Source organism: Mycobacterium sp. Panama NTM2, from assembly GCF_054355555.1.
On record NZ_CM135953.1, the window covers coordinates 4,322,646 to 4,378,704 of the forward strand.

Annotated in this window: 56 protein-coding genes and 1 tRNA gene (2 of these 57 only partly in view); 24 read left to right on the forward strand and 33 right to left on the reverse strand. The window is 68.4% G+C overall.

Annotated features, from left to right (window positions below):
- From metG to ACXYX3_RS20665, 4 genes are all read left to right on the forward strand, one after another.
- A protein-coding gene (gene metG, locus ACXYX3_RS20650; protein WP_458608828.1) for a methionine--tRNA ligase crosses the window boundary here: on the forward strand, positions 1-1,491 show its 3' portion. 54 nt of this gene lie to the left of the window's left edge; only the last 1,491 of its 1,545 coding nucleotides appear in the window; its start codon lies off the left edge, out of view; the stop codon is at positions 1,489-1,491.
- A gap of 88 nt (positions 1,492-1,579) precedes the next feature.
- A complete protein-coding gene (locus ACXYX3_RS20655) occupies positions 1,580-2,755 on the forward strand; it encodes an NAD(P)/FAD-dependent oxidoreductase (RefSeq protein WP_458608829.1) in 1,176 nt (391 codons plus the stop codon).
- Entirely contained in the window at positions 2,752-3,633 is an 882-nt protein-coding gene (locus ACXYX3_RS20660) for an RNA polymerase sigma-70 factor (RefSeq protein ID WP_458608830.1), read from the forward strand. The genes ACXYX3_RS20655 and ACXYX3_RS20660 overlap by 4 nt, the downstream gene beginning before the upstream one ends.
- 7 nt (positions 3,634-3,640) lie before the next feature.
- A complete protein-coding gene (locus tag ACXYX3_RS20665; RefSeq protein WP_458608831.1) occupies positions 3,641-4,882 on the forward strand; it encodes an aminodeoxychorismate synthase component I in 1,242 nt (413 codons plus the stop codon).
- Here ACXYX3_RS20665 and rsmI read toward each other — a convergent pair.
- On the reverse strand, positions 4,852-5,691 hold the full coding sequence (gene rsmI / locus ACXYX3_RS20670) for a 16S rRNA (cytidine(1402)-2'-O)-methyltransferase (protein ID WP_458608832.1): 840 nt from the start codon (positions 5,689-5,691) through the stop codon (positions 4,852-4,854). The genes ACXYX3_RS20665 and rsmI overlap by 31 nt on opposite strands.
- A gap of 66 nt (positions 5,692-5,757) precedes the next feature.
- Between rsmI and ACXYX3_RS20675 the strand changes: the two genes are divergently transcribed.
- Entirely contained in the window at positions 5,758-7,266 is a 1,509-nt protein-coding gene (locus ACXYX3_RS20675; RefSeq protein WP_241207305.1) for a dolichyl-phosphate-mannose--protein mannosyltransferase, read from the forward strand.
- A gap of 27 nt (positions 7,267-7,293) precedes the next feature.
- Here the strand turns inward: ACXYX3_RS20675 and arcA are convergent, their stop codons facing one another.
- A complete protein-coding gene (gene arcA / locus ACXYX3_RS20680) occupies positions 7,294-8,496 on the reverse strand; it encodes an arginine deiminase (protein ID WP_374238424.1) in 1,203 nt (400 codons plus the stop codon).
- A gap of 44 nt (positions 8,497-8,540) precedes the next feature.
- On the opposite strand from arcA, the gene soxR reads away from it, so the two are divergent.
- The gene (soxR, locus tag ACXYX3_RS20685; RefSeq protein WP_458608833.1) at positions 8,541-8,975 is read left to right on the forward strand and encodes a redox-sensitive transcriptional activator SoxR; all 435 of its coding nucleotides are present in this window, start codon (positions 8,541-8,543) and stop codon (positions 8,973-8,975) included.
- Positions 8,976-9,010: 35 nt separating this feature from the next.
- The gene (locus tag ACXYX3_RS20690; protein WP_241207300.1) at positions 9,011-9,619 is read left to right on the forward strand and encodes an alpha-ketoglutarate-dependent dioxygenase AlkB; all 609 of its coding nucleotides are present in this window, start codon (positions 9,011-9,013) and stop codon (positions 9,617-9,619) included.
- 3 nt (positions 9,620-9,622) lie between these two features.
- Here the strand turns inward: ACXYX3_RS20690 and ACXYX3_RS20695 are convergent, their stop codons facing one another.
- Together ACXYX3_RS20695 and ACXYX3_RS20700 are read right to left on the reverse strand one after the other, a co-directional pair.
- Positions 9,623-10,285: a DUF5642 family protein gene (locus ACXYX3_RS20695; RefSeq protein ID WP_458608835.1), complete on the reverse strand. Its 663-nt coding sequence runs from the start codon at positions 10,283-10,285 to the stop codon at positions 9,623-9,625.
- A gap of 38 nt (positions 10,286-10,323) precedes the next feature.
- Positions 10,324-11,028: a DUF5642 family protein gene (locus ACXYX3_RS20700; protein ID WP_458608836.1), complete on the reverse strand. Its 705-nt coding sequence runs from the start codon at positions 11,026-11,028 to the stop codon at positions 10,324-10,326.
- A gap of 77 nt (positions 11,029-11,105) precedes the next feature.
- Between ACXYX3_RS20700 and lpqN the strand changes: the two genes are divergently transcribed.
- On the forward strand, positions 11,106-11,807 hold the full coding sequence (gene lpqN, locus ACXYX3_RS20705; RefSeq protein WP_241203217.1) for an envelope biogenesis lipoprotein LpqN: 702 nt from the start codon (positions 11,106-11,108) through the stop codon (positions 11,805-11,807).
- Between the two features lie 3 nt (positions 11,808-11,810).
- On the opposite strand, the gene ACXYX3_RS20710 is transcribed toward lpqN, so the two are convergent.
- Both ACXYX3_RS20710 and ACXYX3_RS20715 read right to left on the reverse strand, forming a co-directional pair.
- Positions 11,811-12,647, reverse strand: a complete 837-nt coding sequence (locus ACXYX3_RS20710) for a shikimate 5-dehydrogenase (RefSeq protein ID WP_458608837.1) — start codon at positions 12,645-12,647, stop codon at positions 11,811-11,813.
- A complete protein-coding gene (locus ACXYX3_RS20715) occupies positions 12,644-13,642 on the reverse strand; it encodes a GNAT family N-acetyltransferase (protein WP_458608838.1) in 999 nt (332 codons plus the stop codon). Before ACXYX3_RS20715 ends, ACXYX3_RS20710 begins: the two co-directional genes overlap by 4 nt.
- A 109-nt stretch (positions 13,643-13,751) precedes the next feature.
- Between ACXYX3_RS20715 and ACXYX3_RS20720 the strand changes: the two genes are divergently transcribed.
- Positions 13,752-14,237: a MarR family winged helix-turn-helix transcriptional regulator gene (locus tag ACXYX3_RS20720; RefSeq protein WP_458608839.1), complete on the forward strand. Its 486-nt coding sequence runs from the start codon at positions 13,752-13,754 to the stop codon at positions 14,235-14,237.
- A gap of 21 nt (positions 14,238-14,258) precedes the next feature.
- Positions 14,259-14,675 carry a DUF5313 domain-containing protein gene (locus ACXYX3_RS20725; protein ID WP_241203221.1) on the forward strand — a complete coding sequence of 139 codons (417 nt, stop codon included), beginning with the start codon at positions 14,259-14,261 and terminating at the stop codon, positions 14,673-14,675.
- A gap of 15 nt (positions 14,676-14,690) precedes the next feature.
- Here ACXYX3_RS20725 and ACXYX3_RS20730 read toward each other — a convergent pair whose 3' ends face one another.
- On the reverse strand, positions 14,691-15,404 hold the full coding sequence (locus tag ACXYX3_RS20730; RefSeq protein ID WP_241203222.1) for a PE-PPE domain-containing protein: 714 nt from the start codon (positions 15,402-15,404) through the stop codon (positions 14,691-14,693).
- 233 nt (positions 15,405-15,637) lie between these two features.
- On the opposite strand from ACXYX3_RS20730, the gene ACXYX3_RS20735 reads away from it, so the two are divergent.
- Entirely contained in the window at positions 15,638-16,066 is a 429-nt protein-coding gene (locus ACXYX3_RS20735; RefSeq protein ID WP_458608840.1) for an MmpS family transport accessory protein, read from the forward strand.
- 29 nt (positions 16,067-16,095) lie between these two features.
- Entirely contained in the window at positions 16,096-18,876 is a 2,781-nt protein-coding gene (locus tag ACXYX3_RS20740) for an MMPL/RND family transporter (RefSeq protein ID WP_458612163.1), read from the forward strand.
- A 216-nt stretch (positions 18,877-19,092) separates the two neighbouring features.
- Here the strand turns inward: ACXYX3_RS20740 and ACXYX3_RS20745 are convergent, their stop codons facing one another.
- Together ACXYX3_RS20745 and ACXYX3_RS20750 are read right to left on the reverse strand one after the other, a co-directional pair.
- Entirely contained in the window at positions 19,093-20,085 is a 993-nt protein-coding gene (locus ACXYX3_RS20745) for a cation diffusion facilitator family transporter (protein ID WP_458608841.1), read from the reverse strand.
- A complete protein-coding gene (locus ACXYX3_RS20750) occupies positions 20,082-20,480 on the reverse strand; it encodes an ArsR/SmtB family transcription factor (RefSeq protein ID WP_458608842.1) in 399 nt (132 codons plus the stop codon). The genes ACXYX3_RS20745 and ACXYX3_RS20750 overlap by 4 nt, the downstream gene beginning before the upstream one ends.
- A gap of 101 nt (positions 20,481-20,581) precedes the next feature.
- On the opposite strand from ACXYX3_RS20750, the gene ACXYX3_RS20755 reads away from it, so the two are divergent.
- Positions 20,582-20,986: a DUF302 domain-containing protein gene (locus ACXYX3_RS20755; protein WP_458608843.1), complete on the forward strand. Its 405-nt coding sequence runs from the start codon at positions 20,582-20,584 to the stop codon at positions 20,984-20,986.
- A gap of 94 nt (positions 20,987-21,080) precedes the next feature.
- Here ACXYX3_RS20755 and ACXYX3_RS20760 read toward each other — a convergent pair.
- The 5 genes from ACXYX3_RS20760 to ACXYX3_RS20780 form a co-directional block, all read right to left on the reverse strand.
- A tRNA-Ala gene (locus ACXYX3_RS20760) sits at positions 21,081-21,156 on the reverse strand.
- Between the two features lie 52 nt (positions 21,157-21,208).
- Positions 21,209-22,240 (reverse strand): divisome protein SepX/GlpR, encoded by a 1,032-nt coding sequence (sepX, locus tag ACXYX3_RS20765; RefSeq protein ID WP_241203228.1) that lies wholly within the window; start codon positions 22,238-22,240, stop codon positions 21,209-21,211.
- A 153-nt stretch (positions 22,241-22,393) separates the two neighbouring features.
- Positions 22,394-23,047 carry a GNAT family N-acetyltransferase gene (locus ACXYX3_RS20770; protein ID WP_458608844.1) on the reverse strand — a complete coding sequence of 218 codons (654 nt, stop codon included), beginning with the start codon at positions 23,045-23,047 and terminating at the stop codon, positions 22,394-22,396.
- 21 nt (positions 23,048-23,068) lie between these two features.
- The gene (gene glp, locus ACXYX3_RS20775) at positions 23,069-24,337 is read right to left on the reverse strand and encodes a molybdotransferase-like divisome protein Glp (protein WP_458608846.1); all 1,269 of its coding nucleotides are present in this window, start codon (positions 24,335-24,337) and stop codon (positions 23,069-23,071) included.
- A 62-nt stretch (positions 24,338-24,399) separates the two neighbouring features.
- Complete coding sequence (locus tag ACXYX3_RS20780) at positions 24,400-25,323, reverse strand: UTP--glucose-1-phosphate uridylyltransferase (RefSeq protein WP_458608847.1); 924 nt, start codon at positions 25,321-25,323, stop codon at positions 24,400-24,402.
- 65 nt (positions 25,324-25,388) lie between these two features.
- Between ACXYX3_RS20780 and ACXYX3_RS20785 the strand changes: the two genes are divergently transcribed.
- The 3 genes from ACXYX3_RS20785 to ACXYX3_RS20795 all read left to right on the forward strand — a co-directional run bounded on the left by ACXYX3_RS20785 (position 25,389) and on the right by ACXYX3_RS20795 (position 27,127).
- On the forward strand, positions 25,389-25,976 hold the full coding sequence (locus tag ACXYX3_RS20785) for a 5-formyltetrahydrofolate cyclo-ligase (protein ID WP_458608848.1): 588 nt from the start codon (positions 25,389-25,391) through the stop codon (positions 25,974-25,976).
- A gap of 72 nt (positions 25,977-26,048) precedes the next feature.
- Positions 26,049-26,402 carry an FmdB family zinc ribbon protein gene (locus ACXYX3_RS20790; protein WP_458612164.1) on the forward strand — a complete coding sequence of 118 codons (354 nt, stop codon included), beginning with the start codon at positions 26,049-26,051 and terminating at the stop codon, positions 26,400-26,402.
- Positions 26,403-26,467: 65 nt separating this feature from the next.
- Positions 26,468-27,127, forward strand: coding sequence for an SAF domain-containing protein (locus tag ACXYX3_RS20795; protein WP_458608849.1), 660 nt, complete (start codon positions 26,468-26,470; stop codon positions 27,125-27,127).
- 1 nt (position 27,128) lies between these two features.
- Here the strand turns inward: ACXYX3_RS20795 and ACXYX3_RS20800 are convergent, their stop codons facing one another.
- The gene (locus ACXYX3_RS20800; protein WP_241203234.1) at positions 27,129-27,425 is read right to left on the reverse strand and encodes a hypothetical protein; all 297 of its coding nucleotides are present in this window, start codon (positions 27,423-27,425) and stop codon (positions 27,129-27,131) included.
- Positions 27,426-27,541: 116 nt separating this feature from the next.
- Here ACXYX3_RS20800 and mscL point away from each other — a divergent pair, with 116 nt between their 5' ends.
- Complete coding sequence (mscL, locus tag ACXYX3_RS20805; RefSeq protein WP_241203235.1) at positions 27,542-28,000, forward strand: large-conductance mechanosensitive channel protein MscL; 459 nt, start codon at positions 27,542-27,544, stop codon at positions 27,998-28,000.
- Positions 28,001-28,057: 57 nt separating this feature from the next.
- Here the strand turns inward: mscL and ACXYX3_RS20810 are convergent, their stop codons facing one another.
- From ACXYX3_RS20810 to rpmF, 10 genes are all read right to left on the reverse strand, one after another.
- Positions 28,058-28,573, reverse strand: a complete 516-nt coding sequence (locus tag ACXYX3_RS20810; RefSeq protein ID WP_241203236.1) for a hypothetical protein — start codon at positions 28,571-28,573, stop codon at positions 28,058-28,060.
- Positions 28,574-28,613: 40 nt separating this feature from the next.
- Positions 28,614-29,264, reverse strand: a complete 651-nt coding sequence (locus ACXYX3_RS20815; protein WP_241203237.1) for an MspA family porin — start codon at positions 29,262-29,264, stop codon at positions 28,614-28,616.
- A gap of 192 nt (positions 29,265-29,456) precedes the next feature.
- Positions 29,457-30,104: an MspA family porin gene (locus tag ACXYX3_RS20820; protein WP_221356194.1), complete on the reverse strand. Its 648-nt coding sequence runs from the start codon at positions 30,102-30,104 to the stop codon at positions 29,457-29,459.
- 239 nt (positions 30,105-30,343) lie between these two features.
- Entirely contained in the window at positions 30,344-30,991 is a 648-nt protein-coding gene (locus tag ACXYX3_RS20825) for an MspA family porin (RefSeq protein WP_458608850.1), read from the reverse strand.
- Between the two features lie 393 nt (positions 30,992-31,384).
- Complete coding sequence (locus ACXYX3_RS20830) at positions 31,385-31,552, reverse strand: hypothetical protein (RefSeq protein WP_241203239.1); 168 nt, start codon at positions 31,550-31,552, stop codon at positions 31,385-31,387.
- 160 nt (positions 31,553-31,712) lie between these two features.
- A complete protein-coding gene (locus ACXYX3_RS20835) occupies positions 31,713-32,210 on the reverse strand; it encodes a MogA/MoaB family molybdenum cofactor biosynthesis protein (RefSeq protein ID WP_241203240.1) in 498 nt (165 codons plus the stop codon).
- Positions 32,211-32,287: 77 nt separating this feature from the next.
- Positions 32,288-33,631: a S1C family serine protease gene (locus ACXYX3_RS20840; RefSeq protein ID WP_458608851.1), complete on the reverse strand. Its 1,344-nt coding sequence runs from the start codon at positions 33,629-33,631 to the stop codon at positions 32,288-32,290.
- A gap of 155 nt (positions 33,632-33,786) precedes the next feature.
- Positions 33,787-35,247, reverse strand: coding sequence for a HAMP domain-containing sensor histidine kinase (locus tag ACXYX3_RS20845; protein ID WP_458608852.1), 1,461 nt, complete (start codon positions 35,245-35,247; stop codon positions 33,787-33,789).
- Positions 35,247-35,933, reverse strand: a complete 687-nt coding sequence (locus ACXYX3_RS20850) for a response regulator transcription factor (protein ID WP_221356181.1) — start codon at positions 35,931-35,933, stop codon at positions 35,247-35,249. The genes ACXYX3_RS20845 and ACXYX3_RS20850 overlap by 1 nt, the downstream gene beginning before the upstream one ends.
- Positions 35,934-36,017: 84 nt before the next feature.
- The gene (gene rpmF / locus ACXYX3_RS20855; RefSeq protein WP_241203243.1) at positions 36,018-36,191 is read right to left on the reverse strand and encodes a 50S ribosomal protein L32; all 174 of its coding nucleotides are present in this window, start codon (positions 36,189-36,191) and stop codon (positions 36,018-36,020) included.
- A gap of 287 nt (positions 36,192-36,478) precedes the next feature.
- Here rpmF and ACXYX3_RS20860 point away from each other — a divergent pair, with 287 nt between their 5' ends.
- From ACXYX3_RS20860 to ACXYX3_RS20890, 7 genes are all read left to right on the forward strand, one after another.
- On the forward strand, positions 36,479-38,164 hold the full coding sequence (locus ACXYX3_RS20860) for an acyclic terpene utilization AtuA family protein (protein WP_458612165.1): 1,686 nt from the start codon (positions 36,479-36,481) through the stop codon (positions 38,162-38,164).
- Positions 38,161-39,309, forward strand: coding sequence for an acyl-CoA dehydrogenase family protein (locus tag ACXYX3_RS20865; RefSeq protein WP_458608853.1), 1,149 nt, complete (start codon positions 38,161-38,163; stop codon positions 39,307-39,309). Before ACXYX3_RS20860 ends, ACXYX3_RS20865 begins: the two co-directional genes overlap by 4 nt.
- An 89-nt stretch (positions 39,310-39,398) precedes the next feature.
- Positions 39,399-40,931, forward strand: coding sequence for an acyl-CoA carboxylase subunit beta (locus ACXYX3_RS20870; protein WP_458612166.1), 1,533 nt, complete (start codon positions 39,399-39,401; stop codon positions 40,929-40,931).
- Between the two features lie 43 nt (positions 40,932-40,974).
- Complete coding sequence (locus ACXYX3_RS20875; protein ID WP_458608854.1) at positions 40,975-42,948, forward strand: acetyl/propionyl/methylcrotonyl-CoA carboxylase subunit alpha; 1,974 nt, start codon at positions 40,975-40,977, stop codon at positions 42,946-42,948.
- Positions 42,945-44,105: an acyl-CoA dehydrogenase family protein gene (locus ACXYX3_RS20880; RefSeq protein ID WP_241203246.1), complete on the forward strand. Its 1,161-nt coding sequence runs from the start codon at positions 42,945-42,947 to the stop codon at positions 44,103-44,105. The genes ACXYX3_RS20875 and ACXYX3_RS20880 overlap by 4 nt, the downstream gene beginning before the upstream one ends.
- On the forward strand, positions 44,105-44,866 hold the full coding sequence (locus ACXYX3_RS20885; RefSeq protein WP_241203247.1) for an enoyl-CoA hydratase family protein: 762 nt from the start codon (positions 44,105-44,107) through the stop codon (positions 44,864-44,866). Before ACXYX3_RS20880 ends, ACXYX3_RS20885 begins: the two co-directional genes overlap by 1 nt.
- Before the next feature lie 85 nt (positions 44,867-44,951).
- Positions 44,952-45,530 (forward strand): DUF1707 SHOCT-like domain-containing protein, encoded by a 579-nt coding sequence (locus ACXYX3_RS20890; RefSeq protein ID WP_458608855.1) that lies wholly within the window; start codon positions 44,952-44,954, stop codon positions 45,528-45,530.
- Between the two features lie 22 nt (positions 45,531-45,552).
- Here the strand turns inward: ACXYX3_RS20890 and ACXYX3_RS20895 are convergent, their stop codons facing one another.
- From ACXYX3_RS20895 to ACXYX3_RS20930, 8 genes are all read right to left on the reverse strand, one after another.
- A complete protein-coding gene (locus ACXYX3_RS20895; protein WP_458608856.1) occupies positions 45,553-47,526 on the reverse strand; it encodes a vWA domain-containing protein in 1,974 nt (657 codons plus the stop codon).
- The gene (locus ACXYX3_RS20900) at positions 47,519-48,931 is read right to left on the reverse strand and encodes a sigma 54-interacting transcriptional regulator (RefSeq protein ID WP_241203250.1); all 1,413 of its coding nucleotides are present in this window, start codon (positions 48,929-48,931) and stop codon (positions 47,519-47,521) included. The genes ACXYX3_RS20895 and ACXYX3_RS20900 overlap by 8 nt, the downstream gene beginning before the upstream one ends.
- Positions 48,932-49,024: 93 nt before the next feature.
- Positions 49,025-50,602 (reverse strand): bifunctional phosphoribosylaminoimidazolecarboxamide formyltransferase/IMP cyclohydrolase, encoded by a 1,578-nt coding sequence (gene purH, locus ACXYX3_RS20905; protein ID WP_458608857.1) that lies wholly within the window; start codon positions 50,600-50,602, stop codon positions 49,025-49,027.
- A complete protein-coding gene (purN, locus tag ACXYX3_RS20910; protein ID WP_458608858.1) occupies positions 50,599-51,228 on the reverse strand; it encodes a phosphoribosylglycinamide formyltransferase in 630 nt (209 codons plus the stop codon). The genes purH and purN overlap by 4 nt, the downstream gene beginning before the upstream one ends.
- Positions 51,229-51,238: 10 nt before the next feature.
- The gene (locus ACXYX3_RS20915; protein ID WP_458608859.1) at positions 51,239-52,657 is read right to left on the reverse strand and encodes a cell division protein PerM; all 1,419 of its coding nucleotides are present in this window, start codon (positions 52,655-52,657) and stop codon (positions 51,239-51,241) included.
- Between the two features lie 113 nt (positions 52,658-52,770).
- Positions 52,771-53,670 (reverse strand): DUF5336 domain-containing protein, encoded by a 900-nt coding sequence (locus ACXYX3_RS20920; protein ID WP_241203254.1) that lies wholly within the window; start codon positions 53,668-53,670, stop codon positions 52,771-52,773.
- A gap of 161 nt (positions 53,671-53,831) precedes the next feature.
- Complete coding sequence (gene sfnG, locus ACXYX3_RS20925) at positions 53,832-54,962, reverse strand: dimethylsulfone monooxygenase SfnG (RefSeq protein WP_458608860.1); 1,131 nt, start codon at positions 54,960-54,962, stop codon at positions 53,832-53,834.
- Positions 54,963-55,024: 62 nt separating this feature from the next.
- Positions 55,025-56,059 carry the 3' portion of a type III PLP-dependent enzyme gene (locus tag ACXYX3_RS20930; RefSeq protein WP_458608861.1) on the reverse strand. The gene runs 126 nt beyond the window's last position, so the window shows 1,035 of its 1,161 coding nt (coding positions 127-1,161); its start codon lies beyond the right edge, outside the window — the gene reads right to left on this strand; the stop codon is at positions 55,025-55,027.

Sequence of the window (56,059 nt, forward strand, 5' to 3'; positions counted from 1 at the left end):
CACGTCGGACACGCCTACGAGTACATCGCCACCGATGCCATCGCCCGCTTCAAGCGGCTCGACGGCTTCGACGTCAGGTTTCTCACCGGCACGGACGTGCACGGGCTGAAGATGGCCGAGACCGCGGCCAAGCTCGGTGTCCCGACCGCGGAACTGGCGCGCGCGAATTCCGACGTGTTCGAGAACCTGCAACGCAAGCTCAACGTCTCGTTCGACCGCTTCATTCGCACCAGCGACGACGACCACTACGAGGCGTCGAAGGCGATCTGGCGCCGCATGGTCGATGCGGGCGACGTCTATCTGGACAAGTATTCGGGCTGGTACTCGGTGCGCGACGAGCGCTTCTTCGCCGAGAACGAGACCGAGGTCGGCGAGGACGGGGTCCGGACGGCCATCGAGACCGGCACACCCGTGACCTGGACCGAGGAGGAGACCTACTTCTTCCGGCTCTCCGCCTACGCGGAGCGGCTGCTCGCCCTCTACGCCGAGCACCCGGAGTTCATCGAGCCGGACGTGCGCCGCAACGAGATCGTCAGCTTCGTCTCGGGCGGGCTGCGTGATCTCTCGATCTCCCGCACGACGTTCGACTGGGGCGTTCCGGTACCCGACCACCCGGACCACGTCATGTACGTGTGGGTGGACGCGCTGACCAACTATCTGACGGGCGTCGGCTTCCCGGACACCGAGTCCGCGGCGTTCCGGCAGTACTGGCCGGCCGACCTGCACATGATCGGCAAGGACATCATCCGGTTCCACACCGTCTACTGGCCGGCGTTCCTGATGTCGGCGGGCATCGAGCTGCCGAAGAAGGTCTTCGCGCACGGCTTCCTGTTCAACCGCGGCGAGAAGATGAGCAAGTCGATCGGCAACACCGTCGACCCGGCCAACCTGGTCGACACGTTCGGGCTCGACCAGCTGCGCTACTTCCTGCTGCGCGAGGTGCCCTTCGGTCAGGACGGCAGCTACAGCGAGGACGGCATCATCGCGCGGATCAACGCCGACCTGGCCAACGAGTACGGCAACCTGGCGCAGCGCTCGTTGTCGATGGTCGCCAAGAATCTCGACGGCATCGTGCCCGAACCCGGCGACTTCACCCCTGAGGATCTCGAGCTGCTGGCCGCGGCCGACGAGCTGTTGGAGCGGGTGCGCGCGCACTACGCGGCGACGGCCATGCATCTGGCACTGGAGGCGATCTGGACGGTGCTCGGCGCGGCGAATCGCTACTTCTCGGCACAGGAGCCGTGGGTGCTGCGCAAGACCGACCCGCAGCGCTTCGCCACGGTGCTCTACACCACGCTCGAGGTGGTCCGGATCGCGACGCTGCTCAGCCAGCCGGTGATGCCGGAATCGACGTCCCGCCTGCTCGACCTTCTCGGCCAGCCTGCCGATCAGCGCTCTTTCGCCGCCGTGCCGGTTCGGCTTGCTCCCGGTGCCGCACTGCCGGCGCCGAGCGGGGTCTTCCCGCGATACCAAGCCGACCCCCAGGGATAGGCGCAGGTGTGATACGCATCACGTCGTGTCACACCGAGGCGGTCACCGGTGTCTCGAGGTCACAAGCACCTCGGATGAAGGAGACACCATGACCGAATCCCAGCCCCGCGTCGTTGTCATCGGCGGCGGCTACGCCGGCGTGATGGCCGCCAACCGGTTGATGTCACGTGACGATCTGACCGTGACGTTGGTGAACCCGCGACCGCAGTTCGTGGAGCGCATCCGACTGCACCAAATGGTCGTCGGGAACCACGATGCGGCCACGTCGTACGACCGCGTGCTCAACGGCGGGGTGCGCGTCCTCGTCGACAGCGTCGCACACATCGATGCCGCCGCCCGCCGCCTCGCACTGTCCTCCGGGGCGGAGCTGGCGTACGACTACCTCGTCTACGCCGCGGGCAGTACCGGTGCGGCCCCGGCGTCGGTGCCGGGTGCGGCCGAGTTCGCCTACCCGATCAGCGAGTGGGAGCACGCCGAGGCACTGCGCGAACGGCTGGCCGACGTACCGCTGCCCGCGCCGATCGTCGTGGTCGGGGCGGGCCTGACCGGCATCGAGACGGCCGCCGAACTCGCCGATGCCGGCCGCCCCGTCACGCTGGTGAGCACCGAGATCGGGCCGTCGCTGAGTCGGCCCGGCCGCCGCTCGGTGACCAAGCGTCTGCGCCGACTGGGGGTGACGATGCTGGATGGCGCCGGGGCGTCGGTCACCGCGGTCGGGCCCGATCACCTCGTGCTGGCCGATGGCCGCCGGCTCGGCAGCGCCGCGACGGTGTGGAGCGCCGGCTTCGGCGTTCCCGCGCTGGCCGCGACGAGCGGCCTGACCACCGACGGGATGGGGCGGCTCATCACCGACGAGACGTACACCAGCCTGGACGACGAGCGCATCGTCGGCGCGGGCGACGCCGTGGCGCCGTCGCGGCGGCCGTACCGGATGAGCTGCCAGGCGAGCCTGCCGATGGGGGTGCTGGCCGCCGACACCGTGCTGGCACGGCTGGCGGGCGACGAGCCATCGCAACGGTCGGTGCCGATGACCGCGCAGTGCATCAGCCTCGGGCGGCGCGCGGGCACCCTGCAGCTGCAACGCAAGGACGACACCCCGGTCCCCGTGTTCATCGGCGGGCGTGCCGGCGCGGTCATCAAGGAACAGGTGTGCCGGTGGACGGTGACGTGGATGGCCGGTGAAGCCGCCACGCCGGGGTCCTACCGGTCATTGAAGGGGCCCGAACGCACCGCTCCCGCGCCCGAGACGGTGGCGAACCGGTGAGCGAACACGCCGAGCGGTTCACCGCGCTGCGGCCGCTGCTGTTCACGATCGCCTACGAAATCTTGGGCAGCGCAACGGAATCCGACGATGTTCTGCAGGAGAGCTATCTGCGGTGGGCGCAGGTCGAGCTGAGCGGGGTGGCCGACACCAAGGCCTACCTCGCCCGGCTCGTCACCCGCCAGGCACTCAACGCCCTGCGCGCCCAGTCCCGGCGGAAGGAGACCTACGTCGGGCCGTGGCTCCCCGAACCGCTGCTCACCGACGCCGATCCGTCGGCGGATGTGGTGCTCGCCGAGTCGGTCTCGATGGCGATGCTCGTGGTGCTGGAGACGCTGAGCCCGGACGAGCGCGCGGTGTTCGTGCTGCGCGAGGTGTTCGGCTTCGACCACGACGAGATCGCTTCGACGCTCGGCAAGTCGACGGTCGCTGTGCGGCAGATGGCCCACCGAGCACGGCAACACGTGCAGTCCCGGCGCAAACGCTTCGAGCCCGTCGACCCGCAGTTCTCGGCGGAACTCACCACGCGGTTCTTCACCGCGGCGGCGACCGGGGACCTCGACGGGCTGATGGCCATGCTCACCCCGGACGTCGTGTGGACCGCCGACAGCGACGGCAAGGTGAGCGCTGCGCGCCGGCCCGTCGCCGGAGCCGAACGCGTCGCCCGCCTGGTGATGGGCCTGGTTCGGCTGGGCGGGCCCGAGGGCCGCGTCGAGCCGGCCGTGTACAACAACACGCCGGCACTGGTGCTCTACACCGGCGACCGGCTCGAGGGCGTGGTGCTGATCGAGGTCAGCGACGGCAAGATCGCGAACTTCTATGCGATGCGCAACCCCGAGAAGCTCGCCACGGTGATGGTGCCGCGGCGCATCGGCCGATAATGACCCGGTGCGCATCGACCGGCTCGGCACCCTGGGCGCTGCCCCGTCGGTCCTGCGCGCGCTCGCGACCGCAGCCGCCCAGCGAGGCCTACCGCCGCCGGCCGCCCTGATCGGTGACTGGTTCGGCTCACGCGCGGTGATCGCGCCGAGCGTGGCGGTGTCCCCCGTGCCGACCGGCTCAGCGTTCGACGTTCCCGTCGGGGTGCGCGACGACGGCCCCGTGGGCGGCGGATGGTTCGGCCACCTGTCCTACCCCGACCCGGGTGCCGACGGGCGTGGACCGCGGGTGCCCGAGGCCGCCGGCGGCTGGTCGGACACCGTGCTGCGGTGCGCCGCCGACGGCACGTGGTGGCACGAAAGCCTCAGCGGCGCACCGATAGCCGACTGGGTCGGTGAGGCACTACAGGCGCCTGCGGCACCGAAGCCGGCCTCCGTCACATGGCGTGGCGCGGATCGCGAGGCCCACCAGCGCGGCGTGCACGCATGCCTGGCGGCGATCGGCGCGGGCGAGGTGTACCAGGCGTGCGTGTGCACACAGTTCCGCGGCACCCTGCACGGCGAGCCGGTCGACTTCTTCGCCGACGCGGTGGCGCGCACCGCTCCCGCGCGGGCCGCATTCCTGGCGGGCGCCTGGGGTGCGGTCGCATCGCTGTCTCCGGAGCTGTTCCTGCGCCGATGCGGCGAGGCCGTCACCTCGAGCCCGATCAAGGGCACGCTGCCCCGGCACGCCGACCCGGCCGAGCTGCGCGCGTCGGTCAAAGACGTCGCGGAGAACATCATGATCGTCGACCTGGTCCGCAACGATCTGGGCCGGGTCGCCCGCACCGGGACCGTCGTGGTGCCCGAGCTCCTGGCCGTCCGCCCGGCGCCGGGGGTCTGGCATCTGGTGTCGACGGTGTCGGCTCGGGTTCCCGTCGACGTGCCGATGGCGGCGATCCTCGCGGCGACCTTCCCGCCGGCCTCGGTCACCGGGACGCCGAAGACGCGGGCGCGGGAGCTGCTCCGCCAGTGGGAACCGCGGCGTCGCGGAATCTACTGCGGCAATGTCGGTTTGGCGTCGCCTGTGGCTGGATGCGAGCTGAACGTCGCGATCCGCACGGTGGAGTTCACCGCCGAGGGCGATGCCGTACTCGGCGTCGGCGGCGGTATCACCGCGGACTCCGATCCGTTGCGCGAATGGCAGGAGTGCCTCCACAAGGCGGCGCCGATCGTCGGCGATCAGGCCCGGGAGCGCAGTACCGCGTCGTAGAGCTCCCGGCGAGAGGGAGCGCCGGGGTGTGCCGCGACCACCTGCGCGCAGGCGTCCTTGACCCGCAGCCCGTCGTCGTCGACCAGCCGGTTCACTTCCTCGACCAGCACATCGGGGTCGGCCGTCGGAGTGGCTCCCGCGAGCACCACGGTGATCTCACCGAGCACCGGATAGGCGGCCCAGGCGGCGAGCTCGCCGAGCGTCCCGCGCACGATCTCCTCGTGGGTCTTGGTCAGCTCACGGCACACCACGGCGCGCCGGTCCGGACCGAGCACCTCGACCGCGTCGGCCAGGCACTCCGCCAGCCTGCGCGGGGATTCGAAGAACACACAGGTACGCAGTTCACTCGCAAGGCCGTGCAACCATGTGGCGCGGGCTGCCTTCTTGCGTGGGGCGAAACCCTCGAAGCAGAACCGCTCCGACGGCAGCCCGGCGACGGCCAGCGCGGTCGTCACCGCCGACGGTCCCGGTAGGCAGTGCACCGGCAGGCCGGCCTCCACACAGGCGGCCACCGTCCGATAGCCGGGATCGCTGATGAGGGGCATGCCCGCATCGCTGACCAGCAGCACCGTGGCGCCACCGCGGATGTCGTCCAGGAGCGCGGGAACCCGCGACGCCTCGTTCTGGTCGTAGAGGCTGACGATGCGCCCGGCCGGACGGACCTCGAGCGCGGTCGCGAGCGTGCGGACCCGCCGCGTGTCCTCGGCGGCGATCACATCTGCGCTGGCCAGCGCCCGGATCAGCCGGTGGGAGGCATCCGACGGCTGGCCCAGCGGCGTGGCGCCGATGAGCAGTCGTCCGGCAGTCATGCTCCACAGCCTACGATCGCAGGCGTGACCGCCCCGCCCGACGAGCTCGTTGTCGCGCGTCGCGCAGTGCCGGTCATCTCCCCCGGGCCGCTGGTACCGGTGGCCGACTTCGGACCGCTGGACCGCTTCCGCGGCTGGGCGATGACGCTCGTCATCACCGCGCTGGCCGCGGTGACACGCTTCCTCAATCTCGGCTCGCCCACCGACGCCGGCACGCCGATCTTCGACGAAAAGCACTACGCGCCCCAGGCCTGGCAGATGCTGCACAACCACGGTGTGGAAGACAATCCGGGCTACGGCCTGGTGGTACATCCGCCGGTGGGCAAGCAGATGATCGCGCTGGGCGAGGCGCTGTTCGGCTACACCGGCGTGGGGTGGCGGTTCACCGGAGCGATGTGCGGCGTGGTGATGGTGCTGCTGGTGGTGCGCATCGCCCGGCGGATCAGTCGCTCCACCCTCGTCGGGGGCATCGCCGGGCTCCTGCTGATCGCCGACGGCGTGTCCTTCGTGACCGCCCGGACCGCGCTGCTGGACATCTTCCTGGTGTTCTTCGTCGTCGCCGCATTCGGCTGCCTGATCGTCGACCGGGACCAGGTCCGCGAACGCATGCACGTCGCGCTGATGGCCGGCCGGGTCGCCGAGACCCGCTGGGGCCCTCGCCTTGGTGTGCGATGGTGGCGCTTCGGCGCCGGCGTGCTGCTCGGGCTGGCCTGCGCCACCAAGTGGTCGGGGCTCTACTTCGTACTGTTCTTCGGGGTGATGAGCGTGGCGTTCGACGTGGCGGCGCGCAAGCAGTACCGCGTGCCGCGGCCGTGGCTCGGAGCGCTGCGCCGCGACGTCGGACCGTCGCTGTACGCGCTGGTGGCCATCCCGTTCAGCGTGTACCTGGCGTCGTACGCGATGTGGTTCGCGTCCGAGACCGGGGTGAACCGCTATGAGGTCGGGCGCTCCATCGGGCCGGACAGCGTGGTGCCGCTGCCGGATGCGATCCGCTCACTGTGGCACTACACGTATGCGGCGTTCCGTTTCCATTCCGGGCTGACCAACGCCGACGGCAACCACCATCCGTGGGAGTCCAAGCCGTGGACGTGGCCGATGTCCCTGCGCCCGGTGCTCTACGCGATCGACAACCAGGACATCCCCGGCTGCGGCGCCCAGTCGTGCGTCAAGGCCGTGATGCTGGTCGGCACGCCGGCGATGTGGTTCCTCGCCGTCCCTGTTCTGGTGTGGGCGCTGTGGCGCGCGTTCGTGAAGCGCGACTGGCGGTACGCGGTGCTGCTGGTCGGCTACGGCGCGGGCTTCCTGCCGTGGTTCGCCGACATCGACCGGCAGATGTACTTCTTCTACGCCGCGACGATGGCGCCGTTCCTGGTCATGATGATCGCGATGATCGCGGGCGACATCCTGCACGCGCCGCGGCAGAGCTCCGAACGGCGGACGCTCGGATTACTCGTCGTGAGCCTCTATGTGGCGCTGGTGATCACGAACTTCGCGTGGCTGTACCCGGTGCTGACGGGCCTGCCGATCTCACAGGGGACGTGGAACATGCAGATCTGGCTGCCGTCCTGGCGCTAGCCCCTTCTGCCGCGATAGAGGTGCGGCTCAGAGCGGGTCGCGGGCGGCCGGGCACGACATGCAGCGCGGCCCGCCGCGGCCGGTGCCGAGTTCCGACGCCGCGATAGCGAGCACCTCGATACCCGAATCACGCAGCCGCGCATTGGTTTCGGTGTTGCGCTCGTAGGCGACCACCACACCCGGCGCCAGTGCGAGCGTGTTGTTGCCGTCGTCCCACTGCTCCCGCTCGGCGGTCACCGGATCGAGGCCGGTGTCGATGACGCGCAGCTTGCCGATGCCCATCGCGTCCGCCGCCACGTCCACGAAGGGAGCGGCGCGGTCGATGCGCACGCCGTCGGCGGACCGTCGGATCGGGAACGCGGTCAACGAGTCGACGATGTTGGGGTACATCACCACCGCATCGGTGTCGACCATCGTGCACACGGTGTCCAGGTGCATCTGCGCCCGCTCCTGCGCGATCGGCACCGCCAACACGGTGTGCGCCAACCCGTCGTCGAACAGGCTGCGCGCCAACGCTTCCGCGCCGGCCGGCGTGGTGCGCTCCCCCACCCCGACCGCGACGACGCCGGGGCCGAGCAACAACACGTCGCCGCCCTCGACAGGAGCCGAGCGGGATTCGTAGGCGCGACGCACCCCGAGGAACCGCGGGTGGTGGGCGTAGATCAGATCGGTCAGCGACGTCTCCCGCACCCGCGCGTGCATGGACAGCGACGTGATGGCCACCCGCGGCCCGATCCAGAAGGACGAGTCCCGGGTGAACAACAGATTGGGCAGGGGGTCGATGACGAAATCTCCGCCGTGATGCATGCGCCGAACCAGGGACAGCTCGTTCTCCCCGAATGGCAGCTCGTCGAACGTCATACCCGCCATCAGCACGTGGGCCAGTGCGCCGGCGTCGAGGGTGCGCAGATACATCGAGAGTTCTTGCGCCAACGGCACTCCCAGCCGTCGCGCGTCGACGGCCGCGGAGATCCCGTGCATCCGTGCGGCACCGCTGTGGGCGAGCGCCTCGCTGAGCAGATCCCCCAGCAGCAGCACCTCGACGCCGCGGGATGCCAGCAGTGCGGCGAATGCGTCGTGTTCTTCCTGGGCCCTGCCCACCCAGGGCAACCCGTCGAACAGCAGTGTGTCGTTGTTGCGCGGCGTCAACCGTTTCAGCTCGGCGCCGGGCCGGTGCAGGATCACCGTCCGCAACGTGCCGACCTCCGAGTTACACCCGAGCTCTGTCACAAGTAGCACCGTAGCGGGAAAGCGACCTCAACTAGGGTTTACCTATGACCAGGGCGCAAGAGCTCACACCGGGCGAGATGGCGGTGCGCAGCGGCGTGGCGGTGTCGGCGTTGCATTTCTACGAACGCGAGGGCCTGATCTCGTGTCGCCGCACGAGTGGCAATCAGCGCCGCTACCCCCGCGAGACCCTGCGCCGGGTCGCGTTCATCCGGATGTCGCAGCGGCTCGGCATCCCGCTGGCGCGCATCCGCGAGGCGCTGGCGACCCTGCCTACCGACCGGACCCCGACGAGCAAGGACTGGGCCCGCCTCTCCGCGGGGTGGCGCGACGACCTCGACGAGCGCATCACCCACCTCGAGCGGCTCCGCGACAACCTCGCCGGGTGCATCGGCTGTGGGTGCCTGTCGCTGAAGACGTGCACGCTCGCCAACCCCGACGACGTACTCGCCGCCCACGGCCCGGGCGCAGCGCGCCTCTAAGCGAGATCGAACGCCTGTGCGATAAAGTGGTGGCCATGGAGCAGGCGGTGCAGAGCTCTTTGTTCGACGAGGCTGATCGGCGGGAGCTGGGCGACGGAGCGTGGCTGGAGGTGCGCTCCGGCTGGCTCGCCCAGGACGGCGTCTGCGACGACGCGCTCTTCGGCGAACTCCGCGACGTGATCCCGTGGCGGTCCGAGCGCCGGCAGATGTACGACCGCGTGCTCGACGTGCCGCGGTTGGTCAGTTTCCATCACCTGCTGGACGAGCCGGCGCCCCATCCGCGCCTCAAGCAACTGCGGCGGCGGCTCAACGACGCCTACGCCGGCGAGCTGGGCGAGCCGTTCGTCACCGCAGGCCTGTGCCTCTACCGCGACGGCAACGACAGCGTCGCCTGGCACGGTGACAACATCGGCCGCAGCCGTACCGACGACACCATGGTCGCCATCGTCGGCCTGGGCGCGACGCGCGTGTTCGCGTTACGTCCCCGCGGTGGCGGGCCGTCCCTGCGCATCCGGCACGGCCACGGCGACCTGCTGGTGATGGGTGGTTCCTGTCAACGCACCTGGGAACATGCGATTCCCAAGACGGCGCGACCGACCGGTCCCCGGATCAGCATCCAGTTCCGGCCGCACGACGTCCGCTAGCCGCTAACCCTTGACGAGCTCGACGGCCTTGGTGACGAGGTCGCGGGCGCGTCCGGTGTCGATGCGGGCGACGGGCCGATCGGCCACGACGAGCGGATTGGCGGTGACGATCACGATGAACGTGCCGAAGTGCGCGACGTAGTTGTAGAGCTCGCCGGTGCGGGGCCCCTCGGCGGTGACCGTCTGCAGCACACGGTGAGTACCGACCGTCTGCACGCCGTCGACGTCCGGCGCGTCGACCACCTCGACCAGCCCGCGGATGCCGGGCCCCGCGAGAGAGACCTTGCGGCACTGGTCGGTGGGCGCCGGGACGGGCACCGGTTCGGACGTCTCGACGGCGATCACGACGTAGCGGACGCCCTCACCCTCGGCGGTCAGCGCGGCCATGTTGCCCTTGACGTCGGCCGGGACGTTCTGCTGTTGGGCCACCTTCCCACACTCCGCGGGAGCGAAAGTCAGTCCGGCAGGCAACTTCTGGCCGGCGAGCAGCCGCGGATCGATAGCTGCCGGGCCGGCGTCGGAAACGGTGAACGGCGCCGGGAACTCACTTCGCAGGTCCTTGACGCGGGTGATGTCGGCTCGGGAGTCGTCGTCGGAGCTCTGACCACCGCACGATGCCAGAAGTCCCGCGCACAGCAGCAGCGTCACCGACTTCTTGTACGACATCGCCGCCAATGTACCCGCGGCGCCCGCCCGCCCTGTGCTCAGCCGCGCAGCGCCGACACGGTTTCGCGGAGCAGCCGGGCGGCGAAGTCCGGACCCAGCGGGGTCTGCGGGGACCCAGGATCGGTGACCAGCGAGACCAGACACACGTAGCGGTCCAGCGATGCGATGAATGTCTGTGCGTGCAGCCGAGTTTCGGTGCCGCCTTCGACGACGGTGACCGCATCGGTCCGCATGCCGACGACGTCGGCGCCGGCGATGGTGGGAGCGGGCACGCCGACGACGGTGGCGGTGGTCGGACCGGCCGACACGGTCCACCTGCCGCAATCCCGTGGCAGGGCGTGTCCATCGCCCGGCACGGCGGCGATCACCGCGTACGCGATTCCACCGGGCCCGGACCCCGACCAGCCCCGGGAGGTCGACGGGTCAGCAGCCGGGGCGGCCAGGACGGCGCACTGCGGTGGCTCGGTCACGGCGGGAACCCGCATGCCCCACAACGCCACCGGCGCCGGCGGGCCCTGATAGGTGGTGATCTCGTAGCCAGCGGGCAGCGCTGAACGGCTGCGCTCGACGCGCGCCGGGTTGATCGGTGCCGCGGGCTTGGCCGGAGACGGTGTGACCGCGACCGGCGCTGGGCCGGAACCGCACGCCGCCAGCCCCGCCGCCATCGCCACAGCAAGCATGCCGGAGGCCAACCGCACGCTCTGTTGGTACCACGCCGCCGGACCTGCAACGGCGATCGACACCAGGTCGGGCGTCGATCGACTCGATCGCCGGTCGAGTTGGTTATGCTCGCGCTGGCCATCGGCGGACAGGAGACGACATGACCACCTCTACGCGGGCCGGGCTCATCGCGCTGGCCGTCCTCACGCTCGGCGGCGGGTTGTCGGCCTGCTCCAACGACACGTCGGGCACCCCGTCCAGCGCGTCGTCGTCGGCCACATCCTCGGTGTCGTCGACGGCGCAGGCCGCTCCTCCCAGTTCGTCGGCTGCGCCCGCGCCGATCGTCACGCTCGCCGACTACATCCGGGACAACAACATCGTCGAGACACCGGTCGCGCCGGGAGATCCCGGCTCACCGACGATCGAGCTGCCCACGCTCGAGGGCTGGGAGGACATGGGCGGCAACGCTCCCGAGGGTTCGTATTCGGCCTCCGTCTTCACCGGCGACCCGGCCGCCGCCGCGGACCCGGCGACCGTCATCACCAAGGTGGTGAAGCTGACCGGCAACGTGGACCCCGCCAAGGTGCTCGAGGTGGCGCCGGGTGAACTCCGTGCCCTGCCGGGTTTCGACGGCCCTGAATCGGGTGTGCCGAACAAGTTGAGCGGCTTCGATGCAACGGTCATCGGCGGCACCTACACCAAGGACGGGGCGCCCCGCATGGTTGCTCAGAAGACGGTGGTCATTCCCGGCCAGGAGGGTCTGTACGTGCTGCAGATCAACGCCGAAGGCACACCGGAGCAGGCGAACGCGCTGATGGACGCGACGGCGGCGATCGACGACCAGGCGACGATCACGCCCTAGCGGTCACGCCCGGGAGATCGCCGATGCCTCGGCGATCTGCTCCGGCGTCGGGCGCACCCCGGTGTAGCGCTCGAATTGTTCGGCGGCCTGCAGGGCGATCACCTGCGCTCCGGTGATCACGGCTGTCCCGGCGCGGCGCGCGGCCGCGATGAGTGGTGTCTCCGACGGCAGCGCGACCACATCGAACACCGTGTGCGCGTGGCGGATCGATTGCTCGTCGAAAGACAGGTCGTGTACCTCGGCGCCTCCCGCCATGCCGATCGGCGTGACGTTGACGACGATGTCGGCGGTGGGCGTCGCACCGGTGTCGGGTTCGTACAAGTAGCCCAGTCGCTCGGCCAGCGACCGGCCGGCCTGTGTGTTGCGGGCGAGGATCGTGCCGGCGCGGAAGCCGCGGTCGGCGAACGCCGCGCCGACCGCGCTGGCCATCCCTCCGCTGCCCCGGATCAGCACCGATTGCTGCGGGTTCAGGCCGTGGTCGTCGATGAGCTGTTGCACGGCAAGGTAATCGGTGTTGGACGCGGTCAGCCTGCCGTCATCGTTGACGATCGTGTTGACCGACTGCAGCGTCTGCGCCGAGGGCTCCACCTCATCGACGAGCTCGAGCACGTCAGCCTTGAACGGCATCGACACCGAGCATCCGCGAATGCCGAGCGCGCGAACGCCACCGATCGCGGCGACGATGTCGGTGGTGGTGAAGGCCTTGTAGATGAAGTCCAGCCCGAGCACGTCGTAGAGATGGTTGTGGAAGCGGGTGCCGATGTTGCTGGGACGCCCGGCCAGCGAGATACACACGCGGGTGTCCTTGTTCAGCACAGGTTTACGGTCGCCCGGTCTCATCCGACGGCCCTGATCACCTGGCGCGCGACGTCGCGGATCTGCTGCACGAGCTCGGCGTCGAACGGGAGGTCCGAGGGTTTCGGTACGTCGATCTCGGTGACCACGACACCCAGGTCATCACGGTGCCAGACAGCGCCGGATCGGTCGAGGATCGCCCGCATGGGCATGTTGTCGGAGAGCACACGCGCGGTGAATCGACGCACCCCGTCATCGTGCGCCGCCACCGAGATGGCGCGCATCAGAAACGTTCCGATTCCTCGGCCCTGGTAAGCGTCCCCGACGATGAAGGCGATCTCCGCCTCTTCGGGATGACGTTCGTCGCGCACGAACCGGGCGTCGGCCACCACGGGACCGTCGACGCCTTCGGTCAACACGAACACGAAGTGGTCGAGGTAGTCCACCTCGAACAGGTAGGTCATCAGTGATTTCGTGGGCGATCGGACGGACTGGAAGCGGCGGTACAGCGTCTCGCTGGAGAATTCGACGGGCCCCTGGGCCACGCGAGCGCTGTCGCCCGGCAGCACGGGGCGCAGATAGAGCACGCTGCCGTCGCGCATCATCACCGGGATCGGGGTGATGAACGCAGCCAGGCGCTGACGCGCCGTGCGCACCAGCTTGTCCATCATGCCGGGGATCTCGAGCATCGTGGCGAACGCTTCGCGGCCGCCCACCCAACCGGTCAGGGACTCGGTGGCGATCACGGTCGCGGTGCGCGGAGCGTCGCGCAGCAGCGCGATCTCGCCGACGATCAATCCGGGGCTCAGGTCGACCACGGTGTCGTGGCCATCCGCCCCGGCGTGGCTGACCTCCGCATGACCCGACCCGATCAGCAGGAAGCTCACCGCGAGTTCACCCTGCTGCATCAGCACCTGCCCGGGGATGGCCGCCAGCGGCCGCAACTGCTGGGCCAACGGCACCAACGTCGGCACCGCGACACCGGCGAACACGTCGAGGGCGGCGAGGTCGTCAGCTTCCACGGCGCTCACCCCGGACATTCTTCGAGGCTACGGGCGCCCGTCGACACCCGGCAAGGAACGACCACATGCGACCGGTGTGACGCCCCGCATATTGCTAGGGCACTAACTATTAGCGCACCATGGTTTCGTGACCGCCGCCGCTGACCTCGACCCGCTCGCTCTCGAGCAGCAGGTGTGCTTCGCGCTGGCGGTCACCAACCGCGCGGTACTCGCCGTCTACCGTCCCCTGCTGGAGCCGCTCGGCCTGACCCACCCGCAGTATCTGGTGATGCTCGCGCTCTGGGACCATCGCAAGGTGACCGCGGACGGTCACGCACCGCTGTCGGTCAAGCAGATCGCCACCACGCTGCAATTGGATTCGGCCACCCTGTCGCCGATGCTCAAGCGTCTCGAGGCACTGGGACTGATCACCCGTACCCGCAGCGCCACCGACGAGCGGGCCACCGACGTCGAGCTGACCTCAGAAGGTATCGCCCTGCGCGAACGGGCACTGGCCATACCGACCACGGTGGTGTCCCGGCTGGGTGTCGACCTGGCCGAACTCGAATCCCTGCGCGCCGTCCTGACCCGCGTCAACACCGCCGCCCTGGCCGCCGGCGCCCTACACGCCTGAACCCCACCACGAGGAGCCGAGATGTCCGCCGACAAACCCACCTTCTGGCAATACCTGACCTACTGCTACGGCCGCCGCCTACCGGCATCGATGCAACGCTGGGTCGCCGAGGACCTCGCCGGGGAAGGCGCGGTGCGCCGGCACATGATCCGCTATTCGATCCCGCCGATCTTCGTGCTCGCCCCGTTCTGGCTGATTCCGGTCAATCTCTACATGCACCTGGAGATGACGGCCCCGATCTACGTCTGGGCGGTGTTGATGGCGCTGGCGTTGAACAAGCCGTGGCGGCGGCACCGGCTGGCCGTGCACGGGCTCGACCCGAACCTGGTGGACGTCATCAAACGCAAGAAGCAGGCGCAGATGCACGAAGACTACGCCCGCCGCTTCGGCGCTCGGCCCGAATCAGCGGAATGGCAGCAGAACAGCAGCCCGTTCTAGAGCCCGCATCGGCGATCAGCCCAGGCCCGGCGTGGGCACCAGCACTTCGGTGATGTTGCCCTCCACGTCGACCTGGTTGGCCGGGTCGTTGAGGTTGATGTCCGAGTAGTCGGTGTGCCGCTTACTGGCCTGCCCATCGATCGAGCGCTCGTCGCCGGGGATGTAGTAGCAGAAGCCGTCCCACTTGCGGCAGATGTCGACCACCTTGTACGGCGTGTTCGGCGGGATGCCGAATCCCTGATTCGCGCGCCAGCGGTTCTTGCCTTCGGGGTCGGTGTAGACGAACCCGGTGCCGCGCCGCTCGGGAGCGCCGGTGGTGACGAACCGCAACTCGCTCGGCGGCGGCGCGCTGGGATCGAACGAGAACTGACGCAGCCACCGGTAGATGACGTTGGCGCCCAACGAGTGCCCGAACACGACTTTGGGGCCCGGCGTGTTCCTGATCCATCCGTCGAGCCTGGCCACACCGTCGTCCAGGCTGGCCTGGCCGATGGCAGGGCCGAGGAGACCGACGTTCATGTAGTTGAGCGGTTCGCAGACGTTCGGCGGCGCGCACAGCGAGCCGTGCAGCTGCTGCATGGTCCGCTCCGGCTTGTCCAGCGCGCCCGCCAGAACTGCCACGCGGGCCCCCGAACCCGCACCGTCGTCGACGTCGGCGTGCGCGACCGCGGGCATGACGCCACACAGCGCCATCATCACGGCCGCGAGGCTCACCAGTCGTGCTGTCATCACGTCGTCCTCAGTCCCGATAGTCCCGATCGAATCTCTGATGGGTGCATCGCAAGCCCAGACCACAAGGTTACGTCCGCGATCGACGTGCCGGCCGATGCTCGCGATTCCGACCGAGGACCTCTCACCCTTTGGCATACCCCCAGGGGTATGGTAGAAAATCCAGCGAGGGGTTAGCCGCCGCCTAGCCACGGGCGGGGCGGCTCGCTCGACCGCACGAGAAAGGAACATCCGTGAAGGTGCTCGCGAGAGGCTGGGTCTTCCTCGTCGCCGCGGTGGCCGTCACCGTGGGCACTGTCACGGTGTTCAACCTGCGCGACGCGTTCGGCTCCGAGGCGGTGTTCTCCGCGTCCGGCCGTAGCGCGGAGCCGCTCGCGCCCACATACGTCAAGCGCGTCACCTACGAGGTCTACGGCCCCAGCGGGTCGACCGGCAGCATCAACTACCTCGACGAGAACGCGAACCCACGACAGGTCGAGTTCGCTTCTCTGCCCTGGACACTGACGGTCTCGACCACCGCGCCTGCCGTGCTGGCCAGCCTCGTCGCCCAGGGCGACAGCGACAGCGTCGGCTGCCGCATCACGATCAACGGAGAGGTCGAGGACGCCCGCTCGACTACCGGCCACCACGCGCAGACCTCATGCCTGGTGAAAGCCGGATGAGCGGCGAGGGCGAGCCCAGGCCGGCACCCATGCGGTTCATCCGCCGATTCGCCGTGCCGATCGTGCTCGCCTGGCTTGCTGTGACAGTCGTCCTGAACGCGGCGATTCCACAGATCGAGGCCGTGGCACGCAACCACGCGGTGACCATGTCGCCCCAGGACGCACCCGCGATGATCGCGGCGAGGAACATCGGAGCGACGTTCCAGGAGTCCGATTCCGACAGCATCGCGATGATCGTTCTCGAAGGCGACGGCGAGCTCGGCACCGAGGCACGCCAGTACTACGAGACCTTGGTGCGCGCTCTGCGGGCCGACACCCACCACGTGCAGCACGTCCACGACGTCTGGGGAGACCCGCTGACGGCGGCCGGGGTGCAGAGCCGCGACGGCAAAGCCGCCTACGTCCAGATCAACCTGGCCGGCGACCAGGGCAGTACCGAAGGCATCGCGTCGATCGAATCGGTGCGCGACATCCTCGGCCACTCGTCACCACCCACGGGGCTGCGGGTGTATCTGACCGGCCCGGCGGCGTTGACCGCCGACATGAACGAGGCCGCCGACAGGAGCATGCTCGTCATGATGGGCGTCACCGGCGTCGTCATCATGGTCATGCTGCTGATCACCTACCGCTCCCTGTCGACCATGTTGATCGTCCTGGTCATGGTCGGACTCGAGATGGGCACTGCCAGAGGCGTCGTCGCGCTGCTGGGGAACAACGGCATGCTCGGCTTCTCGACGTTCGTCGTCGCCATGCTGTCGTCGCTCGCGATCGCAGCGGGAACGGACTACGCGATCTTCCTGATAGGCCGCTACCAAGAGGCACGCCGAGCGGGCCAGGATCGGGAAGCCGCCTACTACAGCATGTTTCGCGGTACCTACCACATCATTCTGGGTTCGGGGCTGACCATCGCCGGCGCCACGCTGTGCCTGCACTTCGCCCGGTTGTCGTACTTCGAGGCACTGGGTATCCCCTCGGCCCTCGGACTGGTCGTGGTGGTGGCGGGCGCGCTGACCGCTGCACCGGCGGTGGTCGTGATCGCCGGCCGCTTCGGCCTGCTGGACCCCAAGCGTCCGGTGAACGTGCGACGGTGGCGCCGGATCGGCACCGCGACCGTGCGGTGGCCGGGGGCTGTGTTCGCCGCGACACTGGCCGTCGCCCTGGTCGGCATCGCCTTCGTCCCCACCATGAAGGTCAACTTCAACGATCGCTACTACATCTCACCGGATCTGCCGTCCAACGTCGGATACGCCGCTGCGGAGCGCCATTTCACCGCTGCGACCATGAACCCGGACATCCTGATGGTCCAGACCGATCACGACATGCGCAACAGCGCCGACATGATCGTGCTCGACCGAATCGCCAAGGAGATCTTCCGCACCCCGGGGATCGCCATGGTGCAGAGCATCACCCGACCACTCGGCGGCCCGATCCAGCACACCTCGATCCCGTTCCAGATCAGTGCGTCGTCGATTCCGATCCAGCAGAACCTTCAATTCATGAGGGACCGGACAGCGGACATGGTCACGATGAGCGACGACATCGGCGGCATGATCGCCGCCATGCAGCGACTCAGGGCGTCACTGGCACGTATGGGCACGGTCACCCACCGCATGGTCGGCGACACCGCCGAGATCAAGACGGCGATCGACGAGGTTCGTGATCACCTCGCCGACTTCGACGATGACGTGCGCCCTCTTCGCAACTACTTCTATTGGGAACCACACTGTTTCACCATCCCCGCCTGCTCGGCGATCAGATCCGTCTTCGACGCGATGGACGGCGTGAACACGTTCAGCGACACGATGACCGGGCTGATCCAGGACATCCGGGACGCCGACGCCGTCATCCCGGAGATGCTGGCGCAGTTCCCGCCCGTGATCGCGGTCGCCCAATCCCTGCGCGGGACCTTGCTCACCATGCACAGCAGCTTTTCCGGGCTGATCACCCAGATGTCGCAGATGACCGACACCGCGAGCGCCATGGGGCAGGCCTTCGACGCCTCTCGGAGCGGCGATTACTTCTACCTACCGCCCGAGGCGTTCACCAATCCGGACTTCGAGCGCGGACTGGCGCTGTTCCTCTCACCGGACGGAAAGGCCGCGCGCTTCATCATCACCCACGAGAAGGATCCCGCCACGCCGGCGGGGATCGCCTCGGTGACACCGACACTCGAGGCGGCTCATCAGGCCGTCAAGGGCACGAACCTCACGGATGCGACGTTTTCGCTGACCGGCACCGCGGCGATCTACCGAGACATCCAATCGGGTTCGCAATACGACCTCCTGATCGTCGGCATCGCTGCGCTGACGCTCATCTTCGTCGTCATGGTGCTGATCACGAGGGCCCTAGTGGCCTCGCTCGTGATCGTCGGCACGGTGCTGCTGTCCCTGGGCGCCGCGTTCGGCCTCTCCATTCTCGTGTGGCAGTACCTCTTCGGCCTCGAATTGAACTGGATCGCACCGGTGTTCGGCTTGATCATCCTGCTGGCGGTCGGCTCCGACTACAACCTGCTGCTCGTGTCGCGGTTCCAGGAGGAGATCGGCGCCGGGTTGCGCACCGGGATCATCCGGTCGATGGGCGAGACCGGAGCTGTGGTGACCGCGGCAGGGTTGGTGTTCGCGTTCACCATGACGTCGATGGCGGCCAGCGATCTCATCTCGATCGGACAGGCGGGCACCACAATCGGTATCGGCCTGCTGTTCGACACCCTCATCGTGCGATCGCTGATGACCCCCTCGATTGCCGCACTTCTGGGGCGGTGGTTCTGGTGGCCCCTGAAAGTCCACGCGCGCCCGGTCCGCACAGTGTGACCGGTCGCGCCTGTGAAAGGAGAAACGATGATGTGTCGAGCAGTTCAGTGCCGTACGTGCGGGAAGACCACGTGGTCAGGCTGCGGGGAGCACATCGAGGCCGTCCGCCGCGGCGTCCCGCCGGGCGAGTGGTGCGGCGGTCACGACGATGCGCCCTCGGCGGGCAGAAGATGGAACCCGTTCGGCAAGAGACGAGTTCAGTGACACCCCGGTGAGCTACGTCGCCGGATAGGCGTGCACGAGAGCGGATGCCAGCTTCGGTACGGCGTGCGTGAGGGTGTGTTCGGCCTCGTGCGCGATGCGGTGCGCGTCGGCGAGACTGACGTTCGGGTCGATGTCGAGTTCGGCATCGGCGTGGAGGCGGTGCCCGATCCACCGCATCTTCACGCTGCGGACGGCGGTGACACCGGGCGCGGCCGCCAGTGCCGCCTCGGCCCTGTCGACGAGCCGCGGATCGACGCCGTCCATGAGACGACGGAAGATGTCGCGGATCGCCGTGCGCAGCACCGCGAGGATCGCGACGGTGATCACGACACCGATGACAGGGTCGGCCAGCGGAAAGCCCAACGCACTGCCGGCTGCGCCGAACAGCACCGCCAGCGAAGTGAATCCGTCAGTGCGAGCATGTAATCCGTCGGCCACAAGAGCCGCCGAGCCGATCTTCCTGCCGACGCGGATTCGGTACAGCGCGACCCACTCGTTGCCGAGAAAGCCGACCAGGCCCGCGACGGCGACCCAGCCCACATGCTCGATGGGCACCGGGTTGATCAGGCGGCGCACGGACTCGATGCCCGCGATGACTGCGGACAGCGCGATCATCGCGACGACGAACAGGCCGGCGAGATCCTCGGCCCGGCCGAAGCCATAGGTGTAGCGCCGCGTCGCCGCTCTGGTGCCCAGAGCGAAGGCGATCCACAGCGGGATCGCGGTCAGGGCGTCGGAGAAGTTGTGGATGGTGTCGGCCAGCAATGCCACCGACCCCGAGACGGCGACGATGCCGATCTGGGCGAGCGCTGTGACGCCGAGGACGAAAAGGCTGATCTTCACCGCGCGGATCCCAGCGGCGCTCGATTCGAGCGCGCTGTCGATGCTGTCCCCGGCATCGTGACTGTGCGGGGCGAAGATCTCGCGCAGCGCCGCGCCGACGGTGCCGCCGTGATGATGGTCATGCTCGTGATGGTGGTGAAGAGGGTGCGCGTCGTGACTCATGACCGCTGCTCTCCGGTCGCATCTGAGTGCAGGACAGCGAGTTCGGAGGCGTCGCGATGATGCCCGGGGACACCGGGCCCGGCGTGTTCGGCGTTGTACACCGCGTCGGTGACCAGTTGCCGCACGTGCTCGTTGTCCAGGCTGTAGTAGATCGTGGTGCCGTCGCGGCGGGTACGGACGAGCCGCGCCATCCGCAGTTTGGCCAGGTGCTGGGACACCGAGGGGGCAGGCTTTTTGATGTGGGCGGCGAGATCGTTCACCGACATCTCCCGGCTGCCCAGAGCCCACAGCACCTGAACTCGCGTGGCGTCCGCGAGCATGCGGAACACCTCGACGACGAGGTCGACCTGATCGTCGGGAAGTCGTCGCGTGCATCCCCGCGTATCTGCATGCATACGCAGATAGTAGGAACCTGCGACGCAGTCGGCAAGCAGCGTATACCCCCGCTGGTATCGTGAGAGCGAGCCCGATGACGTGCCGAACCCGAGGAGCAGAGATGTCGTACGCGCTGTCGACCACCGTCCACACGAGCTTCGCCGACGCGGTCGAGAAGACCCGGCAGGCGCTCGCCGAGCAGGGGTTCGGGGTGCTCACCGAGATCGACATGAAAGCGACGCTGAAGGCCAAACTCGGCGAGGACATAGAGGACTACCTGATCCTCGGGGCCTGCAATCCCCCGCTGGCGCACCGCGCCGTCGAGGCAGACCGTCAGATCGGATTGCTGCTGCCCTGCAACGTCGTCGTGCGCGCCGATCCGTCGCAGGAGGGCGTGGTGATCATCGATGCGATGGACCCGAAGGTGATGGTGCAGGTCTCCGACAGCGCACAACTCAGTGAGGTGGCAGACGATGCCGCAGCCAAGTTGCGTGCCGCAATCGCATCGCTGGACTCGACCGCGTAGATCTTCCGTAGGCGGTCAACGATAAGGATTATGACGACCATGCGTGACCACGTCGGTGTGTGAGCCGCGACGACCAGGACGACCTGGTCGATTGTGGTGGAGCTAAGGGGAATCGAACCCCTGACCTACTCGATGCGAACGAGTCGCGCTACCAACTGCGCCATAGCCCCTGATACCGGTAGCAGGCTACCAGTCGCCGGTCAGCGGCAGAAATCGCCTGGACTACTGTCCTGCCGCCCGAGGCAAGTCATAGTGCCGTGCGAAGGCCACGTACTCCAGATGCTCGAACTCCGGGTCCTCGTCGTCGATCTCGAGGACGGCGGCGCCGGGCCGGCGCAACCGTGACGGGACGACGTCGAACTCCTGATCGCTGGTGTTCTCGACTCCGAGCCGCGACCGCGAGATCCGCTGTGCGCGGCGGCGGCGCAACTGCTCCTCGATGCGGGTCTGACGCCGCAGATACGCCAGGTACAGCAGGGTGATCGACGCGATCGTGGCGCAGGCCCACCACATCGACGCCGACCAGGTGAGTGCCGCCACCGCGCTGGCGAGGATCAGGACCGCCATCACGGCCAGCGTGCGGGCGCGGAAGCGATACTTACGCGCGCTCACCGCCGCCGCGGTCGTTGACTCACGCCGGCGGCGACGCGAATCGGCGATGCGCAGGTCGGTGTCCGCGGGCGGCTCCAGACCTGAGGAATCCTCGACGTACTCGTATTCGTCCTCGTTACGAACCTGCTCACCACGGGGTGCGTCGTCGTCGGCGGCGGACAGCTCTTCGGCGTCCTCGAGGTCGTCGTCCGCGTCGTCGTGGACGCTCTCGCCGTCGTTGCGGAGGTCATCGAGGTCGTCCACCTCGGCGCGGGCGTCCACGCGAAGCGTCCCGGTGGTCGTCACCGTGTCCGCGGCCGGCAACGCGTCGGACTCCTCGACGACGTCGACGTCGAGGTAGTCGGGCTCGTCGCTCTCCCGTGTGTCGGCGGCCACCATCACCACGGCGTGGCCAGGCGCGTCGTCGGCCTGCACGTCGCCGTCGTCGTCGGACGGTTGCCAGTGCGGATCACTGCGATGCCCCGCAGCCGGTCCGCGCCGGCGCAGCCGCGCACCGGCACCGCTGTTGAGCACACGTGTGGCCAGAGCGACATCGCTGGTTCGGCGCACGGCGTCGCGCTTGCTGATCAGCATCGGCACCAGCACGAACAGCCAGAGCACGACGAGGGAGATCCAGAGGAGAGATTGGGGGATGCTTGGCATGGCGCCTGCTCCTTTCCCCATCAGGCTAGGTCTGTTCGACCAGCGCATCCGTGAGCGGCGCGCCGGGACAATTACACACCTGTAATTCGCTGAGTACAAGCACCAAACGTCACACGTGTCACATCAGCCACAGAGGGGCCGGCAAAGGGGCGCTCACGCCCACGACGCCCGCCCCGCCCGCACCAGTGCGGAGGTCACCGAACCGTTGACCTCCTCGAGCGTGAGCGCCACCAGCAAGTGGTCCCGCCACGCGCCGTCGACATCCAGATAGCGCCGCAGCAGGCCCTCCTCTCGGAAACCGGCCTTTGCCAGAACCGCACGGCTCGCCGAGTTCTCCGGACGCACCGTGGCCTCCACCCGGTGCAGCATCACCGGCCCGAAGCAGTGGTCCAGGCCCAATGCCAGCGCCCCGGTCGCAACTCCTCCCCCGACGAACTCGCGAGCCACCCAGTACCCGATCCACGCCGACCGCAGCGCCCCGTGCGTGACGTTTCCGATGGTCAACTGACCTGCAAATCTTCCGTCCAGTTCGATCACGTACGGCAGCATCCGCCCCTTGCGCGCCTCGGCCCGCAATCCCGAACACACCGCCGGCCACGATGAGACCGCATGGCGCAGTTGCCAATCCATGTCCGTCGACGGCTCCCACGGCTCGAGGTGCGCGCGATCGGCCAACCGGATCCTGCTCCACTGCGCCGCGTCGCGCAGACGCACGGGGCGCAGTCGAACCGTGCCCGCGGACACCCGCAGTGGGCCGACAGGTTGCGGCCAACCGGGGTGCTGCGAACGGGAGCCGAGGAGGTTCATCACGACAGGGTGGGTTCGGTCTCAGCCGCGCTGAGCCAGGAACGCGACGTCGACGATCTCGCCGGTGCGGATCTGCTCGGCGTCACTGGGCACGATCACCAGGCAGTTTGCTTCGGCGAGCGTGGCCAACAGATGTGACGACGCGCCCGGCGCCCCACCGAGCGCTTGCACCAGGTACTCGCCGGTGTCCTGATCGCGCATCAACTGCCCCCGCAGGTAACCTTTGCGGCCGACCACCGAGGTGATCGGCGACAGCGCCCGCGCCTGCACGATCCGCCGCATGGGCTGGCGCTTCCCCAGCGACAGACGCAACAGCGGCCGCACCATGACCTCGAAAACGACCAGCGCGCTGACCGGATTGGCGGGCAGCAGGAACACCGGCACGCCATCAGGGCCGAGCTGACCGAAACCCTGCACCGATCCCGGGTGCATCCCGATGCGGGTCACCTCCATGTCGCCCAACTGGGCCAGCACCGAGCGCACACCCTCGGCCGCCGCGCCACCGACCGCCCCTGCGATCACCACCGCTTCGGCTCGGCCCAGCTGCCCTTCGACGACCTCGCGCAGCTGCGCGGGATCGGTGGGCACGATGCCGACGCGGTTCACCTCGGCGCCGGCATCCCGTCCGGCAGCAGCCAACGCGTAGGAGTTGACGTCGTAGACCTGGCCGTTGCCGGGCGTGCGCGAGATGTCGACGAGCTCACCGCCCACACACATCACCGACAAACGCGGTCGCGGATGAACCAGCACGCGCTCCCGGCCCACCGCGGCCAGCAGGCCCACCTGTGCGGGACCGATGATCGCCCCCGCGCGCACGGCGACGTCGCCGGGCTGAACGTCGTCACCGGTACGGCGCACGTACGCTCCCGAGCGGACTCCGCGAAGCACGCGCACCCGCGACTCCCCGCCGTCGGTCCATCGCAACGGCAACACCGCGTCGGCCAGCGTCGGCATCGGCGCGCCGGTCTGCACGCGTGCGGCCTGGCGCGGCTGCAACCGACTCGGCGTGCGAGATCCGGCCTCGATCAGCCCCATCACCGGAAGGCTGAGGTCTCTGTTGTCGGGCTCTTCGCCGTCACCGCCGTCCGGACCTCCGCCGATACCCAGCACGTCGACACTGCGGACCGCGTACCCGTCGATCGCCGCCTGATCGAACCCCGGCAGCGGTCGCTCGGTGACCACCTCTTCGGCGCACATCAAGCCTTGGGCCTCGGCGATCGCCACCCGTACCGGCCGCGGCGCCACCGCGGCCGCGGCCACCCGAGCCTGCTGCTCCTCCACCGAACGCACAGCATGCCTTTCTTCTGTTGAGCGCCTACGCGCTCCGCAGAAGATACGCGTGATCGGTGGCGCTAGTGCTCGGCCGAATCCTGCCCGAGCCCCAGCCGCTCGACCAACCACCGCCGTAATTCGGGCCCGTAGTCGTCTCGCTCCAAGGCAAAGTCAACCGCAGCCTTCAAGTAGCCCCCGGGATTTCCCAGATCGTGTCGAGATCCGCGGTGGACCACGACGTGCACCGGATGTCCCTCGTCGATCAGCAGCGCGATGGCGTCGGTGAGCTGGAGCTCGCCGCCCGCACCGCGCGGAATCCGCTTGAGCGCGTCGAAAATGGCCCGGTCCAACACGTAGCGCCCGGCCGCCGCATACGGCGACGGCGCCTCCTCGGCCTTGGGTTTCTCCACCATGCCCTTGACCCGCAGCACGTTCGGATTGGCGGCGTCGGGCACGGTCTCGACGTCGAACACGCCATAGGCACTGATGTCCTCGCGGTCGACCTCGATGGCACACAGCACCGAACCACCACGCTTGGCGCGCACCTTCGACATCGTCTCCAGCACGCCCGTGGGCAGCACCAGATCATCCGGCAGCAGCACGGCGATCGCGTCCTCATCGGGCGAGAGGCTGTCTTCCACACACCCGATCGCGTGCCCGAGCCCCTTCGGCTCCGCCTGCACCACCGCCTCGACCTTGATCAGCGCAGGCGCGCGCCGCACCTTCTCCAACATGCTCTTCTTGCCGCGCGCCTCGAGCGTCCCCTCGAGCACCAGGTCCTCGACGAAGTGCGCGACCACGCCGTCCTTGCCCTCCGAGGTGATGATGATGAGCCGTTCGGCGCCGGCCTCGGCGGCCTCGGCGGCCACCAACTCGATGCCGGGCGTGTCGACGACGGGCAGCAACTCTTTGGGAACCGTCTTCGTCGCGGGCAGGAAACGGGTTCCCAGCCCCGCGGCGGGGACGACCGCGGTGTGCGGTATGGGAACTTCAGGCCGATTCATCGTTCACACACTAACCTCTCGGGGTCGGTTGTTCTCTCCTTACCCGGCACGCGGAAGGCTACTCAGTGCGCGAGACGAAATCACAGGTACGCGCCGCAATCCTGGCCGCGCGTGCGGCGTCGACGCCCCAGCAACGGACCGCCGAGGCCGCCGCACTGACCGCTCACGTGCTCGGGTGGGTAGCCCCCGGCTCCACGCTCTGCGCCTATGTACCGGTCGGATCGGAACCCGGGTCCACGGATCTGCTGGACGAACTGACCGACCGCGGGGTGCGGGTGCTGCTGCCCGTGGCGCGCGAGGACCACGATGGCGTTCCCGACGCTCTGCGGTGGGGCGTCTACCGCGCGGGCGGGCTGATCCGAGCGCCGTTCGGACTTCGGGAACCGCGCCCCCCACATCTGCCGCCGGAGGTCGTGGCCGAAGCGAGCACGGTGCTGGTGCCGGCGCTGGCCGTGGACCGTCACGGAACGCGGCTGGGCCGCGGCGCCGGCTTCTACGATCGGACGCTGCAGCACGCTGCCGCCACGGCGGCGCTGATAGCGGTCGTCCGGGACGACGAATTGGTCGACGCGCTACCGCAGGAGCCGCACGACGTCCGGATGACTCATGCGGTGACGCCCGGGCGCGGGATCGTCGCGCTGGAGCGGGAATGACAGCCACCCGCTGGCGGTTCTAGCACTTGAGTCGGTAGAGTGCTAACAAGCGTGACGACCTCGGAGGAAGCTGTGCCCACCTATTCTTATGCGTGCACCGAGTGCGACAACAAGTTCGACGTGGTGCAGGCCTTCACCGACGATTCGCTGACCGAGTGCCCGCAGTGCAGCGGTCGGCTGCGCAAAGTGTTCGGCAAGGTCGGCGTGGTGTTCAAGGGCAGTGGTTTCTACCGCACCGACAGTCGTGAATCCGGTAAGAGCTCGACGGGTGCCGGCGCCAAGAGCGCCGGCTCGGAGTCGAGTTCATCGAGCTCGTCGGACAGCTCGAGTTCCGCGGCGAGCACCTCATCCAGTTCATCGTCGGAGTCATCGTCCGGTTCCTCGTCGAGTTCCTCGTCGGCGCCGGCCGCTGCCGCCTCCAGCTAGGGCTGTTATCCACAGGCACCGAATAGCGGGCTGACGCTGCGAGGTCGGCGCCCTAGCGTGGTCGCATGTCCGGCTCGCTCGACCCCACTGCACTGCACCGGTTCACCCGAGCGCTACGTCCCGACTGGGTACGGACGGTGCTCGCTCGCCGAATTCTCGCTGCGGCCCTCGTCATGCTCGCCGCGGCCGCCGCGTGGCGTGACGATCCTCGCGACGACTCCATCGACGTCGTCGTCGCCGCCCGCGATCTCACCCCAGGCTCTGCATTGACCGCGCAGGACGTGCGGCTCGAACGACGGCCCAGTGCAACGGTTCCCGACGGTGTGCGGACGCGCATCGACGACGTCGCGGGGAGCACGTTGGCCGGCCCGGCCCGCCGCGGTGAGGCGTTGACCGACGTACGCCTGCTCGGGCCGCGCCTCGCCGAATCGGCCGCCGGCCCCGACGCCCGCCTCGTCGCCGTGCCTCTCGCGGATGCCGCCCTCCTCGACCTGATCCGTGCCGGCGATGTCGTCGACGTGGTGGCCGCTCCTGCGTCCGCCGACACCGGCGCCGAAGCACGCGTCATCGCCACTGACGCGGTCGTCGTGTTGGTGTCGACCAAGAACGGCGGGATCACCGCTCAGAGTGCCAACCGTGTTGTCCTGATAGCACTTCCGTCCCTGTCGGCGAAGTCGGTCGCGGGTGCGGCGCTGATGCAGGCCGTCACCCTGACCCTGCACTGATTCACTTGACCGTGAGGTAGATGACGCTGCCGATGCGAGTCAGGTGCTGATCGTCGAAGTTGGCGTCCCACACGCGCTTCCAGATGTCAGGGCCGGTGGTCATGTTCACGACCGTCGCCTCGTCGAGCGGCACCCTCGACTGACGGGTGACCACGACCCGGTTGCCCGCGGCTTCCAACTCACTGATCGTGTCTTCGGCGCTGGCCGCAGTGGGTGCGGCGAGTGCCGGTGCGGCCAGCCCCAACGCCATGGCAGTGAGAGCGGTAGCTGTTGCGGTGGCGATGCCGGTTTTGCTCATGCCTGTTAAACCCGCAGCTCAGGCGGATCATTTCCGGTGGCAGAAAGTGTTCGATCGATGGCAGGAACGGTTAACGTGGAGCCCTGTCAGTCCACAACTGCGATCGGAGGACCAGCATGATCAAGGGATTCAAGGAATTTCTCGCCCGCGGTAACGTCATCGATCTCTCCGTGGCGGTGGTCATCGGTACTGCGTTCACGGCGTTGGTGAAAGCCTTCACCGACAGCGTCATTCAGCCGCTCATCGACCGGATCGGCGCCGGACCCGACAAAGAGTACGGAATCCTGAGGGTGCCCCTGGGCGCCGACAAGTTCGTCGACTTCAACGCGGTGCTGTCTGCAGCCATCAACTTCATCCTCGTCGCCGCAGTCGTGTACTTCGTGATCGTGCTGCCGTACAAGAAGCTCCGCGAGCGAGGCGAGGTCGAGCAGGCACAGGACACGGAGCTGAGCCTGCTCACCGAAATCCGTAACCTGATGCAGGAGAACACCGGTTCGGCAGGGAAGCACGTCAGCGAGCCAGGCGCCGGACCGAGCCCGGACACCGCGAAACACACCAGCGCAGACCGCGACTGACCGCTGCCACGACGAAGGGCCCCCGGCTTCCGCCAGGGGCCCTTCGGGTGGAACTTCTCAGGGGTTGTTGATGTCGAACGGGATCGCCATCCAGTTCGCGCACCACGGCCCGTCGTACACGCACGCGCTGATGTCACCGGCAGCACCGGAGAACACCCACGCCCGAGTGCCGGGAACGCCCCGGGTCGACGTCCGAACCTCGCCGCCCTGCGAGGCGAGCGCCTCGCCGAAGCCGGAGGTCCGCACCTCACCCTGTGCGTAGACGCCGGACGAGCCATTCGACACGTCGGGCGAGCGCACCGCGCCGTCGGCCTCGCGGCCGTTGCCCGGCGTCGAGGGGTCGGCGCTCATGTCGTCGGCGCTGGCGGTGCCCACGCCGATCGTCATGAGCGCGGCGGCGGCGGCGAGACCGCTCAGCCCCATTGCGATCGGCTTCGCCAATCGCGCGGAAACGGAAGTACCGTACTCGGCCACCGGCCGTCCCTTCTCTCTGAACTGGTTGAAGCTAGGTCCGCTCAGATTACCAGTGTTGACCTCATCGTGCGCAGGTAGCGCAATGTCGAAAATCATCATCGTCACCGTGAGTTTTCCCGTGCCGGAGTGGGTAATCCGACTAGTTCATGTTCCAGGGTTCGCCGTAGGTGGTGACGCTGTCCCCGTCCTTGGAGATCAGCCGCGCGTACGGCCGCAAGAGCACACCACCGGCAGCACCGGTGACCGTGCCGTGCGCGTTCGACACCGCGACCGCACCGTGGTCACCGGAGACGTCCACCGAGAACGTCGCGACCTCCTGGATACCCGGACCATTGCCCAGATCCGCCGAGATCGAGACCCCGGGCAGCAGCGGCGGCGTCGAGATCGGCGGGAACAGGTCGATCCCGCCTCCACCGTTGATGCCGACGACGTCTTGTGCGTCCAGTGCGATGTTGGGCGTGGTGTAGCTGAAGTTGATGCCCACACCCAGCGACCACGGGAAACCGATCTGGTATCCCAACTCCAGCGTGCCGGCGAAGTCGCTCGCGCCGTCGCCCACGACGGAGTACACCGCCTTGCCCGAGTGGAACCACTCCCGGGTCAACCGGTTGCGGTCAAGAGGGAACACCCCATTGAGGAACGTGTCCCACTGCTGGATGGTCAAGGTGCGGCCCTTGCCGTCCACCAGACTGAGTTCGTTGTCCAGCCCTGCGTGTGACGTGCCGGTGCTGACGAGCAACGCCGCGAGGCTCATGCTCAGTGCTACCAACACCCGAGTGATCAGCTTCATGCTCTCCTCAGCCCGTTGACGGTGAATTATTGGAAATTTCTCATCTTTGAGGACACGAAAATAACCAGCGGCGCGTCGAACGGCTTGCCAGCCAAGCTGTTTGGTAACCAACTGCCAGGCTGGTCACAGGAAACGGCCCCTGACCGTGGTCAGGGGCCGTTCATGACGGTGAGCTGATGACTCAGTTCATGTTCAGTTCATGTTCCAGGGTTCGCCGTAGGTGGTGACGCTGTCGCCGTCCTTGGAGATCAGCCGCGCATACGGCCGCAGCAGCACACCGCCGGCAGCACCGGTGACCGTGCCGTGCGCGTTCGACACCGCGACCGCACCGTGGTCACCGGAGACGTCCACCGAGAACGTCGCGACCTCCTGGATACCCGGACCATTGCCCAGATCCGCCGAGATCGAGACCCCGGGCAGCAGCGGCGGCGTCGAGATCGGCGGGAACAGATCGATCGGACCGTTCGCGGTGCCGATCACATCCTGTGCGTCCAGGGCGATGTTCGGGGTCGTGTAGCTGAAGTTGATGCCCACACCCAGCGACCACGGGAAACCAATCTGGTACCCCAGCTCCAGCGTGCCGGCGAAGTCCTTCGCGCCGTCACCGACCACCGAATACACGGCCTTGCCCGAGTGGAACCACTCGCGGGTCAACCGGTTTCGGTCAAGCGGGAACACCCCATTGAGGAAGGTGTCCCACTGTTGGATGGTCAAGGTACGGCCTTTGCCGTCGACGAGGCTCAGTTGGTTGTCCAGCCCGGCGTGCGACGTGCCGGTGCTGACGAGCAACGCCGCGACGCTCATGCTCAGTGCTACCAACACCCGAATGATCAGCTTCATGCTCTCCTCAGCCCGTTGACGGTGAACTCATGGGGGAACTTCTCATCGTCGAGGAGATGAAGTTATCCAGGTGCGCGGTGAATCGCTTGCTCGCCAAGCTGTTTGATAACCACTTCCCAACCTGGTCACAGGAGGGTTCCGCATCATGAGGATGTGCAGGTCGTGCAGGAGTGCCGGACACGAGAGAAGCGGCCCCTGACCGGAGTCAGAGGCCGCTTCCGCAGTCGAACGATGGTGCGTTAGTTCATGTTCCAGGGTTCGCCGTAGGTGGTGACGCTGTCACCGGCCGACGAGATCAGACGTGCGTAGGGGCGCAGGAGCACACCGCCCGCAGCACCGGTCACCGTGCCGTGCGCGTTCGACACCGCGACCGCACCGTTGGCACCGGAGACGTCCACGGTGAAGGTGGCGACCTCCTGGATGCCCGGGCCGTTGCCCAGATCCGCCGAGATCGACACGCCCGGGAACAGCGGCGGCGTCGAGATCGCCGGGAACAGGTCGATGCCCACGTCGCCGACGCCGATCACGTCCTGACCGTCGAGCGCGATGTTGGGGGTGGTGTAGCTGAAGTTGATGCCCACGCCCAGCGACCACGGGAAGCCGATCTGGTAACCCAGCTCCAGCGTGCCCTCGAAATCATCGGCACCTTCGCCGGCCACGCTGTACACAGCCTTGCCCGAGTGGAACCACTCACGGGTCAGGCGGTTGCGGTCAAGCGGGAACACACCGTTGAGGAACGTGTCCCACTGCTGGATCGTCAGAGTCCGACCCTGGCCGTCGACCAGGCTCAGCTCATTGTCCAGCCCTGCGTGAGAGGTGCCAGTGCTCACGAACAACGCCGCGACGGCCGCGACCATCGCGATCAGCACCCGAGAGATTGCCTTCATGTTCTCCCTTGCTCAGTAGAACGGGTCCCCATGTCGGGGCACCGGTTGCTCGTGCCTGGCCGTACCGCTACACCACACACCTCGCAAGAACTTCATGTGAGTGGAATTAAAAAGCCCACATTTTGTTCTTACGAATCACTCATCGTTTTGACGAGAGGAACATAACGAGGAGGCATCCGACCGGCAACGCGTACGTCTGTGTGGTGTCGTGAGATGCACGACGCGGCCATCGTTTGCTGACGACTCCCCGAGAGCCGACTACCCCCTCCTCGCAACGGCGGGGGTGTGTCGAAGAACTCCGTCGCTGATCTTGACCCCGCACCAACGTCTTCGTAACTCGCGGCGCGTGCGTTACACCAGCTTCCTGTACTGCGGCTGTGGTGAACCTACAGGTCAGCCGTGATCGCTGTGATGGGGCGGAATGTTGTCGCGCAACCACCGATCACGATCGTCGTCGTCTCTGGCGTGGTCGGGATCGCGCTCACCGGTCGGCATCTCGGGCAATGTCTCACCGAACACCTTGTTAACTACATCTCGAGATGGCCGGGGTTGTTCGGTCATTGAGCCCACCCTGTGTGACAAAGATCACAGTGCGGTCGCGACTGCCGTTCACCTTCCGTTAACACTGCAGGTAGCGCATGCGGGACGCATACGAGAACGCGGGCCGGAGAGGAAGCTCCTCCGGCCCGCGTGCGGACTAGCTGCTGCCAGCCCATGGCGATTAGATCTCCAAACTGGATAGCTGCGCGATGATGTGCGCGGCCAGTGGCCCGAGGGTGGCCATACCGTCGCGGACCGCGGCCCGTGACCCGGCGAGGTTCACCACCAGGGTGCTGCCGGACACGCCGGCGAGGCCACGAGACAGCCCGGCGTCCGCGGTGCCCGCCGCCAGGCCCGATGCGCGCAGCGCCTCGGCGATGCCGAGAAGCTCCCGGTCGAGCAGATCGCGGGTGGCCTCGGGGGTGACGTCGCGCGGGGTGACGCCGGTGCCGCCGACCGAGACCACGAGATCCACGCCGCCGATGACGGCCGTGTTCAACGCGTTGCGGATCTCGACCTCGTCGGAGGACACCACGATGACGCCGTCCACGACGAATCCGGCCTCACCGAGCAGTTCCGTGACCAGAGGCCCGCTGTGGTCCTCCTCGTCGCCGTGCGCCGTACGGTCGTCGACGACGACGACGAGGGCCCGGCCAACCAACGTGTGGGGCTGTTCCATGGGCACAACCGTATATGTCGGCACGGACAACGTCGCAGCCACTCGAAGGGTCGGCCGCGGCGGACCCTGAACCACCCTCACTGTGCCGCCTTACCCAAGGTCACGTCGACGGTTTGCGGCCGGCCGGAGGGATCCAGATAGGTCAGCGTCACCTTGTCGCCGGGCGCCTTGGACCGCACTGCGGCGACGAGCGCGTCAGCGCTGTCGATCACCCGGTCGTCGAGCTTGGTCACCGTCACCCCGGCGGGAAGACCCGCGGAGGATGCCGCGCCGTTCGGCGTGACCTCGACGATCTTGGCGCCGTCCCCGCCGGCGTTGTTGCCCACCTGCACGCCGAGCGAGGCGCGCGACGCGCTGCCGGTCTGGATCAGCTCGTCGGCGATCCGCTTGGCCTGGTCGACCGGGATCGCGAACCCCAGGCCGATCGAGCCGCCCTGCGCCGCACCGGAATCCGCTCCCATGGTCGCGATGGCGGAGTTGATCCCGACGAGCTCACCGTTCATGTTGACCAGGGCGCCGCCCGAGTTGCCCGGGTTGATCGCGGCATCGGTCTGGATGGCGTCGAGGACGGTGTTCTGGTTCTGCGCATCACCGCCGGCGGCGACCGGGCGGTTCAAGGCGCTGATGATGCCCGTCGTCACCGTGCCTTCCAGGCCCAGCGGTGATCCGATCGCGACGACGTCCTGGCCGACCCGCAGATTGGCAGACGACCCGATGGCGATGGGCGTAAGGCCGGAGACACCCTTGGCACGCACCACGGCGATGTCGCTGCCGGGATCGGTACCCACGATGTCGAACGGCACGTTACGGCCGTCGGAGAAGGTGACCTTGGTTTCCGGGCCGCCGCCGGGGGCGGCCGCCGCGGCGACCACGTGGTTGTTGGTCAGGATCAGCCCGTCGGTCGACAGGATGACGCCGGAGCCCTCCTCCGACTGGCGACCCTCGTTCACTTCGAGCTTGACCACGCTCGGCACCACTTTTGCCGCGACCTGCTCCACCGACCCCGTGGGCACGCTGGCGGCCGGCTGGCTCGGGGCCGCGCCCGAAGCGCTGAAACCCGTGGAGTTGTGGGCCGGGTGCACGAGCGTCGCGACACCACCGCCGATTCCTGCGGAAACGATCGCGATGACCACGGCTCCTGTGGCGAGACCCGTTGCCCGAGAACGCTTCTTGGGAGCCGGCGCAGCCGGCGGGAAACCGGGACGCGGGTACGGGTTCGGCATCGGCGCCCCGGCGTAGGGATCGTAGGGAGAGCGGTACGCCTGCCGCTGCTGCTCCGTCGCATACCGCCAGTCCCAGCCGGGTTGCTGCTCATGGGATCCGGAGCGCGCAGCGCCGACCTGACCGTGCGGCGCCTGGCCCGCCATGCCGGGCTGCTGACCCGGATGCGGCCCCGGTGAGTACCTCGGATGGTTGGTCATGTCGCTGCGGTGTCTTCCTCGAGTAGGGGTGGTGCTTCACCAACGAAGTGCGTGAGTCAAGAGTGCCCAGCCGGGCTGAGAGTGCCCTGAGAGTCCCTTCGGTACACGCCCAGATTCTGCCGCGGCCATGGAACCATCGTCGCTGGTGACACGCGTCACCGCGGGGATGACTCGGCGCGTGTCTCCGTGATCTCCGCAGGAATCGGCGCTCGACCGGGCAGCACCATGTGCATCGACGTTCCCGGCGGCTCCCCGCCGTCGACGGTGTCGGTGACCAGCAGCGTGCCGCCGTGTTTGACCACCACCTGCTTGACGATCGCCAGCCCGAGCCCGGACCCGGGCATCGCGCGGGCCGCGGTGGAGCGGTAGAACCGCTCGAACACGAGATCTCGTTCGTTCGCGGGGATTCCCGGCCCGTTGTCCGACACCACCAGGGCTGCGTGATTGGCGTCGATCTGCCTCAGCCGGACCCCGACGCGACCGCCCGGCGGACTCCACTTGGCCGCGTTGTCGAGCAGATTGAGAACAGCACGCCCGAGCCCGGCCGCATCGCCGTACACCTGCCAGGGCGTGACGGTCACGTCGAACTCGATGTCGTTGCGGCGGCGGCGAACCCGCTCCAGCGAGCGATCGATGACGTCGGCGATGTCGACGATCTCGTGCACTACCCGGCCGGCATCCTCGCGGGTGAGGTCGACCAGATCACCGACCAGCGTGGACAATTCCTCGATCTGCCCCATGACGTCGGCTTGCAGGTCGGCCATCTCGTCTTCCGGGATGCGCGGGGCACCCGGCCGCATCGACGCCATCAGCAGTTCGACGTTGGTGCGCAGAGAGGTCAGCGGCGTGCGCAGCTCGTGTCCCGCGTCCGTGACCAGCCTGGCCTGGCGATCGCGTGACTCGGCGAGCGCGCGCAACATCATGTTGAACGCCTCGGTGAGCCTGGCCAGTTCGTCGTGGCCGACGACAGGAATGGGCCTCAGGTCATCGGTGCGGGCCACGCGTTCGGCGGCCTGGGTGAGCCGGCGAACGGGCCGCAAGCCGGCGCTGGCCACCATGCCGCCGGCGATGGCGGCGATCGCCACCCCGATCCCGCCGACGGAAAGAAGAACGGTGCCAAGGTTTTTCAGCGCTTGGCCGGTCGGAGAGAGACTCTTCCACAGCAACAGGGTGGTGCCGTTGTCGAAGTGCCGGGCCAGTAGGCGGCTGTGGCTCACGGTGCGCAGCGAATACGGCTGCCTGCCGGCGATCACATCCTTCTCGACATCGCCGAGGGCCGGGATCTGCCCGTCTTGATTGGCCGCGTAGATGGCGCGGCCAGGGATCACGAACATCGCCTTGATGTCGGAATACGCCGTGCCTTCGATGATCTTGCCGGGATCGACGGTCAGCGATCCGCTCTCCTGCAGCATGTCGGCTCGCGACGTCAGCTGGTTGTCGATGTCCTGATACAGGGTCTGCGCCATCACCGCATACACCGCGACACCCATCAGCACGACGGCCATCAGCACCATGGACATCGCCAGCAGCATCACGCGCCAGCGCAGCGACACCGAACTGCCTGCCGGTGGCTGGTGATACTGGCCCGGCCACGCGACGTCGGGGTGCGGCTGCATCAGGGCGGCGTCTCCCGCAGGACATAGCCGACGCCCCGCACGGTGTGGATGAGCCGCGGCTCTCCCTCGGCCTCGGTCTTGCGGCGCAGATATCCGACGTACACCTCGAGCGCATTGCCCGACGTCGGGAAGTCGAAGCCCCACACCTCTTCGAGAATGCGGCTGCGCGTCAACACCCTGCGCGGATTGGCGATCAGCATCTCGAGCAACGCGAACTCGGTACGCGTGAGACTGATCTGCCGCTCGCCGCGGGTGACCTCGCGGGTCACCGGGTCGAGCGAGAGATCCGCGAACGTCAGCGCGGCCGATTCGCTCGAATCGTCGAGCGTGGTGCGGCGCAGCAGCGCCCGCATGCGCGCCAGTAATTCTTCGAGGGCGAACGGCTTCGGAAGGTAGTCGTCGGCGCCGGCGTCGAGACCGGCCACCCGTTCGGACACGGAATCGCGGGCCGTCAGCACGAGGATCGGCAGATCGTCACCGGTGCTGCGGAGCTGGCGGCACACCTCGAGCCCGTCGAGGCGAGGCATCATCACATCGAGCACCACAGCATCGGGGCGATCGGTGGCGATCAGATCGAGCGCTTCGCGGCCGTCCTGGGCCAGCTCCACGGAGTAGCCGTTGAAAGACAGGGAGCGGCGCAGCGATTCGCGGACCGCGCGGTCATCATCGACGACGAGTATGCGCACCGCCACAGTCTCGACCCCGTGTCTGAGAGAGTGCTGAGAGCCGCGCCGACGAAACCTGAATGTTTCCGGTACGCGACCGCGTGGTTAGCGGCGGTCCAGATCGATCAGACCCAAGCGCGCGGCCTTGAGCAGGCGGCGCGGCACCTTGCGCTGCTGACCTGCGACGCTCACGTTGACGAGTCCGGTAGCCGTGGCCTTCCACTGCGCGCGCCGGCTCCGGGTGTTCGCACGCGACATCCTGCGCTTCGGGACAGCCATGATCGAGCTCCATCTGTTTCGGGGTGTCCATCGGTGCAACCCACGGACGTGAACCAGTACTGCCTGCGAGCCTGGGCGAACCGGACGCAGGCAATTGGTCCCCAGGATAGCCGGTGAGCTGGACGGGCTCCAAACTCAAAGGATCTCGGAGGATGTTCCGCCGCGAGCGACACGCGGTCGGGTCTTGACGTGCTACCGCCGGTAGCCGCTAACCTACCGGTTGGTTGGGCGCTCTGCCCGCCGGAGCGACGGGAGACTGCGTGACGCCGGTGTCGGACCGCGATCCCGTGCGGATCGGCAACTGCTCGGGCTTCTACGGCGATCGGCTCTCGGCGATGTACGAGATGCTCAGCGGCGGCGATCTCGACTACCTGACCGGCGACTACCTGGCCGAGCTGACCATGCTCATCCTGGGCCGCGACCGCATGAAGGATCCCGATCGCGGCTATGCCAAGACGTTCCTGCGCCAGCTCGAGCAGTGCCTGGGCCTGGCGGTGGACCGCGGTGTGCGCATCGTCGCCAACGCAGGCGGCCTGAACCCCGCGGGCCTGGCCACCGCCGTCCGCGACCTGGCCGAGCGCCTGCAGATCACCGTCGCCGTCGCCCACGTCGAGGGCGACGACCTGCTCCCGCGTACCGAGGAGCTCGGACTCGGCCGTCCGCTGACCGCGAACGCCTACCTGGGCGCGTGGGGCATCGCCGACTGCTTGAAGGCGCGCGCGGATGTCGTGGTGACGGGCCGCGTCACCGACGCGTCGGTGATCGTCGGGCCGGCCGCGGCGCATTTCGGGTGGCAGCGCGACGACCTCGACCACATCGCCGGTGCGATCGCCGCGGGCCACATCATCGAATGCGGCACCCAAGCCACCGGCGGCAACTACTCCTTCTTCACCGAGATCGACGACCTGACCCATCCGGGCTTCCCGATCGCCGAGATCCACGCCGACGGCTCGTCGGTCATCACCAAGCATCCGGGCACGGCCGGCGCCGTCACCGTCGGCACGGTCACCGCCCAGCTGCTCTACGAGATCGGCGGCGCCCGCTACGCCAACCCCGACGCCACCCTGCGGGTCGACTCGATCACGCTAACCGACGACGGACCGGACCGGGTCCGTGTCAGCGGCGTCACCGGAGAGCCTCCGCCGCCGACCCTGAAGGTCAGCCTCAACAGCCTCGGCGGGTTCCGCAACGAGATGACGTTCGTGCTGACCGGTCTCGACATCGAGGCCAAGGCAGCGCTCGTACGTCGTCAGCTGGAGGCGAATCTGACGGTCCCGCCGGCCGAGATGCAGTGGTCACTCGCCCGCACCGACCACGCCGACGCCGACACCGAACAGACCGCCAGCGCCCTGCTGAGCTGTGTCGCGCGCGACCCCGACGCTGCCGCGGTCGGCCGCCGATTCTCATCCGCCGCAGTCGAATTGGCGTTGGCCAGCTATCCCGGGTTCACGAGCACCACACCACCCGGGGACGGCCAGGTCTATGGCGTGTTCACCGCCGGTCACGTTCCCGCCGAGCAGGTGCCGCATGTGGCGGTGCACCCGGACGGCACCCGCGTCGACATCGCACCCGCCGCACAGACCCGTGCCCTGGAAGCAGTCCCCGACGGCGAGCCACCGCAGTGGAGCGCCGACGGTCCGACACGGCGGGTACCGCTGGGCACCATCGCCGGAGCGCGCAGCGGCGACAAGGGCGGCAGTGCCAACGTCGGGGTGTGGGTGCGGACCGACGAACAGTGGCGATGGCTGGCGTCCGCGTTGACCGTCGAGAAGCTGCGCGAGCTGCTCCCCGAGGCCGCCGAGCTGCCGGTGACCCGACACCTGCTACCCAACCTGCGCGCCGTGAACTTCGTGATCGAGGACATCCTGGGTCAAGGCGTCGCGTCGGCTGCGCGTTTCGATCCCCAGGCCAAAGGGCTGGGCGAATGGCTGCGCAGCCGAACCATCGACATCCCCGAGGAGTTTCTGTCGTGAGCATCTGGACCACACCGGAGCGGGAAGATCTGCGAAAGACGGTGCGCGCCTTCGCCGAACGCGAAGTCCTGCCCCATGTCGACGAATGGGAGCGCATGGGAGAGCTCCCCCGCGACCTGCACCGCAAGGCAGCCCAGGCCGGGCTACTGGGCGCCGGCTTCCCCGAGACAGCCGGCGGCGAGGGCGGTGACGGCGGCGACGCGCTGATCATCTGCGAGGAGATGCACCAGTCAGGGGCACCAGGCGGAGTGTTCGCCTCGCTGTTCACCTGCGGTATCGCGGTCCCCCACATCATCGCCTCCGGCGACGAGCACCTCATCGACACCTACGTGCGACCGACCTTGCGCGGCGAGAAGATCGGCTCGCTGGCGATCACCGAACCGGGCGGCGGCTCGGACGTCGGGCACCTGACCACACGCGCCGTCCGGGAAGGCGACGAGTTCGTCATCAACGGCGCCAAGACCTACATCACCTCCGGGGTGCGCGCCGACTTCGTCGTCACCGCGGCGCGTACCGGCGGGCCGGGAGCCGCGGGGGTGTCGCTGATCGTCGTCGACAAAGGAACGCCCGGTTTCGAGGTGAGCCGCAAGCTCGACAAGATGGGCTGGCGTTCCTCGGACACCGCCGAACTGTCCTACACCGACGTGCGCGTCCCCGTCGCCAACCTCATCGGCGCCGAGAACAGCGGCTTCTTCCAGATCGCCGCCGCGTTCGTGTCCGAACGTGTCGGCCTCGCCGCGCAGGCCTACGCCAGCGCGCAGCGGTGTCTCGACCTCACCGTCGAGTGGTGCCGCAACCGCGAGACCTTCGGCAAGCCGCTGATCGCGCGGCAATCGGTGCAGAACACGCTGGCCGAGATGGCGCGGCGCATCGACATCGCGCGGGTCTACACCCGCCACGTGGTGGAACGCCAGATCGCCGGCGACCACAACCTCATCACCGAGGTGTGCTTCGCGAAGAACACCGCCGTCGAGACGGGCGAATGGGTGGCCAATCAAGCGGTGCAGCTGTTCGGCGGTATGGGCTACATGGCGGAATCGGAGATCGAACGCCAGTATCGCGACATGCGCATCCTCGGCATCGGTGGTGGCACCACCGAGATCCTGACCTCGCTGGCCGCCAAGTCGCTGGGCTTCCAGGCGTGACGCCAGCGAGAAGCGCAGCGGATCGCGCATCGGCTCTGCGTTCGACACTGGACCCGCGCTCCCCCGCCTACCGCGAGGCCGCCGACGCGATGGCGATCAAGCTGGCCGAGCTCGACGCCGAGCATGCCAAGGCGCTGGCCGGCGGTGGCGAGAAATACGTCAGCCGCCACCACGCCCGCGGCAAGATGACCGCGCGCGAACGGATCGAAGCGCTCATCGACCCCGACTCCCCGTTCCTCGAGCTGAGCCCACTGGCCGCGTGGGGCAGCGACTTCACCGTCGGCGCGAGCGTCGTCATCGGGATCGGCGCGGTCGAGGGCGTCGAATGCCTGATCGTCTCCAACGACCCCACTGTCAAGGGCGGCACCAGCAATCCGTGGACGTTGCGGAAAATACTGCGCGGCAACCAGATCGCCCTGGAAAACCGGCTGCCGGTGATCTCTCTGGTGGAGTCCGGTGGCGCGGATCTTCCCACGCAGAAAGAGATCTTCATTCCCGGCGGGCAGATGTTCCGCGACCTGACCCGGCTCTCGGCGGCCGGTATCCCGACGATCGCCTTGGTGTTCGGCAACTCGACCGCGGGCGGCGCCTACATCCCCGGGATGAGCGATCACGTCGTGATGATCAAGGACCGATCCAAGGTGTTCCTGGCCGGCCCTCCCCTGGTCAAGATGGCGACCGGGGAGGAGTCCGACGACGAGTCACTCGGCGGTGCCGAGATGCACGCCCGCACATCGGGTCTCGCGGACTACTTCGCCGTCGACGAACTGGATGCGATGCGCATCGGCCGGCGCATCGTCGCGCGGCTCAACTGGCACAAGCAGGGCCCGGCGCCGAAGCCGTACACCGAGCCCCTGTTCGAATCCGAGGAACTGCTCGGCATCGTGCCGCCGGATCTGCGCATACCGTTCGATCCGCGCGAGGTGATCGCGCGCATCGTCGACGGTTCGGAGTTCGACGAGTTCAAACCGCTCTACGGCGGCTCACTGGTGACCGGGTGGGCCACGCTGCACGGCTTTCCGCTCGGCATCCTCGCCAACGCGCGGGGTGTCCTGTTCAGCGAAGAGTCACAGAAGGCCACACAGTTCATCCAGCTGGCCAACCGCTCGAACACACCACTTCTGTTCCTGCACAACACAACCGGATACATGGTCGGAAAGGCGTACGAGGAGGGCGGCATGATCAAGCACGGATCGATGATGATCAACGCCGTCTCCAATTCGACCGTCCCGCACCTGTCGCTGCTGATCGGGGCGTCCTACGGTGCCGGCCACTACGGCATGTGCGGGCGCGCGTACGACCCCCGGTTCCTGTTCGCCTGGCCGAGCGCGAAGTCGGCCGTGATGGGCGGCACCCAGTTGGCGGGTGTGCTGTCGATCGTCAGCCGAGCTGCGGCGCAGGCTCGCGGTCAGCAGGTCGACGAGGCCGCCGATGCCGCACTGCGCGCGGCGGTCGAGGCGCAGATCGACGCCGAGTCGCTGCCGATGTTCCTGTCGGGCCGGCTCTACGACGACGGCGTCATCGATCCGCGGGACACCCGCACCGTGTTGGGCATGTGCCTGTCGGCGATCGCCAGCGCACCGATCGAGGGGACGTCGAACTTCGGCGTCTTCCGGATGTGAGCGGCCGGCCGATGAGCGCTTGCGCGAAGAGCAAAGGGTAACGATGATCACTCGCGTTCTGGTCGCCAACCGTGGCGAGATCGCCCGTCGGGTGTTCGCCACCTGTCGGCGGTTGGGCATCGGCACCGTCGCGGTCTACACCGATCCTGACGCAGCGGCACCGCACGTCGCCGAAGCCGACGTCCGGGTGCGCCTCGAGGGCACCCGTGGGTACCTTGACACCGCCCAACTGATCGCAGCCGCGCGGGCCGCGGGCGCCGACGCCGTCCACCCCGGGTACGGATTCCTTTCGGAGAACCCCGACTTCGCGGCCGCCGTGATCGACGCGGGCCTGACGTGGATCGGACCGCCCGTGGCCGCGGTGGCCGCGATGGGCTCCAAGATCGAAGCCAAGAAGATGATGGCCGCTGCCGGTGTTCCGGTGCTCGACGAGCTCGACCCCGACACGGTGACCGCCGACATGCTGCCGGTACTGATCAAGGCCTCGGCCGGCGGCGGGGGCCGCGGCATGCGCGTGGTCCGCGAACTCGGCGAGCTGCCCGGGCAGGTCGAGGCCGCGCAACGCGAGGCAGAGTCGGCGTTCGGCGACCCGACGGTGTTCTGCGAGCGCTACCTCGACGCCGGGCATCATGTCGAGGTGCAGGTGATGGCCGACATGCACGGCACGGTGTGGGCTGTCGGCGAGCGGGAGTGCTCGATCCAGCGCCGTCATCAGAAGATCATCGAAGAGGCGCCCTCCCCGTTGGTGGAACGCACTCCGGGCATGCGGGACAAGCTGTTCGAGGCGGCCCGGCTGGCCGCCACCGCGATCGGGTACACCGGCGCGGGCACCGTCGAGTTCATGGCCTCTGATGGGGGAGACTTCTTCTTCCTCGAGATGAACACCCGCCTGCAGGTGGAACATCCGGTCACCGAACTCACGTCGGGCGTGGACCTGGTGGAGTTGCAGCTGGCAGTCGCCGACGGTGCGCCGCTGGACGCGCACCCACCCGCGTCCTCCGGCTCGTCGATCGAGGCACGGCTCTACGCCGAAGACCCCGCCAAGAACTGGCAGCCGCAGGCCGGCACCGTGCACCGATTCGACGTGCCCACGGCAGTGGGGCATTTCGAGCTGCTCGACCGGGCGGGGGTGCGTCTGGACTCCGGGGTGGGCGACGGCTCGGTGATCTCGGTGTTCTACGACCCGATGATCGCCAAGGTCATCTCCTGGGCGCCCACCCGGGACCGCGCCGCCGCGCTGCTGGCCGACGCGCTGACCCGCACCCGGCTGCACGGTGTGCGCACCAACCGCGACCTCCTGGTCAATGTGTTGCGCCACCCCGCGTTCATGACCGGCGCCACCGACACGGCGTTCTTCGACACCCACGGCCTCACCGAGCTCGCCGCCCCGGGGGCCGACGACGCGACGCTCGAGCTGTCGGCGATCGCTGCGGCGTTGGCCGATGCAGCTCACAATCGCAGTACCGCAACGGTTTTCGCAGGCATTCCGAGCGGGTGGCGCAATCTCGCGTCGGGTTGGCAGACCAAGAGCTACGTCGATGACGAGGGCGGCACGCACGACGTCGCCTACCGCGTCACCCGCGACGGCGTCCGTATCGCCGATCGCGACGACGTCACGCTGGTCACGGCGACACCCGAGACGATCGTGCTCGCCGTCGCGGGAGTGGACCGTCCGTTCACCGTCGCCCGCTACGGCCCCCTCGGTGATGACGTGTACGTCGACTCCCCCACCGCGGCGGTGCACCTGACGGCGCGACCGCGGTTCCCGGACCCGGCCGACGCCGTGGCACACGGTTCGCTGCTCGCGCCGATGCCCGGCTCGGTGCTGCGGGTGGGTGCCGCCGTCGGCGACACCGTCACCGCGGGCCAACCGCTGGTGTGGCTGGAGGCGATGAAGATGGAACACACCATCGCTGCGCCGGCCGACGGAGTGTTGGCCGAACTCAACGTCACCGCGGGAACGCAGGTGGAAGTGGGCGCCGTACTGGCGCGCGTCGATTCAGGAGAGGCGTCATGACCGGATTCGTGGAGACCGAGGAACAGCAGGCCCTGCGCAAGGCGGTGGGCGCGATGGCCGCCAACTACGGGCAGGACTACTACCTGGAGAAAGCCCGCGCCGGCCAGCACACCGACGAGCTGTGGGCCGAGGCAGGCCGCCTCGGCTTCATCGGGGTGAACCTGCCCGAGGAGTACGGCGGCGGCGGGGCGGGCATGTACGAGCTGAGCCTGGTCATGGAAGAGATGGCCGCGGCGGGGTCGGCGCTGCTGATGATGGTGGTCTCGCCCGCGATCAACGGGACGATCATCGCCAAGTACGGCACCGACGAGCAGAAGCAGCGCTGGCTACCCGGCATCGCCGACGGCACGATCACGATGGCGTTCGCGATCACCGAACCCGATGCCGGCTCCAACTCGCACCGCATCACCACCACGGCGCGCCGGGACGGCAGCGACTGGATCCTGTCCGGCCAGAAGGTCTACATCTCCGGCGTCGACCAGGCGCAGGCCGTGCTCGTCGTGGGTCGCACGGCCGACCACAAGACGGGCAACTTGAAGCCCGCCCTGTTCGTCGTGCCGACCGACACCCCCGGCTTCACGTTCACCAAGATCCCGATGGAGATCGTCAGCCCCGAGTTCCAGTTCCAGGTGTTCCTCGACGAGGTTCGGCTGCCGGCCGATGCGCTCGTCGGATCCGAGGACGCCGCCATCGCGCAGCTGTTCGCCGGGCTCAATCCCGAGCGCATCATGGGTGCCGCGAGCGCGGTCGGGATGGGTCGCTTCGCGATCGACAAGGCGGTCGACTACGTCAAGACCCGGCAGGTGTGGAAGACGCCGATCGGCGCGCATCAGGGGCTGTCCCACCCGCTCGCGCAGAACCACATCGAGGTCGAACTGGCCAAGCTGATGATGCAGAAGGCCGCCAGCCTGTACGACTCGGGTGACGACGTGGGCGCGGCCGAGGCGGCGAACATGGCCAAGTACGCCGCCGGTGAAGCCTCGGTGCGCGCCGTCGACCAGGCGGTGCAGTGCCTCGGCGGTAACGGTCTGACCAAGGAGTACGGCATAGCGTCGGTGCTGACCGCGTCGAGGCTGGCCCGCATCGCGCCGGTCAGCCGTGAGATGGTGCTCAATTTCATCGCGCAGACGTCGCTCGGGCTCCCCCGGTCCTACTGATGCTGGTGACCTACGAGCGCGACGGCGCGGTGGTCCGGCTGACGCTCGACTCACCGCACAACCGCAACGCGCTGTCGACTGCGCTGGTCGCGCAGGTGCAGGAGGGGTTGGAACGCGCGTCGGCCGACCCTGACGTCCGGGTCGTCGTGCTCGGTCACACGGGTGGGACGTTCTGCGCGGGGGCCGACCTCGCCGAGGCGGCCGGCCGGGATCCCTCCGAGCTGGCCGTCGATCGGGCGCGGGAGATGACGCAGCTGCTGCGCCGCATCCTGACCTGCCCGCGTCCGGTCATCGCGGCCGTCGACGGCCATGTACGCGCGGGCGGGCTCGGGCTGATCGGCGCCTGCGACATCGTGGTGGCCGGCACGGCCAGCACGTTCGCGCTGACCGAGGCCCGCATCGGGGTGGCTCCGTCGATCATCTCCCTGACGTTGCTGCCGAAGATGACCGCACGCGCCGCCGGCCGTTACTTCGTCACAGGCGAGAAGTTCGGCGCGGCGGAGGCCGCACAGATGGGTCTGGTCACGCTGGCGGCCACGGACGTGGCCGCCTCCGTCGACGACCTGACGGCTGCGATCGCGCAGGCCTCACCGCAGGGCCTGGCCGAATCCAAGGCGCTGACCACCGCCGCGATCCTCGAGGACTTCGATCGACGGGCCGAAGCGCTCACGCAACGTTCGGCGGCGCTGTTCGTCTCCGACGAAGCCCGCGAGGGCATGCTCGCCTTCCTGGAGAAACGCAAACCCCGCTGGATCGGCTGACAGCTCACAGTTTGGCCACGGACCTTGCATGTATCGCTGATCGTCGTAACCTGGGGGCGATGTGCGGACGTAGCAGGAGGCCCCGATGAGCAGCCCCGCGTCGCGGAGCCGCTCGATGCGCGCTGCCGACACCGATCGCATCCAGGTCGCACAGTTGCTGACCGATGCGGCGGCGTCGGGCACGATCGGCGTCACGGAGTACGAAGCCAGGCTGGCCCGGGCGTACGCGGCTCAGACCTGCGACGAACTGGATCGGCTATCGGCGGATCTGCCTGGTGCGATCACGCGCGGGCGAAGCGGCACCTGCCGTCCCGCCCCGTCGAGCACCCTGCTGGCGATCCTGTCGGGCTACGAACGGCGTGGCCGGTGGAACGTGCCGAAGCGGCTGACCACGTTCGCGTTCTGGGGCGGCGGCGTCGTCGATCTGCGGTACGCCGATTTCACCGCGCACGACGTCGAGATCCGGACGTACACGATCATGGGTGGCCAGACCATCCTGGTGCCGCCGGAGGTGAACGTCGACCTGCGCGGCGTGTCGGTGATGGGCAGCTTCGACCACAGCATCGAGGGGGAAGGCGCTCCCGGTGCGCCCTGTGTGCGGATCTCCGGGTTCGCGCTGTGGGGCAGCGTCACGGTCAAGCGAAAGAAGCGTAAGTCGGCCTGAGCGCCACGTCGGATCGGCGGGACTAGCGTCGCCGCTTCGACCCGAGGTAGTCGCCGACCACTGCCGCACCGAGCCCGTCGAGGTCGGGCACCACGACGCGGCCGCCCACCCGCCGGGCCACCTGATCGATGAACCGGGCCAGGCCCGGATCGCTGCCCAGCCGGAAGATCGTCACCTGCGCGCCCATGCGTGCGACCTCATCGAAGCCCTTCACGGTGTGGCCGATCGTGCGGGGATGCGGTGGGTAGTCAAAAAAGACAGCAGGACTCCCGTTCCGATCGAAATCCTCCAGATGGGCTGTGGGCTCACCGTCGGTGACGACGAGGACGACCGGCTGCGCGTTCGGGTGTCTGCGCAGGTGCCGGGTCGCCAGCGCCAGCGCGTGGTGCAGGTTGGTGCCCTGCTCGTAGACGCCTTCCAGACCAGTCAGTTCGGCGGCCGTCACCGTGCGCGCGTAGCGGCCGAACGCGACGATCTGCAGCGCGTCGGAACGGAAGCGGGTGCTGACGAGGTGGTTCAGCGCCAGCGCGGTCTGCTTCATCGGCAGCCAGCGGCCCTCCATCACCATCGAGAACGACGTGTCGACGAGCAGCGCGACGGCGGCCTGGGTGCGGGTCTCGGTCTCGGAGATCTCGACGTCGTCGACGGTGATGCTGATCGCGCCCGTGCGCTCTCCGGTGCCGGCTTCCCTGAGCACGGCGTTGGTCAGCGTCCGCGTCACGTTCCACGGCTCGGTGTCGCCGAACTGCCACGGCCTCGTCGCGCCGGTCAGCTCACCGGCGGCACCGGCACGCCGGGTGTCGCGCTCACCGTGGCGGCCCGAAAGCTGTTGAGCCACATCGCGAAGCGCGGTCTGCCCGAGCTGGCGCATCGCCTTGGGCGACAGTCGCCACTGCCCGTCGGCACCGCGGTCGAGGAATCCCTGATTCATCAGCGCGCGTTCGAGTTCGGCCAGGGTGCGCGCGTTCACGGCGGCTTCGTCGCCGAGCTGACGGGCGAGCATGTCGAGGTCGACGTCGTCCATCGTCGCGCCCGAATAGCTCTGGGAGAGCTGCTCGGCGAGTTGCTCGAGCTCGGCGATGTCGGCCAGGGCCTGCGCGCCCTCGCCCATGCCGAGCGGGTCGTCGCCGGAGAAGCGCTCGGAGCCGTTCCAATCCTCCCCTGGTCGGGCGGCCTGCAGATGCGCGTCGAGCCGGTCCAGCGCGTTCATCAGCGACGGGGAGCCGAACGCCTGCTGCGCCAACGAGTCGAGCTCGGCACGCTGCTGCTCGGACAGGCTGTTGCGGAAGCGCTGCGCGGCCGCCGCCCGTTTGGCCAGCGAGTCGAGCAGCTCGTCGATGTTGCGCGGATTCTCCGGGAAGAACTCGCCGTGCTTGGCCATGAAGTTCTCGAAGTCCTGCTGACTGTCCTCGCCTTTGGCGTGCTTGTCCAGCAGGTCGTTGAGGTCGTCGAGCATGTCGTTGACGCGCTGGCGATCCTCGTCGGTCGCGTTCTCCAGTGCTTCTTTCATGCCCGCGAAACGTTGATCCAGCATCTCGCGGCCCATGAGGTCTTTGATCTGCTCGTACTTCTGCCGGGCCTCCGGGGAGCGCCAGTCGTACTCGGACAGCTCCTGGACGGCCTTGGCCGGCGACGGTGACAGCGAGTCCAGTTGCAGCTCACCGAACCTCGCGTCGTCGTCGAGCGCACGCGCCAGCTCTTTGCGCTCGGCGAGCACCGCCTCGTCGAGCAATTTCTTGATGTCGGCCAGCGTGCCGTCGAGGTTGTTGCGCTGCAACAGTTCCCGGCGCCGACGGTTCGCCTCCGCGGCCAGTTTGTCGGCACCGGGCATGTTCTTCGACCCGCGACGCAGCAGTTCCTGCAGTGCACGCCGCGGCGACGTGCCCTCCATCACGTCCTGGCCGATGGCTTCCAGCGCCTCGCGCAGATCGACCGGAGGGGCCAGCGGGTCCGGCCCGCCGGTGTATCGCGAATACCGCGAGAAGTGTTTAGCCATAGATGGTTTCGCCTTCTCCGGACACCTTGTCGATCCGCTTGGCCAAATACAGCGCCTCGAGCGCGAGCTCGATCGCCGCCGCCCGTTGACCTTCCGTGGACGCCTCTAGGCGGCGCTGGATCTCCGCGACGGCGGGCACCTCGGGCAGTGCGGCGAGCACCTCGCGCGCCGACACCCGCTCCCCCGTCGTGACCGGCGAGCCGTTCTCGACCGCAGTGACGATCGGTCCGACGTCGATACCGCCGAGCAGCCGCTGCGCAGTCTCGGCCGTGGCGCGTCGCAGCAGGTGTTCGAGTACCGCCTGCTCACGGCCCTCTTCGCCGGACTCGAATTCCAGCTTGCCGCGCAGCACGTCGATCACGGTGCCGAGGTCGACCACCCGCGCCACCGGGTCCTGTTCGCCGAGCAGCGCGGCCCGGTGCCGCGCGGATGCGGCGACGGTCTCCGCCGCGGCGATCGCGAACCGCGCCGAGACGCCGGAGCGCTGGTCGATCGCGGTCGATTCGCGCAGGGCGCGCGCGAACCGCGCAAGGATCGCCATCAGGTAGGGCGGCACCTCGGCGGCCAGGTGCGCCTCCTGGGTGATGACGCCGACCTCGGCGTCGAGTTCGAGCGGGTAGTGCGTGCGGATCTCCGCGCCGAAGCGGTCCTTGAGCGGGGTGATGATGCGGCCGCGGTTCGTGTAGTCCTCCGGGTTGGCGCTCGCGACGACCAGGACGTCGAGCGGCAGCCGTAGCGTGTAGCCCCGGACCTGGATGTCGCGCTCCTCCATCACGTTGAGCATCGCGACCTGGATGCGCTCGGCGAGGTCGGGCAGCTCGTTGACCGCGACGATGCCGCGGTGCGCCCGCGGGATCAGCCCGTAGGCGATGGTCTCGGGGTCGCCGAGGCTGCGCCCCTCGGCCACCTTGATCGGGTCGATGTCGCCGACCAGATCGGCCACGCTGGTGTCGGGGGTGGCGAGCTTCTCGGTGTACCGCTCGCTGCGGTGCCGCCACGCGATCGGCAGGTCGTCACCGGAATCGGCGGCCCGCCGGATCGACTCCGGGGTGATCGGGCTGTACGGGTGCTCGCCCAGTTCCGCGCCGGCGATCACCGGCGTCCACTCGTCGAGCAGTCCGCTCAGCGCGCGCAGGAGACGGGTCTTGCCCTGCCCGCGTTCGCCCAGCAGCACCATGTCGTGGCCGGCGATCAGGGCGCGTTCCAGCTGCGGGATGACGGTGTCGTCGAAGCCGAGGATGCCCGGCCAGATCTGTTCGGCGGTGGCGCCCGAGCTCAGCGCGGCCAGCAGGTTCTCCCGGATCTCGGCCTTGACGCTGCGCTCCTGATGCCCGGAGGCGCGCAGCTCGCCGACGGTGCGGGGCAGGTCTGCGGTGGCGGGCGAGGGTTGGAAAACTGAAGTCACCACACCACGCTACGACTGTTCCCGGCGAGCGCGCGGGTCTGCACGCAACACACCGCATCTTGCAGGCATTTTGCGCGCGCTCGCCGGAGGTCGTCAGTGCGCGAAGTGACGCGCTCCGGTGAGGTACAGCGTGATCCCGGCTTCCGCGGCAGCCGCGGTCACCTCGTCGTCGCGCATCGAGCCGCCGGGATGCACGACGGCTGTGACGCCGGCCTGCGTCAACGTCTGCAGCCCGTCGGGGAACGGGAAGAACGCATCCGAGGCCGCGACAGCGCCCTGCGTGCGATCACCGGCCCGCTCGACCGCCAGCCGCGCGGCGTCGACGCGGTTGACCTGACCCATGCCGACGCCGACGGTGGCGCCGTCCTTGGCGATCACGATCGCGTTCGACTTGACCGCCCGGCAGGTCCGCCACGCGAACACCAGGTCGGCCAGCACGGCGGGATCGGCCGGCGTACCGGTCGCCAACGTCCAGTTCGCGGGGTCGTCACCCGAGGCGTCGACGGCGTCGCGCTGCTGCACCAGCAGGCCGCCGCTCACCTGCCGGAACTCCGTACCCCCGTCCTGCGGCTCCGAGGCCACCAGGATGCGGATGTTCTTCTTCCCGCTCAGCACCTCCACCGCGCCGGGCTCGTAGGCGGGCGCGACGATCACCTCGGTGAAGATTCCCGCGACCGTCTCGGCCATCTCGACGCTGACCTCGGTGTTGGTGGCGATCACGCCGCCGAACGCCGACAGCGGATCGCATTCGTGGGCCTTGCGGTGCGCATCGGCCACCGACACCGACGACACCGCGATGCCACACGGGTTGGCGTGCTTGATGATCGCCACACAGATGTCCTCGTGATCGAACGCCGCCCGCCACGCCGCGTCGGCATCGGTGTAGTTGTTGTACGACATCTCCTTGCCGTGCAACTGTTCTGCCTGAGCCAGACCCGGCCAGCCGCCGTCACCGCTGTACAGCGCCGCCTGCTGATGCGGGTTCTCGCCGTAGCGCAGCACCGCGGTGCGCCGGAACGTCGCGCCGAACCACGGCGGCAGCGCGGCGCCGGCCCCGTCGTCCTCGGGCGCCAGCACCGACTCCATCCACGACGCCACTGCGACGTCGTACTCCGCGGTGTGTCGGAAAGCCAACGACGCCAACTTCTTTCGCTCTGCGAGCGTGAACCCGCCGGCGCGTACCGCGGCCAGCACGCCGTCGTAACCCAGCGGTTCCACGACGACCGCGACGCTGGGATGGTTCTTGGCCGCCGCGCGCACCATCGACGGACCGCCGATGTCGATCTGCTCGACGCACTCGTCGACGCCGGCCCCGGAGTTCACGGTCTGGGTGAACGGATACAGGTTCACGACGACGAGTTCGAAGGCCTCGACGCCGAGGTCCTCGAGCGCCGAAACATGCTCGGCCTTGCGCTGATCGGCGAGCAACCCGGCGTGCACGCGGGGATGCAGGGTCTTCACCCGGCCGTCGAGCACCTCGGGGAACCCGGTCACGTCCTCCACCGGGGTCACCGGAACACCGGCTTCTGCAATGGTTTTCGCCGTCGAACCGGTCGAGACGATGCTGACGCCCGCCTTGTGCAGACCCTGGGCCAGCGGCACCAGCCCGGTCTTGTCGTAGACGCTGATCAGGGCGCGGCGGATACGCCGCCTGCCGTCGTTGTCGGTCATCCTATGGTCGCCTTTCGTCCTGTCCAGGTGACGCCGCGGGTGGCCAGCGCCGCCAGGACATCCACCAGAAGTTCTCGTTCGATCACCTTGATCCGTTCGTGCAGCGTCGCTTCGTCGTCGCCGTCCAGCACGGGCACCGCCTGCTGCGCGACGATCGGGCCGGTGTCGGTTCCCGCGTCGACGAGATGGACGGTGCACCCGGTGACGCGGACGCCGTAGGCCAGTGCGTCGGCGACGGCGTGTGCGCCGGGGAACGCCGGCAGCAGCGCCGGATGAGTGTTGACCACCCGTCCCGGGAATCGCGAAAGAAACTCCGATCCAAGGATTTTCATGAAGCCCGCCGAGACCACCAGGTCCGGCTCGTGCGCCGCCGTGGCCGCAGTGATCGCGGCATCCCACGCGTTGCGATCGGGGTGGGCGCGCAACGGCTCGGTGAACGTCGGGATCGCCGCCCGCTCGGCGATCTGCAGTGCCCTGCAATCGCGGTCGGTACCGACCGCGACGACGCGCGCGGGGTAATCGCCGACCGCGGCCTCGAGCAGCGACGCGAGCAAGGAGCCGGTGCCGGATGCGAGGACCACGAGCCGCGACGGCGCACTCGGGGGGACCCGGACCGGTGGCTGCACGGCTGGAAGCCTAGTGGGTGGTGCCGTCGCGGCCCGAACGCATGTCGTCGTCGGCCACGAAATGGTCCTCCGGATCGTCCAGGTCATCCGGGTCGTCCAGGTCGCGGGCGATGGCGGAGTCCCGGTGCGCGGGCGGCGGCTCGACGAGCGGCTCGGTTGCCGGCTCGACGATGGGTTCTCCTGCGGCGCTCTCGGGGTCGACGACGACGGTGTCGGGATCGACTTCGGCACCGGCGGGCTCGGGCTCGTCGTCCGGAGCCTCGACGGGCGTGGACGTGCGCACCCGGGGTGCGAAACCGCCCGACATGGCGACGGTCAACGCACCGATGCCGGCGAACCACACGAACACAGCAGGACCGAACGTGGCCTGGTCCACGCCCACGTCGCCGAAGTTGCCCAGCGGCCCGCCGCCCGCGTAGCCCAGCAGCGCCATCGTCGCGGCGCCGAGAGCGGAGGCCACCAGCACCTTCGCCAGCGCCTGCGCGGGAGGCAGCGCCCGCCGCGCACACTGCTGACCGAGCGCCACCCCGGACACCGCTCCCACGATCAGCAGCGCCACCCACACAGGACCCAGCGGTGGAGTGGGCACGGCCGCCAGCACCGGTAGGGCCGGTACGTCACCGCCCAGCACCGTGAAGGCGCTGAAGGTGGCCAGACCGACATGGGCGCTGGAGCCCACCGCGACCGCCGCGGCGCCCACCACGACATTGGGCAGGTACAGCAGCGAGAGCACCGTCAGGCTCAGTTGGCCGAACAGCGAGTCGGTGATCGAGTAGAGATCGTCCATCGTCGACCAGTGCACGATCAACGACCCCGCCACCACCGCCGCGGACAGCGCGCACAGGGCGAGCACCCCGACCGCCGCGCCACGGAACGCGTCCGGCAGCCAGGCGGGCAGCGGCGGGCGCAGCAGCCGCCGGCCCACCCGGGCCCCGACGCCCGCGGCGGCTCCCAGCAGGTGCACCGTCAGCACGCTGGCGAAGGCCCGCGTGGCATCCGGCGTCTGCAATTGCGTCAGCACGGAGGCGGCGTCGTGGATCACCGCCAGACACAGCGCCGCGATCAGCAGCGGCCCGCCCACGGCCGAGGCCACCACCCAGCGGGTCACGAACCACGACGTGTGAGTCACCGCAGCCGCGGTGGTGCGCGCCGTGCCGTAGACCATCGCCAGGGCCGGCAACAACGGCATCACTCCGAGCGCACTGCCCCCGATCGACACCGGCACCTGATGCACACCGAGCCACATGCTCGCGATGGCACCGAGCGCCCCCGTCATCTCGCTGTTGGCGATGAGCAGCTGCAGCAGCACGATCGCCGCGATGACCACCAACGCGACCAACGACGGCCCGAACGCCACCCGCAGCAGTTCACGAGCCTGGCGTGGGCCCGCTGAGCCTGGCGTGTTACCCGCGCGTGGGGCTGTGTTCACGGGACGGGCCGCTCCTGGAAGACGCTCTCGGACGCGCGACGGTCACGCACGCGGGCTCGAGACTACGACGCGCTGGACACCACGACGCGCCTGACACCACGACGCTGGTGACACTACGAGGAGGACTGGCCCGACTGCGAGGACGGCGAGGACTGGTGTTGTGTGGGGACCTGCGTCGTCGGGGCGCCGCTCGACGGCGGCTGGCCGTAGGTCGGGTAACCGGTGGGCGGCGTCGGCGAACCCGACTGACCACCGGAGGGCTGCTGACCCGACTGCGGGCCCGACGGCTGCTGCCCCGACGGGGACGTGGCGGGGAATCCGCCGGTCGACGGGCCGGAGCCGGGGTAGCCGCCGTACGGCGTCGGGTAGCCGGGACGCTGCTGCTGGGGCTGACCGTGCTGCTGCTGACCGGGCTGGCCCGGCTGCTGGCCGTAGTACGCGCCGGGGTACTGGCCGTATTGTGGCTGCTCGTACTTCGGCCGCGGGGCCGGCGCCGTGAGGACACCGGCGTCGAACAGCAGGACGACGACCGCGACCGCGGCCTGCAGCAGCGTGAACGCGGTCACCAGCCACAGACCCCACGCGACAGTGGTGCCACTGGGCTTGTTGAGCACTTCCGAGATGACCAGCAGGAATCCCAGTACGGACGCGACCGCGGCCACCGCGACCCGGTGCTTCTGCTTGGGCAGCAGGCCGACACCGGCGACGAGCGCACCGAGGAGCGATGCGACGACGGCGATGCCCAGTCCGACAGAGCTGCCGCTGAGCTCACCCAGACCCGGGAAATCGGAGGACTCCACGGTGAACTGCGGCGCGAAGTACGACAGGTAGGCGAGCAGACCGAGGCCGGCGACGGCCGCGCTCAGGTACTCGGGCAGCCTGCTGGGACCGTCAGCGCCGGGGCCGGGTTCACCGACCCGGGCGAACTGCTGCGTCGGCGCGCTGAACTGTGTGGTCGGCTGCTGACCCGGCTGGTAGCCGTGGCCTCCGGTCGGGCCTTGCGGATACGACATGACATCTCCTGTGGTGTGCGGGCGCCTGAATCGACATCATCGATCGACACGGTCAGTCGATGTGTCGACGCAGGCGACTGCGATCCCGACGGATCGCCTGAGCGATTCGATGAACCACGCTAGCGCACGTCGCTGGGGACCCCGCGCGGCGGAGGCGGCCACTAGGCGGGGATCAGCACCGGTGTGTCGCTCGCCGACCGTTCGGTGGCCTCGATCTCGCGGACGAGCGGCAACACCTTGTCGCCGAAGTACTCGATCTCCTCCTGGAAGTGCAGGAATCCGCCGAGGATCAGGTCGACGCCCCGCTTGCGATACGCCGCGATGCGCTCGGCGATCTGTTCCGGCGTGCCGATCAGCTGGGTGCGGAAGCCGTCGTTGTACTGCACGAGGTCCGCGAAGGTCGAGTCGGCCCACATTCCCTTGCCGTCGGCCGTGGAGTTGCCGGCCTGCTGCACCGCCGAGCGGAAGCCCTCGACTGCGGGGCGGTTCGCCTTCTCGACGATCTCGCGCAGCACGTCTTTCGCTTCTTTCTCGGTGTCTCTGGCGATGATGAACCCGTTCAGACCGAACTTCACCTCGCGGTCGACCTCCCGGGCATGGTTGCGGACGTCGACGATCTGCTCGGTGACGCCCTCGAAGTCCTTGCCGTTGGAGAAATACCAGTCCGCGTAGCGGCCCCCGTTGCGACGGGCGGCGGTCGAGTTTCCGCCCTGGAAGATCTCCGGGTTCGGCCGCTCGGGCGTGTTGACCGGTTTGGGCTTGAGGGTGAACTCGTGGATGCGGTAGAAGTCGCCGCGGAAATCCACGTCGTCCTCGGTCCAGATCTTGCGCAGGACCTGCAGGAATTCGGCGCTGCGGCGGTAGCGCTCGTCGTGTTCGAGCCACAGCTCACCGAGGTGGGTGAACTCGTCTTTGAACCAGCCGGACACGACGTTGACGGCGAACCGGCCGTGCGAGAGCTGGTCGGCGGTGGCGCCGAGCTTGGCCAGCACGCCGGGCTGCCACAGCCCCGGGTGGACGGCGGCGATCACCTTGAGCCGCTGGGTGGCCAGCAGCAGCGCGAGGCTGAAGCTGGTCGACTCGTGCTGGTATTCCGCGCCGTAGCTGGCTTCGTAGCGCACCTGGGACAGCGCGTAGTCGAACCCGTTGTTCTCGGCCGTCTGCGCGAGCTTGACGTTGTAGTCGTAGTTCCAGTCGGTTCGCTGCTCGATATCGCTGGTCACCAGCCCGCCGCTGACGTTGGGCACCCAGTAGGCGAAGGAGACGTTCTCGGCGATGCGTTCGGTCGTCATGAGGTGCCATCGAAGCGGGCCACCGCGCCGGGGTCATCGGTATTGATCGCGGTGAGGCGAACTCATCCCATGACGATCGGGGTGGCCTCGATGCCGTTGAAGCGCGACGCGGTGACCGCGGTGTAGGCGCCCATCATCGGGCTGACGAGGATGTCGCCGACGACGAGCGCGGGCATCGGGTAGTCGCGAGCGATCACGTCGGCGCTGTCGCAGGTCGGTCCGGCCAACGTCACCGGGTGCAGGGCCGGCTCGCTCTGTCCCATCAGCTCGGCCAGCGCCAGGATCGGCGGGTGGACGTCCTCGGTCATCACGTTCGAATAGCTGCCGTAGAGCCCGTCGTCGAGGTAGTGCCACATCCGGCCCGCTCGCTCGCCGCTGCCGACCACCGTCGTGAGCAACGTCATGCAGTCGGCGGCGAGAAACCGGCCCGGCTCGCACAGCAACCTGAAGTCATCGCGCCGCGTCCCGAGGACGTCGTCGACGATGGCGCCGATCACGGAGATGGGCGGTTCGGGGTCGCGATAACTGACGGGGAATCCGCCGCCGATGTCGATCGTGCGCGTCGGTACCCCCAGGGTGGCTTCGATGTGACCGGTGAGGTCGAGGGTGTGCTGGAGTGCCCGTCGGAACGGTTCCGTCGAGCTGCTCTGGCTGCCCACGTGGAAGCTGAACCCTGCGAATCCGACTCCGCTGGTCAGCACGTGCTTGACCAGCAGTTCGGCGTCCGCGGGCGCCACTCCGAATTTGGAGGACAGGTCCGATTTCGCTGCGGGATTGGCGTAGGCGAGGCGGACCAGGAGCTCGATGTCGGCGGGACGGCCCGTGAACTTCTGCACCTCGGCGACGTTCTCGACGACGAACGTGCGGATTCCGGCGGCGTAGGCGTGATCGATGTCGGCGGGCTTCTTGATGGGGTTGGTGTGGATGCCGCGGTGCATCGGCAGACCGAGGCGGCCGAGGAGATCCACCTCGCCGCGCGTCGCCACATCGAAGCCGCCGCCGCAGATCGCGACGGTGGACAGCACGACGGGGTGCGGCAAGGCCTTGACCGCGTAGTGCACGTCGAATCCCGGCAGCGCAGTCTGCAGTTCGCGCAG

What these genes read in the sequence shown, in the direction of transcription:
- ACXYX3_RS20655 (WP_458608829.1), top strand. Translation starts at nt 1,580, where the DNA reads ATGACCGAATCCCAGCCCCGCGTCGTTGTCATCGGCGGCGGCTACGCC.
- rsmI (WP_458608832.1), bottom strand. Translation starts at nt 5,691, where the DNA reads ATGACTGCCGGACGACTGCTCATCGGCGCCACGCCGCTGGGCCAGCCG.
- soxR (WP_458608833.1), top strand. Translation starts at nt 8,541, where the DNA reads ATGACCAGGGCGCAAGAGCTCACACCGGGCGAGATGGCGGTGCGCAGC.
- ACXYX3_RS20690 (WP_241207300.1), top strand. Translation starts at nt 9,011, where the DNA reads ATGGAGCAGGCGGTGCAGAGCTCTTTGTTCGACGAGGCTGATCGGCGG.
- ACXYX3_RS20695 (WP_458608835.1), bottom strand. Translation starts at nt 10,285, where the DNA reads ATGTCGTACAAGAAGTCGGTGACGCTGCTGCTGTGCGCGGGACTTCTG.
- lpqN (WP_241203217.1), top strand. Translation starts at nt 11,106, where the DNA reads ATGACCACCTCTACGCGGGCCGGGCTCATCGCGCTGGCCGTCCTCACG.
- ACXYX3_RS20710 (WP_458608837.1), bottom strand. Translation starts at nt 12,647, where the DNA reads ATGAGACCGGGCGACCGTAAACCTGTGCTGAACAAGGACACCCGCGTG.
- ACXYX3_RS20715 (WP_458608838.1), bottom strand. Translation starts at nt 13,642, where the DNA reads ATGTCCGGGGTGAGCGCCGTGGAAGCTGACGACCTCGCCGCCCTCGAC.
- ACXYX3_RS20725 (WP_241203221.1), top strand. Translation starts at nt 14,259, where the DNA reads ATGTCCGCCGACAAACCCACCTTCTGGCAATACCTGACCTACTGCTAC.
- ACXYX3_RS20730 (WP_241203222.1), bottom strand. Translation starts at nt 15,404, where the DNA reads ATGACAGCACGACTGGTGAGCCTCGCGGCCGTGATGATGGCGCTGTGT.
- ACXYX3_RS20740 (WP_458612163.1), top strand. Translation starts at nt 16,096, where the DNA reads ATGCGGTTCATCCGCCGATTCGCCGTGCCGATCGTGCTCGCCTGGCTT.
- ACXYX3_RS20745 (WP_458608841.1), bottom strand. Translation starts at nt 20,085, where the DNA reads ATGAGTCACGACGCGCACCCTCTTCACCACCATCACGAGCATGACCAT.
- ACXYX3_RS20750 (WP_458608842.1), bottom strand. Translation starts at nt 20,480, where the DNA reads ATGCATGCAGATACGCGGGGATGCACGCGACGACTTCCCGACGATCAG.
- ACXYX3_RS20755 (WP_458608843.1), top strand. Translation starts at nt 20,582, where the DNA reads ATGTCGTACGCGCTGTCGACCACCGTCCACACGAGCTTCGCCGACGCG.
- sepX (WP_241203228.1), bottom strand. Translation starts at nt 22,240, where the DNA reads ATGCCAAGCATCCCCCAATCTCTCCTCTGGATCTCCCTCGTCGTGCTC.
- ACXYX3_RS20770 (WP_458608844.1), bottom strand. Translation starts at nt 23,047, where the DNA reads ATGAACCTCCTCGGCTCCCGTTCGCAGCACCCCGGTTGGCCGCAACCT.
- ACXYX3_RS20780 (WP_458608847.1), bottom strand. Translation starts at nt 25,323, where the DNA reads ATGAATCGGCCTGAAGTTCCCATACCGCACACCGCGGTCGTCCCCGCC.
- ACXYX3_RS20795 (WP_458608849.1), top strand. Translation starts at nt 26,468, where the DNA reads ATGTCCGGCTCGCTCGACCCCACTGCACTGCACCGGTTCACCCGAGCG.
- ACXYX3_RS20800 (WP_241203234.1), bottom strand. Translation starts at nt 27,425, where the DNA reads ATGAGCAAAACCGGCATCGCCACCGCAACAGCTACCGCTCTCACTGCC.
- mscL (WP_241203235.1), top strand. Translation starts at nt 27,542, where the DNA reads ATGATCAAGGGATTCAAGGAATTTCTCGCCCGCGGTAACGTCATCGAT.
- ACXYX3_RS20810 (WP_241203236.1), bottom strand. Translation starts at nt 28,573, where the DNA reads ATGATGATTTTCGACATTGCGCTACCTGCGCACGATGAGGTCAACACT.
- ACXYX3_RS20815 (WP_241203237.1), bottom strand. Translation starts at nt 29,264, where the DNA reads ATGAAGCTGATCACTCGGGTGTTGGTAGCACTGAGCATGAGCCTCGCG.
- ACXYX3_RS20820 (WP_221356194.1), bottom strand. Translation starts at nt 30,104, where the DNA reads ATGAAGCTGATCATTCGGGTGTTGGTAGCACTGAGCATGAGCGTCGCG.
- ACXYX3_RS20825 (WP_458608850.1), bottom strand. Translation starts at nt 30,991, where the DNA reads ATGAAGGCAATCTCTCGGGTGCTGATCGCGATGGTCGCGGCCGTCGCG.
- ACXYX3_RS20830 (WP_241203239.1), bottom strand. Translation starts at nt 31,552, where the DNA reads ATGACCGAACAACCCCGGCCATCTCGAGATGTAGTTAACAAGGTGTTC.
- ACXYX3_RS20835 (WP_241203240.1), bottom strand. Translation starts at nt 32,210, where the DNA reads ATGGAACAGCCCCACACGTTGGTTGGCCGGGCCCTCGTCGTCGTCGTC.
- ACXYX3_RS20840 (WP_458608851.1), bottom strand. Translation starts at nt 33,631, where the DNA reads ATGACCAACCATCCGAGGTACTCACCGGGGCCGCATCCGGGTCAGCAG.
- ACXYX3_RS20845 (WP_458608852.1), bottom strand. Translation starts at nt 35,247, where the DNA reads ATGCAGCCGCACCCCGACGTCGCGTGGCCGGGCCAGTATCACCAGCCA.
- rpmF (WP_241203243.1), bottom strand. Translation starts at nt 36,191, where the DNA reads ATGGCTGTCCCGAAGCGCAGGATGTCGCGTGCGAACACCCGGAGCCGG.
- ACXYX3_RS20870 (WP_458612166.1), top strand. Translation starts at nt 39,399, where the DNA reads ATGGCGATCAAGCTGGCCGAGCTCGACGCCGAGCATGCCAAGGCGCTG.
- ACXYX3_RS20875 (WP_458608854.1), top strand. Translation starts at nt 40,975, where the DNA reads ATGATCACTCGCGTTCTGGTCGCCAACCGTGGCGAGATCGCCCGTCGG.
- ACXYX3_RS20880 (WP_241203246.1), top strand. Translation starts at nt 42,945, where the DNA reads ATGACCGGATTCGTGGAGACCGAGGAACAGCAGGCCCTGCGCAAGGCG.
- ACXYX3_RS20885 (WP_241203247.1), top strand. Translation starts at nt 44,105, where the DNA reads ATGCTGGTGACCTACGAGCGCGACGGCGCGGTGGTCCGGCTGACGCTC.
- ACXYX3_RS20890 (WP_458608855.1), top strand. Translation starts at nt 44,952, where the DNA reads ATGAGCAGCCCCGCGTCGCGGAGCCGCTCGATGCGCGCTGCCGACACC.
- ACXYX3_RS20895 (WP_458608856.1), bottom strand. Translation starts at nt 47,526, where the DNA reads ATGGCTAAACACTTCTCGCGGTATTCGCGATACACCGGCGGGCCGGAC.
- purH (WP_458608857.1), bottom strand. Translation starts at nt 50,602, where the DNA reads ATGACCGACAACGACGGCAGGCGGCGTATCCGCCGCGCCCTGATCAGC.
- ACXYX3_RS20920 (WP_241203254.1), bottom strand. Translation starts at nt 53,670, where the DNA reads ATGTCGTATCCGCAAGGCCCGACCGGAGGCCACGGCTACCAGCCGGGT.
- sfnG (WP_458608860.1), bottom strand. Translation starts at nt 54,962, where the DNA reads ATGACGACCGAACGCATCGCCGAGAACGTCTCCTTCGCCTACTGGGTG.